The following is a 57671-nucleotide window of genomic DNA, read 5'->3' on the forward strand; positions in this document are numbered from 1 at the left end:
CACCCACCCACACACACGCCCCGCCCCACGCCCGCCCCACACCGCACTGTCAGTGGCTCCGGCTACGATTGACCTCGTGGTTACCGCCCTGTATCGCCGCTACCGGCCCGAGACTTTTGCCGAAATGATCGGTCAGTCTCAGGTGACCGATCCGCTGATGACGGCCCTGCGCACGAACCGGGTGAATCACGCCTATCTGTTCAGCGGGCCCCGAGGTTGCGGCAAGACGACATCCGCCCGTATTCTCGCGCGCTGCCTGAACTGCGCCGAGGGTCCCACCGACACGCCATGCGGGGTCTGCCCGAGCTGTGTGGAGCTGTCCCGCGACGGCGGCGGATCCCTTGACGTGGTCGAGATCGACGCGGCCAGCCACAACGGGGTCGACGATGCCCGGGACATCCGTGAGCGCGCGATCTTCGCTCCCGCCCGCGACCGATACAAGATCTTCATCCTGGACGAGGCGCACATGGTCACGCCGCAGGGCTTCAACGCGCTGCTGAAGATCGTCGAAGAGCCGCCCGAGCACGTCAAGTTCATCTTTGCGACAACCGAGCCCGAAAAGGTGATCGGCACCATCCGTTCGCGCACGCATCACTACCCGTTCCGGCTCGTGCCGCCCGGGCCGATGCTCGAATACGTGCAGCAGATGTGCGACACCGAGCAGATGACCGTCGCGCCGGGCGTGCTGCCGCTCGTGGTGCGGGCCGGCGGCGGGTCGCCGCGCGACACCCTGTCGCTGCTCGATCAGCTGATGGCCGGATCCGACGGGCACTCCGTCGAATACGACCGCGCCGTGGCGCTGCTCGGCTACACGAACGCGTCGCTGCTCGACGAGTCCATCGACGCGATCGCCGACCGCGACCCGTCCGCCGCGTTCGACGCCGTCGACCGGGTCGTGCAGACCGGCCAGGACCCGCGCCGCTTCGTCGAAGACCTGCTCGAACGCCTGCGCGACCTGATCATCGTGGGCGCCACGAGCGCCGCGGGCGCCGCCGCCGTGCTGCGCGGCGTGCCGCAGGAGGAACTCGACCGCATGGCCGTGCAAGCCGCGAAGTTCGGCCCCGCCGAGCTCTCCCGCACCGCCGACGTGATCAACGCCGCCCTCACCGAGATGACCGGCGCGACCAGCCCCCGCCTGCACCTCGAACTCATGATTGCCCGCGTGCTCATCCCCGCGAGTGACGATTCCACTCGCGGCGCGCTCGCCCGAGTCGAACGCCTCGAGCGCCGCATCGGGGTCGGTTCTGGTTCTGGGTCTGGGTCTGGTTCCGGCGACAGCCCGGCGACGGATGCCCCAGCCACCAGCCCGGTCGGCTCGCCCCCGCGCGCGGCTGCGGTCTCGGCGACGCATGCCTCCGGCCGGCCCGCGGTCTCCGGCGGTGCGGCTGCTGCTTCTGCCGCCGCGCCTGCTGCCGCTGCGCCCGCGACCCAAGTCGCGGCCCCGCCCCGCCCTGTCGGACCCGTCACCCTGCAGCAGGTAAAGGACTCTTGGCCGCAGATCCTCGAGGCAGTCAAGGCCGCCAAGATCAGCGCCTGGCTCGTGCTCTACACGGCCCGCGCCATGGAACTGCGTGGCGGCGACCTGCTGGTGCTCTCCTTCCCGAGCCAGAACGACGTCGCCGGACTCAAGCAGTCGGCGGCCCCCGGGCAGGGCGTCGGCGACTATCTCAAGCGCGCCGTCAACGAGGTGCTCGGTTTCACGCCCCAGCTCACCGCCCGGGTCGACTCCCCGAGAACGGATGCCCCAGCCACCCCCAAGGCATCCGCCCCCGCTCCGGCACCGGTCGCCCCGGTCTCCCCGGGGTCAGGTTTCGGCGTGCAGGACTCCACCGCGCCGAGCCCTGTCGCGCGGGCCGCAACCGTCAGCGGCTCGGCCGCAGCCGGGTCCGGAAGCGGCGACACCGGCTCCAGGACGACACCCAAATCCGCTGCTGCAACAACCGACGAGGCATCGCCCGCCGACGCCGACCCCGATCCGGCTGCTGCCGCCGACCCCGATCCGGCTGCTGCCGTGAACGCTGCAGCCGGTTCCGCCCCGGCCGGCGTTGGCAAGGTTGACGCCCCAGAAGCGCCTGCGGCATCGGCTGCCAGCCCCACGGTGACCAGCCGCGCAACTGCCAGCCCGGCGGTCGCCAGCCCGACAGTGCCCGAGTCGTCGGTGACCAGCCGCGCAACTGCCAGCCCGGCGGTCGCCGCGACCGCGACCGGCTGGGCGACCGCTGCCATTCCGAGACCCTCGGATGCCGGCACCGGCTGGGCCACGGTGGCCATCCCGGGGTCAGCCCTGGCTGCTGAAACCGCTGCTCCTGCGTCTGCGGCCTCCGCTGGGGCCTCCGCTGCGACCCCTGATGCCCCCGCACACGCATCCGCCCCGCAGACCGCCCCGCGTTCCATGCCGAGCGCGCCGGCGCCCACGACGCTTCCCGCGTCCGGGCGAGATCCTGAGCCGCAGCCGCCCTACGACGACGAGCCCCCGTCCTACGACGAGGAATTCCCGCCGGACCTGAACCCGAACGGCGGCCAGCCCGGCCGATACCAGGCGCCCGCCGCGCGTGCGGGATTGTTCGCAGCGGGAGCCCAGCACCAAGCGAGAGCCCAGTCTCAGTCCCAGAACGGCGTCCAGAACGGCGCCCAGCCCGGAACCCCGGCGCGCACCCAGGTGCAGGCTCCGAACCGGGCGGGCGGCGCAGCATCCGTTGCCCGTCGCGGGCCCGCCTTTGCGGAGAAGCAGCGCTACGGCGAGTCGGTGGTGCGCGAAATCCTCGGTGCCACCTTCCTCGAAGAACAGCCGCACGATCCGGCATCCCGAACCAGAGGCGACTAAACCATGTACGAAGGCATCGTTCAGGAATTGATTGACGAGCTCGGCACGCTGCCCGGAATCGGGCCCAAGTCCGCGCAGAGGATCGCGTTCCACATCTTGCAGACCGAGCAGTTCGACGTGACCCGGCTCGCCAACGTGCTGCTCGAGGTGCGCGACAAGGTGAAGTTCTGCGACATCTGCGGCAACGTGTCCGAGCAGAAGACCTGCATGATCTGCCGCGACCCGCGCCGCAATCCGGCGATGATCTGCGTGGTGGAAGAGGCCAAGGACGTCGTCGCGATCGAGCGCACCCGCGAATTCAGGGGGCTCTACCACGTGCTCGGCGGGGCGATCAGCCCCATCGACGGCGTCGGACCGGACGACCTGCGCATCCGTCAGTTGATGCAGCGCCTTGCCGACAACACGGTGCAGGAGGTCATCATCGCCACCGACCCGAACCTCGAGGGGGAGGCGACCGCGACCTACCTGTCGCGCCTGCTGACCACCCTCGAGATCAAGGTCTCCCGGCTCGCGTCAGGGCTGCCGGTCGGCGGCGACCTCGAGTACGCCGACGAGGTCACTCTCGGGCGGGCCTTCGAGGGCCGCCGTACCGTCACGAACTAGCACCCCGCGCCGCCTGCCCGCTCCGGCAACAGTTGCGGCCAGGAGTGGCCAAGGAGACCGCATCCGCCACCGACCTCGCCGGACTGAACCGCCTGCCCGCCCGGACGACAGACGGGCCGGGGGAGGGGGGAGACCCGGCCCGTGGCATCCGTTGCCCCGCTGATTCGCGGGCAACGCTGAATGCGGAGAATTTCGAGACCCGCCGCGTGGCGGGGCGACGGATGCCGCGTGTCGCGAAATTCTCCGCAGTCACGGCGTTCTATTTCGCGCTGGCGGTCGCCCGCGGGTGCGCGGTTGGAGCAGCCGTCGCCGGCACCAGCGGCTTGTTCGCTTCGAGCACCGTGCGGTACGCGGGCAGGTGCGTGAACAGCTCGTCGGTGAGCGGGTTGCGGCGTCTCTTCACGATCGTGTAGATCTGGTAGACCACAACGGCGATGTTGGCCGCGAGGGCAACGGCGCTCACCCAGAACAGGGCGACCGGGTCGTGCGACGACTTCACTGCGAACTGCGAGCTCGACACGAAGGTCGGGAAGGCCATGGTGAACATCATCCAGAACGCCAGGGTCTGCGCGCGGTGCTGCAGCCAGGCGCCGCGCTTGATGAAGAAGGCGGGGATCGTGCACGACACGAGCAGGGCCGCGCCGGCGAAGAACGAGTGGTCGCCGACCGCGTTGTAGCGTCAATGGGTGCCTCTCACCGTCACATGGCCGCTGCCGAATACAACAGCATTTATGATGGGAGCTTGCCTGTGCCGGCGTACCCGAACCCTTGGAGTGCCACGTGAGCTTGATCGTGCAGAAGTTCGGCGGATCATCCGTCGCCGACGCCGAAAGCATCAAACGCGTGGCCAAACGCATCGTCGACACCCGCAAAGCGGGCAACGAGGTCGTCGTCGCCGTCTCCGCGATGGGAGACTCCACCGATGAGTTGCTCGACCTTGCGCACCAGGTCACCCCGATCCCCGCGCCGCGCGAGCTCGACATGCTCCTCACCGCGGGCGAGCGCATCTCGATGGCGCTGCTCGCCATGGCGATCAAGAGCATGGGCTACGACGCCCGCTCCTTCACCGGCAGTCAGGCCGGCATGATCACGGATGGCCAACACGGCGCCGCCCGCATCGTCGATGTGACTCCCGGGCGCATCCGCGATGCCCTCGACGACGGTGCCGTGGCGATTGTCGCCGGCTTCCAGGGCTTCAATCGCGACACCAAGGACATCACCACGCTCGGCCGCGGCGGTTCTGACACGACCGCCGTTGCGCTGGCCGCCGCGCTCAGCGCCGATATCTGCGAGATCTACACGGATGTCGACGGCGTCTTCACCGCCGACCCGCGCGTCGTTCCCCGGGCCCACAAACTCGACCGCATCTCCAGCGAGGAAATGCTCGAGCTCGCCGCCGCGGGTGCGAAGGTCCTCTATATTCGAGCGGTGGAATATGCGCGTCGGCACGGTGTGACGCTGCATGTGCGGTCCTCGTTTAACAACAACGTGGGAACCATCGTCTACAACCCCGACACCACGAGCCCGCATGTCGCGATCCCGAATTCGTCGGCCACCGAGCGCACACATCCCAATAACGCATCCGCGAATGGAGAGACAGTGGAAGAGCCAATCATCGCCGGGGTCGCCGCCGACCTGAGCGAAGCCAAGGTCACGGTCGTCGGCGTTCCCGACATTCCGGGCAAAGCCGCGCAGATCTTCAAAATCGTCGCGAAGACCAACGCGAACGTCGACATGATCGTGCAGAACGTCTCGGCCGCGTCCACGGGACTGACCGACATTTCCTTCACCCTGCCCAAATCGGAGGGCCAGCAGGTGCTGACCGCGCTGAGCAACGAGCAGACCAACGTCGGGTTCGCCGGTCTGCAGTATGACGACCAGATCGGCAAGCTCGCGCTCGTCGGCGCCGGCATGCGCACCAACACGGGCGTGTCCGCGAAGCTGTTCGAGGCGCTGTTCGAGGCCGGGATCAACATTGAAATGATCTCGACCAGCGAGATCCGCATCTCCGTGGTCACCCGCGCCGACACCATCAACCAGGCGCTGCGGGTCGTGCACACCGCATTCGGCCTGGACTCCACCAACGACGCCGTCGTGCACGGCGGCACCGGCCGCTAGCCGGCATCCGTCGGCCCAACCGGGCTCGGCCGGACGCCAGCCGGGCTCGGCCCCACCCCGCCTCACCCCACCCCGACCCCGTTCAACCGGTTTCCCTGGGGCTAACTCAGGAGAACTAGAGGCCACGGGCGCGATCCGGCTGGAATTCGGGCCAAATCGCGAGAATCTCCTGAGTTAGCCACAAAGGCAGATGCAGATGCAGATGCAAGTGCAAGTGCAAGTGCAAGTGCAAGTGCAAGTGCAAGTGCAAGTGCACGAGCGAGAGCGAGACCACCAGCACCACCAGCAGCCACGGCATCTAGCGGAGGAAACACAGTGAACAGCACCGCAGCAAACAGCACCGCAGCAACCAGCACCACAGGAATCCAGATCGGCGTCGTCGGGGCCACCGGCCAGGTCGGAGCCGTCGTGCGCAGCCTGCTCGAGGAACGGGACTTCCCGGTCGGAGGCATCCGTTTCTTCGCGTCGTCCCGGTCCGCCGGCTCCGTGCTGCTGTTCAAGGGCGAGAAGATCGTCGTCGAAGACGCCGCCACCGCCGACCCCAGCGGACTCGACGTGGCCATCTTCTCCGCCGGCGCGACGCTCTCGAAAATTCAGGCTCCCCGGTTCGCCGCGGCCGGCGTCACCGTGATCGACAACTCCTCCGGGTGGCGGATGGACCCCGACGTGCCGCTGGTCGTCAGCGAGGTCAACCCCGAGGCCATCAAGCTCGCCACCAAGGGCATCATCGCGAACCCGAACTGCACCACCATGGCGGCCATGCCCGTGCTCAAGGTGCTGCACGACGAGGCCGGCCTCGAACGCCTCATCGTCAGCACCTACCAGGCGGTCTCCGGCAGCGGCCTGGCCGGCGCCCGCGAGCTCGCCAGCCAGGTGCGGGCCGCCGCCCTGAGCGACAACCTGCTCCAGCTGGTGCACGACGGGTCCGCTGTGCCCATGCCGGCACCCATCGTCTACGCCCGCCCGATCGCGTTCGACGTGATCCCGCTGGCCGGTTCCATCGTCGACGACGGCGAATTCGAGACCGACGAGGAGAAGAAACTCCGCAACGAGAGCCGCAAGATCCTCGAGCTGCCCGATCTGCTCGTCTCCGGCACCTGCGTGCGCGTGCCCGTCTTCACCGGCCACGCCCTCTCGATCAACGCCGAGTTCGCCAACCCGTTGACCGTCGCCCGCGCCCTCGAACTGCTCGCCACCGCCCCCGGCGTGGTCGTGACGGATGTCCCCACACCCCTCGAAGCGGCCGGCCAGGACCCGAGCTTCGTCGGCCGCGTGCGTCAGGACCGCGGCGTGCCGAACGGGCGTGGATTGGCCCTGTTCATCACCAGCGACAACCTTCGTAAAGGTGCGGCACTCAACGCCGTGCAGATCGCGGAACTCGTCGCCGCGGACCTACTCGTTCGCTGACCTCAGCGTGGTGCTGTATAACCGGGCGCTCACTCCGCTAGTGTCAGACTTCGTGGGCGGGAATCGGAACTCAAGGGGCGTCAAACGCCTGGCCTTCCTTGCGTTCGCCGGCATCGGCCTCGCGCTCATCGCCACGTCGTTCGTGCTGCTCCTTGATGACCCCTCAGACAGCTGGCTGATCGCCGGGGTCGGTGTGGTCTGCGCGGCCACCCTCGAGCTCACCTGGGTGCGCGTGGGCGCCGTGGCGCACCGCAGCCCGATGATCAGCCTCCCCGTTCTGGCGCTGCCGGCGCTAGCCCCGACCCTCTCCCTGCCGGTCTCGGCCGGGCTGATCGCGCTCGGCGTTCTGCTGGCCATCCTGATCGAGTCCGGGCGGGCATCGGTCGCGCTCTACAGCGCCGGCCTGCAGGGTGCCGGCGCTCTCGTCGCCATCGGCCTGTTCACCTGGTTCGGCGCGGGCGGACTGCCGATTCTGGCGGGCGTGGCCGCGGCATCCGTGGGCTATATCTTCTTCATCATCGCGACCGAGGTGCTGCGCCAGCGCTTCGTCGCCGGCCCGCTCGGTCGCGGCAGCGGCGGGCGACCCCTGTCGCCGCTGCGGGTTCTGCTGGTGCTGGTCGGAACCGTCGTGGTCACGGTGACGGCCGCGCACTGGAGTGTCGTGGGGCTGCCGTTTCTGGTCGAGGTCACCAACACGCTCGATGCCGTCATCGTGCTGTTCACCCTGATGATCGTCGCCTCCGTGGTCAAGGTCTTCACGGTGTTGGCGGTCATGCGCTACCGGCTGGCCGGCTTGGTCGCCGCCACGAGCGCGCTGGCCGCCGACCCGGCCACCGGGCCCTCCGGGCGGGTCAACCCCACGAGCCCAGCCACCACGGGCATCGGCGCCACGAGCGGTACCGCCATCACGAGCGCCGCCGACAACACCTACCCCGCCACGAGTGCCGCCGACGCCGCCCCAGAGCCCGAGCCCGGCTCCCCGGCGGCCGTCACCGACCTGCTGCGCCGGGTGGTGGCGGATGCGATCGGTGCCGAATCCGTCATCGTGCGCAGCGAGCCCGCGCAGCCCGGCGAGATCAGCATGCTGCTGCCCCTGGCCGGCGCCATCGGGCCGGACCAGTACATCGTGGCCCGGCGCGACGCCATGGACGGCGCCTTCACCGGCAACGACCGCCGCGCCCTCCAGGCCCTGGCCACGACCGCCGAGATGGTCGTGCGGGCCCGCCGCAACATCGCCGGCCTCACCCTGCGCGCCAACACCGATCCGCTCACGAGCCTGCCCAACTACGGCGCGTTCCAAGAGGCCCTGGCGAACATCAACGACCACCGGGACTACTCAGAGGCCCTGGCCGTGCTGTTCATCGACCTCGACGAGTTCAAGCGCCTGAACGACCGGTTCGGCCATCAGACCGGCGACGAGGTGCTGCGCGAGCTCGGGCGTCGGCTGAGCGCCGTGGTGCGTCCGAATGACGTGGTCGCCCGGGTCGGCGGCGACGAGTTCGTGATCATCCTCACTCACCTGGCGTCGCTGGCCGAGGCGAAGTCCATCGCCGAGCGCATCCTGGTGGTCTCCGGGGAGCCGATGCTCATCGGCCAGACGACCCACAGCCCGATCATCAGCGTGGGCCTGGCCTACTCGGCGCACCGCGAAACCGACGTCAACCAGCTGGTCCAGGATGCCGACCGGTCGATGCTCGCGATCAAGAAGTCCCGGCGACGCGGCGGCCCGTCGAAGGAGAGCAGCCTCAACATCTCGAGCCACCGCTCCTCGCAGATGAACGACATCATCGCCCACGCCATCGACGAGGACCTGCTCGAGCTGGCCTTCCAGCCCATCGTCAGCCTCGTCACAGGGCAGATCTGGGCGTTCGAAGCCCTCGTGCGCTACACCGACCCGGACCTCGGCCCGCTATCGCCGCCGTCGATCGTCGAGAAGGCGAAGGGCCTCGGCCGGCTCGACGCGATGACCCGCCAGGTGGCCGTGAAGGCCATGGCCGCCGCGGCGGACTTCCGGCTGATCGAGCCGCGCGTGGTGTGCATGACCATCAACGTTGAGGCCGGGCAGATCCTGCCCGAGCGTGTGGGCAACTACATCGAGGAGCTCGCGGACCGCTACCCCGGCATCTCGCTCTGCCTCGAGCTCAACGAGCGGTCGATGACCAAGGTCACCCCCGCCATCCGTGCCCAGGCCGACCGCCTGCGGGACCTCGGCATGATGATCGCGCTCGACGACTACGGTTCCCAGGATTCGTCGGTCGACGCCCTGGTACGGATGCCCATGGACATCCTCAAAATCGACCGCAGCCTGGTCGACGACCTCGACGACATCCGCCAGCGGGAGGTGCTCACCGCCCTGCAGGGTTTCGGTGACAACCTGGAGTACTCGATGATCGTCGAGGGTGTGGAGAACGATGCGATGGCGAACCACCTGAGTGCGCTGGGTATCCGTAGCGCGCAGGGGTTCCACTACGGCGTGCCGGAGAGCTTTGAGAAGACCCTGTCGCGGCTGGAGTTGCACGGCGCCCGTGCGGTCGTGCCGAGGCTCGACATTACGCTTGCTTCATGAGCACAGAACCGGTTCCGTTCGACGTGGAGACGATCGTTTTCGACCTCGAACCCGAGCGTCGGGCGGTGATCTACCCGGTGCTCGACGTCGTGCGCGATGCCATGCCCGCGGGGTATCGGCTCGGCGTCTACGGCGGCATGCTCGGCTGGGCGGTTCCGCTGGAGCTGTTGGCGAACACCGACGACAAACAGCCGCTCGTCTACGTGAGCCTGGCCGCGCAGAAGCACTACAACTCGCTCTACCTGATGGGCCTCTGCAGCTTTCCCGAGAAGGATGCCGCGTTCCGCTCCCGGTGGGACGCCACCGGACGCACGCTGAACATGGGCAACAGCTGCGTGCGGTTCAAGACGCTGGCCGACCTCGATCTCGACCTGATCGTGCGCGAGGTCGCGAGCGTGTCCGTCGACGACTTCATCGCCAACTACGAGCTCTTGAAGAGTCGCGGCTGAGCCGCTTTTGGTGGCGACTGGGTCGCTTATCGGTCGCGACTGAGCCGGTTTTGAGCCGCGACTGGGTCGCTTTTGAGCTCGTTGCCGAGCCAACCGTGACCTGACGCGTCTGCGTCCCGGCGGGAGGCATCCGTTGCCACCGATATGGTGGAAGAGTGAATCCAATGGCGAAGATTGATGTCGTTCTTATTGGTGGCGGCATCATGAGCGCCACCCTCGGTACCTTGATCAAGCAGTTGCAGCCCGACTGGAGCATCGAGGTTTACGAGCGATTGGGGGAAGTCGCTCAGGAAAGCTCCAACCCGTGGAACAACGCGGGCACCGGCCATGCGGCTCTGTGCGAGCTGAACTACATGCCCGAATCGAAGGACGGCTCGGTGACCGCGGCCAAGGCCGTGGCGATCAACGAGCAGTTCCAGATCAGCCGCCAGCTGTGGGCACACCTGGTCGAGACGGGCGTGCTGCCCGAGCCCACCAACTTCATCAACTCCACCCCGCACATGACTTTCGTGCACGGCAAGAGCAGCGTCGAATACCTGCGCAAGCGGTTCGCGGTACTCCAGGGCGAGCCCCTCTTCGCGGGCATGGAATACAGCGAGGATCCGGCCGTGATTGGCACCTGGACCCCGCTCCTCACCCAGAAGCGCCCGAAGAACCAGAAGATCGCGGCGACGCGCATCGTGTCCGGCACCGACGTGGACTTCGGCGCCCTCACCCGCTACCTTTTCGCCAACCTCACCGCGGAGGGCGTGGGCGTGCACACGAACCAGCAGGTCACCGGTGTGAAACAGCTCACGGATGGCTCATGGAAGCTCAACCTGCGCCGCCTGGTCGGCAACCACCCGAGCGTCGTCAACGCCCGGTTCGTCTTCGTCGGTGCAGGCGGCGGCGCCCTGGCGCTGCTGCAGCAGAGCGGCATCCCCGAGATCAAGGGTTTCGGCGGGTTCCCGATCAGCGGGCAGTTCCTGCGCACCACGAACCAGAAGCTCGTCGCCCAGCACCACGCGAAGGTCTACGGCAAGGCGGCGAAGGGTGCTCCGCCCATGTCGGTGCCGCACCTCGATACCCGCGTCGTCGAGGGAGAGGCTTCGCTTCTGTTCGGACCGTACGCCGGCTTCACCCCCAAGTTCCTCAAGTCGAGCAGCTGGCTCGACCTGCCGTTCTCGATCCGGGTGCACAACATCGGGCCGATGCTGGCTGTGGCGGCGCACAACGTCGGCCTGATGAAGTACTTGATCGGCGAGGTGTTCGCCTCAAAGAAGACGAAGCTCAAGGCGCTGCAGGAGTTCATCCCGACCGCGAAGCTCGGCGACTGGGAACTCATCACCGCCGGACAGCGCGTGCAGGTCATGAAGAAGGATCCGGAGCAGGGCGGCGTGCTGCAGTTCGGCACCGAGGTCATCACCTCGGCCGACGGTACCATCGCGGGGCTGCTCGGGGCCTCCCCGGGAGCCTCGACCGCGGCCCCGATCATGGTGGACCTGATCAAGCGCTGCTTCCCCGAGGAGTACCCGGCCTGGGAACCCAAGCTGCGCGAGATGATCCCGAGCCTCGGCACGAAGCTCTCCGACGACCCGGCCGTTGCCGCCGCGTCGCTCGCCGCGACCGCGGCCGTGCTGAACCTGACCGCATAGGAGGTTGCCCGGGGGCGGGGTTGCCCCGGCGGCGGGCTGGGGGGTGTGCCTGTTCTCTGCCCGTGCCCGTGGGCTGGGGGTGCCTGTTCTCTGCCCGTGCCCGTGGGCTGGGGGGTGGTGCCGCGGGGGCTGGGGGGTGCCTGTGGGCTGGGGTGCCTGTTCTCTGCCCGTAACTTCGGAGTTTTTCGCGAAATGCCGTCCTGGCGGGCGCGTCAACCGGCGTCTCGCGAATTTCTCCGAAGTTAGCTCACACTGCTGCCCCGAACGGATGCCGCGCCGCCGCATCCGTCACGCCCGTCGCTGGCTCGCCCAAGAGCCTCGACACCCGGCCCGTGGTGGGGCTAACTCAGGAGATCTCGCCCGAGTCGCGGCCGAGTGTCGGCTACTTTGGCACTGCGTCGCGCCCGTGGTCGGGCCGCCGGCTGGGATCTCCTGAGTTAGCCACATCCGATGCCGGTGACCGCGGTCGCTGCGCCCTGCTCCTGCTCCAGGAGGGCCGATACTGGTGCGGGGAGGCCCCTGCACCGGTGCCACGGTACTTTTTTGTCTTCGCCGTGGGCCCGTACCCGAGCCGTACTCTGCATAGCTCCTGCAGATTCTCAGAAAACGGGTCAAAACGGGTCAAAACGGGTCAAAACGGGCCGGAATCGGCCTATTTTGGCCAAATTGCAGGAGCTGTGCGTGTCCGGGGGTGGGAAGAGGCGGGGACGGGTGGCCAACTCAGGAGATCCCGGCGGGGTCGTGGCCGAGTCGCGGCGACTTCGGCACTGATCCGTGCCCGCGCCGTGGCCAGCGACTGGGATCTCCTGAGTTAGCCACAACCGGGCGCAGGGGATGGCAGGGAGGGGCGCGGAATGGCAGGGAAGGCACGTCAGCGGGCGCGGAGGGCCGGAAGGAGCACAAACGTGCGGGCCACGGCCGCCATTCCGCAGGGTGGCCAGGGCAGAGCCGCCGGGGCAGCAGCGCCACCCGACCGCGGGCGACGGATGCCCCGCCGCCCCGCGCGACCCCAGCCGAACGAATTCGACGGAGATCTTGCACGATGATTGCGCGAAAGGGCCCCGTGGCCACGTTATTGTGCACAATCTCCGTCGAATTCGATCTGGGCGAAGCGGATTACCCGGGGCAGCGCGGAAGCGCCCTCGCGGAATGAGAGAATCAACCGAACAGAGAGGGTTGCCATGACGCTTGGACTCCCGGACCACCTGGTCAAGAGGGCCCTCAGCCATGCCCTCGCGCGGGCTGCACACTGGTTTGCGCTGACCTGCCTGGCCGCCTCTCTCGCCGCCATCCTCCTCCTCAGTTTGTCCACAACCTCAGCCACAGCCACAGCCACAGCCACAGCCACAGCCACAGCCACAGCCACAACCACCACAACAGCCGCAACGCTCGCCACCACACCCACCGAAACCCTCGTCACCATCGTCGCCCTCCTCCTCATGGCCGCCGTGCTGATCGCCCTCTCCCTGCGCCGCACCGTCGTCCTGACGATCGCGTACCTCGTCGCCGGCACCGTCGCCACCTACCTCTACACGATTACCGTGCTCGGCATCCCCGCCCTGTTCCCGAGCTCGAACGTCTTCCTCGTCACCCTGCCGAAACTGGCCCTGGTCATGATCGGCGGCGCCGGAGTCTCCGCCCGCGCCGGCGTGCTCTGGAGCACCACCGCCTTCGTCCTGGCCGAAGCCGTCACGGTGTACGCCGCCACGCAAACCGAGGTGCCCTACGGCGCGGACGTCTTCACCATCTCGACCTATCTCTTCCTCGTCAGCGTGCTGCTGCTCACGGTCTTCGTGCGCCGCGAGTGGTCCGTTCAGATCGCCCTGCACCGGGCCATGCAGACCGACCAGACCCGCCTGCTGCGCCACGAGCTCGACCTGCGCACCCTCGCCCTGGGTCAGGACACCACCCTCCAGCAGCTCGTCGCCCTCGCCCGCGCGCATCCCGGGCCGCTCAGCGCCAACCTCGCCGGCAGCATCCGTGACACCCTGCAGACCCTGCGCGGCACCGACTGGCTCACCGACGCCGATGCGCTGAGCGTCGAACCGCACGGGGGCACGGATGCCTGGCTCACCAGCGCGGTCTACGCCGCCATCGAGCGCAGTCGCGATCGTGGCCTCGTGGTCGAAGTCACGGGAGCCCGCGCCGCCCTCGGCCGTCTGAGCCCGGCCAGCGACCGCGAGCTGGGCCTGGCGGTGCAGCAGTGCCTCGTGAACGTGATCCTCCACTCCGGCATCGTCGCCGCCGAGGTCGTGATCGAGTCCGAGCCGAGCAGCATTTCACTTATGGTGATGGATGCTGGGCGCGGCTTCACGGAATCGGAGACCGGCGCCGACCGTCTCGGCCTGCGCCAGGCGGTGCGCCGCCGGATCGAACGCCTGGGTGGCTCGGTGAGCATCCTCACCCGGCCGGGCGCCGGCACCTCGGTCATGCTGAGCGTGCCCGTGGCGATCGAGGAACCCGGCGGGCACGCCGAGCCGACCGAACAGCCCGAACAAACAGAAACCCCAGACCCCGAGCGGGTGTCCCAGTGACACCCACGAACGCAACCTCGCCATCAGGCAGCGCCGCGGCCACGGCCGCAGCCGCAGCCGCACAGCAGAACCACACCCCCGTCCCCACGCCTCACACCAAGCCGCACGCCTTCACCCAGCAGCGCCTCGACCCGCTCGGCGCCCTCGCGGTCTGGACGATCGTGCCCGGCATTGCCCTGGTCGTGTTCGGCTACGCGGTGGTGACCACGGTGCTGCAGGCCGACGAGATCCGGCACCCGTTCCTGGCCGTGCTCGCGCTCGTCGCCACCGCAGCGGCGTCCGCCGCGCTCGTGTCGGCCGTACGACCGTCGCGGTCCCCGGTGCGCCAGACGTCGCTGCTGCTGATCGTCAGCCTCGGCCTGGCCGCCCACCTGCTCGACCAGGCCGCCCGCTGGGGCAGCAACTCCCTGGTGCAAGACGACTTCGGCCCGATTACCCTCGGCTTCCTGCTCGTGGCCCTCGCCCCCTTCCGCCCCTGGCGTGAACTGGCGCTGACCGCGGTGCTCGCCTCCGTCGTCGTGGCCGCGGTCACACTGCCGCAGGAACCGTTCCGCTCGGTGCGGGTGCCGTCGGGCGTCTTCGTGGTCGTCGCGGTCACCCAGGTGCTCGCACTCGGCCTCGCCGCCGCCGCGTATTCCCGCCGCATCGTGCGTCAACTGCTGGCTTGGCAAACGGATGCTCGCCGCGCCATCGCCCGTCGCACCGAAGAATCCCGCGGCAGCGTGGTGCGCCAGGTGGTCGAGCAGCAGCTCGCCACCCTGCAGCCCGGTGTCTTCCCCCTCTTCGACGGCGTGCTCGAACGCGGCGAGGTGACCAAGGCCGACATCAATCGCGCGAACGAGCTCGCCGCCGGGGTTCGCCGGGCGATCGTGGCGCACATCGACGAGACCTGGCTCGACGCCGTCATCGCCCGCGAACGCACGGCGCTCCTCGAGCGCGGCAAGGATCCGCTGCTCGTCGTGGCCGACCCCGAGCACCGGGCGGCGCACTTCGGCACGCAGCAGCGCGCGGCCACCTCGGCCCTGATCAGCATGCTCTGCCTGGCCCCCGGCTTCGACCCGCGCAGCCTCGTGGTGCAGGCAGACACCGAGCCCGACTCCGAGCCCGACACCCAGGTCGACCCGCCGAGCGACCGCCAGCAGCGGCACTCCGGCATCGACACGTTCTCGATCCGGGTGGCGCTCGACCTCCCGCCGCGCCGGGTGCGCGCCCTGCTGCGCTCCTACACGGCGGTGCTGCGGGTGGTGTTCCCGTGGGTGCGGGTGAGCATCCGTCGCCCCGGGCTGACGCTGGAATTCGGCGACAAGCGCCCCCGCCCGATTCCACCAGTACGCTGAGCTAGGCGCACGCAGCGCCACGACACGCAGCGCGGCATAACGCAGCGCGGCAGAGCGGCACGAGCGCGACCAGCCGAGGGGGCGACCACGCAATGGCGAAACTGTATTTCCGCTACGGAGCCATGAACAGCGGCAAGAGCACCTCGATGCTCCAGGCCGCCTACAACTATGAGGAACGCGGCCACCAGGTGCTGTTGGCCAAACCGTCGGTCGACACCAAGGGCGACCGGGGCATCCTCTCCCGGCTCGGCGTCACCCGGGCCGTGGACTACCTGCTCACCCCCGAGACGGATGCCTACGCCCTCTTCCACGAGCACCGCACCCGGGTGCTCGCCGAGACCGGCCTCGACGTGAGCGCCCTGCTGGTGGACGAGGCGCAGTTCCTCACCGAGCAGCAGGTGGACGATCTGCTGCGCATCGCGATCCTCGAGAACATTCCGGTGCTGGCCTACGGCATCCGCACCGATTTTCAGACGGTGGCCTTTCCGGGCAGCCGGCGCCTGCTCGAGGTGGCGCACAGCCTCGAAGAGCTTAAAACCATCTGCCGGTGCGGGCGCAAGGCCGTGTTCAACGGGCGCCAGATCGACGGGGTCTTCGTCTTCGACGGCGACCAGGTGGCCATCGACGGCGCCGAGGTGACCTACGAGTCGCTCTGCGGATCGTGCTACCTCGAGGAGAGCAATGGTGTGCTGAACAACCGCAGCCGGCCCGCGTCCACATGAACACCCGCGCCCGCATGATTGCCCGCGCCCGCAGGGCAAACAGAGTACCGGGTGAGAAGGGGCGCTCGAACGACTTCGGGATCGCGAGCGCCCCACCAACCCCCCGGTTGGTTTTCCCCATGCCTAAACGTAGGGGCCGCTTTCCGGTCTGACCAGCCGTTACTTCTTGTGGCACCAGAACAGGGGCCACCCCGCACGTCGTTGAACCCTGCTCGAGACCCCGGCAGGCACCGCCCCGAGAATCCAAGGAACGCCGATGTCCCGCTTTCGCGTAGCCCTGATCGATGACCACGAGATCGTTGCCCGCGGATTCGCCGGCCTCTTCGCCACGATCCCCGAGATCGAGGTGGTGGCCACGGTCGCGACCGTGACCGAGCTGCTCGAGTCCGCCGTGCAGCAGACGCCCGTCGACCTGGTCATCCTGGATCTGCGGCTCTCCGACGGGTCCGCCGTCACCGGCAACGTCGACCGTCTGCGCGGCGCGGGCGCGGCGGTGCTCGCGTTCACCGGCGGCGACGACGCCGCTCTGATGCGGGCCGCGGCGCGCAGCGGCGTGCTGGGTGTGGTGCGCAAGTCCGAGCCGACCGCGGTGCTGCTCGACGCCGTCACCCGGGCGGCGGCGGGGGAGACCGTCGTCTCCACCGAGTGGGCCGCGGCCCTCGACGGCGACCCGGACCTCTCCGACGCGGGCCTGAGCGTGCGCGAGTGCGAGGTGCTCTCGCTCTACGCTGCGGGCGCGAAGGCGCCGCTGGTGGCCTCGCGGATGGGACTGTCCGAGGCCACGGTGATCGACTACATCCGTCGGGTGCGCTCGAAATATGAGCGGGTCGGCCGCCCGGCGAACACCAAGATCGACCTCTACAAGCGGGCACTGGAAGACGGCCTCCTGCCCATCCCCGGCCAGCCGTGACCGGGCCGCCCCGGCCAACCCGGCCAATCCGGCCGCAGTCCTCGACCGAGCGCCTCGCCCGCCTGCTCTACGGCGCGCTCGGGCCCACTGCCCTCGTCTTCGGGCTGCTGTGCCTGAGCACCGTGCTCGAGCAGGCCTGGGAGCCGCGGCGTTCCTGGTCGGTGGCGATGTGGCTGCTGATCTTCGGGCTGCCGCTGCTGATCGCCGTGCTCTCACGCGGGGTGCCTCTGCGCGTGCTGCGGTTGATCGCGCTCGCCGAGGGGGCGCTCTTCGTGCTGCTGCTGGTGTTCTGGCTGACCGTGCGGGCGGAGCCGCTGCCGGCGGGCGCGGACATCCCCTGGGCGATCACCCTCACCGGCGTGCCCGTGATGGCCGTGGCGGTGACCACCCGCGACCGCACGGCCTGGGCCTACCTGGTGCTGGTCTGCACGATGAGCGGGCTGCTGCGTGCGGCCACCTCGACTGACCCGTACCCGGTGCTGGTCGGTGTGGAAGACGGCCTCTACTCGTTCCTGCTGCTGAGCATGCTCGTGGGACTGACCACCATGGCGCGCCGCAGCGCCGGCAAGGTCGACCAGGCGGCCACGATCGCCCGCGTGCAACTCGTCGATCGCGCCGACCGCCTCGCGCGCAAACGCGAGCGGCTCACCATCGACGCCCTGGTGCACGACAGCGTCATCTCGACCCTGCTGATGGCCGGACGCGGCGGCACCCCGGTGCCGGTGCTGAGCCGGCACGCGGCCGACACCCTGGTGCGGCTCGACGCCCTGCGCGCCCCGCTACCCGACCCGAGCATGCCCGGCCGCCAGGTGACCCGGCGCCTCCAGCAGCTGGTGGCCGAGCTGGCACCGGATGCCCAGATCACCTCCAACCTGCCCGGCACCCTCACAGTGCCCGCCCTTGCCGTGACCGCCCTGCTCGGTGCTGTCGGCGAGGCGCTCCGCAACTCGGTCGCCGCCGACGTGCGGGAGCCCGTGCGGAGCCCGGTGGCCCGCACCCTTACCGTGCGCAGCTACCAGGGCGGCATCCGGGTGGCCGTGCACGACGACGGCGTCGGCTTCGACCCGGCAAGGGTGCCGGCCGAGCGCCTGGGCATCGCGCAGAGCATCATCGGCCGCATGGAGCGCCTCTCCGGCGGTGCCGCCGCCGTGCGCTCCCGCCCTGGCGTCGGCACCGAGGTGGTGGTCTCCTGGACGCCCGCACCTGCAGCCCCCGCGCCGCCGGTCCTGTCCCTCTCGACCGCACCCCCAACCCCGCCGCGACCCGCCACGCAGCTGAAGGGCGTGACCCGCCTGCCGAAGGCCCTGTCCACGTCCATCCTCATGGGATTCATCGCCGTGCACGCCGTTCTCGCCTTCGCCGATGGTGAACCCCTGTGGACATTGCCCTACGAGATCCTCGGGTTCTTGGCGGTGTCTGCGGCGGCCGCGTGGCTCACCCTCGTCGTGCCTGACCCGGTGTCGCCGCGCAATGCCGTCATGGTGCTCGCGCTGTGCGGGCTGTCCGCCGTGGCCACGGCATTCCCGGTGCCGCCGGTCGGGTCGACCCCGTTCGCCCACTGGTACCTCGGCGCTATCACCATGATGTTGGTCGTGCTGGCGGTGCGCGGCCGGCCCGGATTCGCCTGGTACGGCTACGGCATGATCATGGTCATCTCGATCGTCTGGGCGCTGCTGAACGGGCTGACGCTGCTCGACGGGGTGAACCTGGCCATCCGTCACGCCGGCACCCTGCTCGCCGGAACCCTGTTCGCCGTGGGCCTGAAGCGCTCCACCCAGACCCTGGCCGGGCTGAACCGGGAGCGAGCCCGCAGCGGCGCCGCGGCGGCCACGGCGGCGGCGGCCCTCGAGGAGCGCGAGACCCAGCTGACCCGGGTGAACACGCTGGCCCGGCCCACCCTGCAGCGCCTCGCAAATTTGCTGCAAGGCGACGCCCTGCAGATCAACCCCCTGGAGATCGACGCGCTTCAGATTGAACCGACCCTGCGGGCGGAAAGCCTGCTCGTGGAGGCCACCCTGCGCGACGCCATCCGGGGGCGCTCGCTCTTCGTCGAGCCGGTGATCAGTGCCGCCCGCGCCGCCCGCATCCGGGGTGTCGACGTGACCCTGCTCGACGACAGCGCCGACCGGCCGCCCCGGCAGCTGGCCGCCGCGGCCGCCATCGTCGCTGACCAGCTCGACTCCCTCACCCACGGCCACCTGATCGCCCGTCTGCTGCCCGCCGACCGCCCCACGATCGCCTCGATCGTGGTCGACGCCGGCGAGCCACGGATGCTCACGGTCACCCCCGACGGCCTCCTCCAGCCGTCTTTGTAGCACTCCATCTAAAAACCGAGAGAACTTCACACCCCCCATGGGGGGTGGCCTAATACTCCTATGTGCAAAGATAGCCAAGGGGATAAAGCAACTCGAGCGGTTCCTCTCTGCCTAGTACTACCGGAGGAACGCGCGTGGAGCTCAAGGACTACCTCAGAATCTTTCATAAAAGTTGGATTCTGATTCTCGCTTGCACCCTCTTCGGAATCGCCGGCGCGGCCGGCGCGGCCATTGCGACCACCCCGAAGTACATCGCCAACACCCAGCTCTACGTGGCGGTGCAGGCCTCCGCCGGCGCTGTGACCGGGGACCTGGTTCAGGGAACCAGCTTTGCCCGGCAGGCCGTCACGTCGTACGTCGACGTCGTCAACAGTGCCATCGTGCTCGACGAGGTCATCAAGCAACTGAACCTCGACCTGACCGCCGCGCAGCTCGCCTCCACAATCACCTCCACGTCACCCCTCAACACCGTTCTGATTGATGTCTCGGTCACGAACAGCGATCCGGAGCTCGCCGCGCAGATCGCCAACTCCGTCGGGCAAAACTTCAGCAAGGTCGTCGTCGACCGCCTTGAGAAGCCCGATGGCGACGCAGCCAGCCCCGTGAAGATCGAAACGATCCAGCCGGCGATCGTGCCGACCACGCCGGCCAGCCCCAACGTGCCGTTGAACATCGCCCTCGGCCTTCTGGTGGGTCTCGCGGTCGGCATCGGGCTCGCTGTGCTGCGCAGCGTGCTCGACACCCGCATCCACAGCCTGCACGACATCGAGCTGGTCACCGACTCACCGATGCTCGGCGGCATCACCAACGACCCCGGCGCGAGCCTTCGCCCCCTGGTCGTGCACACCGACCCGAAGAACCCGCGGGCCGAGGCATTCCGCAGCCTGCGCACCAACCTGCAGTTCGTGAACATCGAGGGTGGCCCGCGCAGCTTCGTGGTCACCAGTTCGGTGCCCGGTGAGGGAAAGAGCACGACCACGGCGAACCTCGCAATCGCCCTCGCCGAGACCGGCGCCCGGGTTGCGTTGATCGACGGGGACCTGCGCCTGCCACGCGTGGCGGAATACATGGGCATCGAGGGCGGCGTCGGCCTCACCGACGTGCTCATCGGTCGCGCCGAGCTCGCGGACGTTCTGCAGAAGTGGGGCAAGAACAAGCTGTTCGTTCTGCCCAGCGGCCGCGTTCCCCCGAACCCGAGCGAATTGCTCGGCTCCGCCGCCATGGCCCGCATGCTCGGCGCGCTCACCGAGGAGTTCGACGTGGTGCTGATCGACGCCCCGCCGCTGCTCCTGGTCACGGATGCCGCCGTGCTGAGCAAGCTCTGCGGCGGCGCCATCATGGTGGTGGCCTCCGGGCGCACGAAGCGCAATGAGCTGACCAGCGCCGTGAAGGCTTTGGAGCGCGCGGGGAGCCGCCTCGTCGGCATGGTCATCACCATGCTTCCCACCAGGGGGCCCGACTCCTACGGCTACGGCCAGTACAGCTACGGCACGATTCACGAGGAAGAGAAAGCCACTGTCGGTGCCGCAGCGCCTGCGGGGCGGGGCATCCGCAGGGCCCGACGGAGAACCGCGTGATGCAGACCTTCTCCATTCTCACGGTCTGCTCGGGCAACATCTGCCGCTCGCCGCTGGCCGAACAGCTCTTACGTGTCGGCCTGGCGTCGTGGCCGCAGGTGCAGCTGGCCAGTGCCGGAACAATCGGCCTGACCGGTCAGGGCATGCCAGCGCAAGCCGCCGACCTGTCGCGCCATTTCGGCGGTGACCCGAGTGCCCACGTGGCCCAAGAGCTGACCGCCGAGCACGTGCAGAACGCCGACCTGGTGTTCGCGATGTCCCGCGAACACCGACGCGCCATCGTTGAGCTTGTGCCACGTGCCATCCGTTACACGTTCACGATCCGCGAGTTCGCGCGTCTCGTTGCGGACCTCACCGATGACGACCTCGACGAGGCTGCCGCTCTACCCCTCGATGACCTTGTTGGGCGCCTCTCCACTCTGATCGGGTTGGCCGCGTCTCAGCGTGGCGCTGTCGCCCCCCTGTTATCGGCCGATGACGACGACGTCGTTGACCCCTATCGCCGTAGCGACGAGGTCTATGTGGAGTCCGCCCAGCAGCTCGTGCCGGCCATTAACGCTGTCACTGCCCTGTTCCATAGAGCCGCAACGGTGCAGCCGAGCTAGTGAACGCCGTGGGAGGAAATAGACCTGAGAGTCGCAAGAACCGCGACAGCGTGCTTCGCCGTCGCCTGCTCATTGCGGGTCTGGCCGTGTTCTTGCTGTTCGACGTTGCCCTGGTGTCCTTTGCACTCACCGCGTCGAAGCCTTCCGCCAATGCGGGCACGGCGGTCGAGCCTGCCGAGACCACGACGCCGACCGCAGAGCCCGCGGCAACGGAGCAGCCGGTGGTCGAGCCTGTCGAGCCCACGGCAATTGAATCTTCGACCCCTAGCCGTATCCTCACCGCCCTCGACGCGTCCACACTCTGGCGTGCCACGACCGGTGACTGCCCCGCGGCCACCGCGAACCCGGAGCTCTCCACCGACGCCGGTGAGACCTGGACAGCACTCGACGCTTCGGCCGACACCGATTCCTCCTCCATCCTGTCGATCACTATCTCCAGCGAGTCGGAGGCCTCCATGGTCACGCTCACGGCCGCAGACTGCACCCCGCAACGCGTGACTACCTTCGTGGCCGGCGACCAGTGGCAGGAATACCCCGATCGCGTCGGTGCCGATTGGTATGTCGACCCGGCCGACCGAGCGAGCGTGCACAGCCCGGCAGGTTTATTCGCCGCACCCTGTTCCGCGGTGATCGCACTTGCACCCCGCACCAACTCGACGGCTGCCCTGCTTTGCTCAGACGGCTCCCTCTTTCGCACCGGCGATGGTGCCGCGACCTACGGGCCCGGGGTCGCTCTTCCCGGTGCCGCAAACCTGACCGTCAGCGACGACGGCTACATCATCGTGGCAACCGAGCAGGCCGGCTGCGCGGGCGCACAGCTGCTTGTGACGTCTGACGAGCTCGAAGGGGCGCTGACCCCGAGCGGGTGCCGTGAGGCGGGAGTGACGCCGAGCGACCTGGCAGTGGCAAGCGCCGATGGAATTTTCTGGCTGTGGGCGGGGGACGTAGTGAGTAGTTCGAGCGATGGGGGCACAACATGGCAGTAAGCGACTTTGCAACGACCCGGATGCAGGAACTGCACGGGTCGGTGCCGCTGGTGCGGTTCGGCACTCAGTTTGCGTTCGATGCGGGAGCTTGGGTTGTTGCCCTGTTTCTGGCGGAGATTCTTCGCTATGAGTTCGACTTGCGGCTGATTGACCTAGGGCCGCTGCTGGCGCTGTGCGCGGCTGCGTGCCTGGTTCAGTTTCTTGCGGGCGGTGCCAACCACCTTTACCAGGGGCGCCACATCTACGGGAGCTTTTCCGAGGTGCGGGCGCTGCTCGGGGTCGTTCTCGCGTCCACCGTCATCCTGGGCATCCCGGTTGCTGTCGCCGGCACGGTGGTGGGCATTCCCCGCAGCACGGTCTTCATCGCTCTGCCCATGGCCTTCGTCTTGATGGGTGGCGTGCGCTACGTCAAGCGTCTCCTGGTGGAACGGTCGGTGGTTCCCAAAGATGACATTCAGAAGGCCCTGATCTTCGGCGCCGGCTACATGGGGGCGTCGATTGCTCGGCGCATGACCACCGACCGAAACTCGCCATTCCTGGCGGTGGGGCTCATCGACGACGATCCGCGCAAGCGCAATCTGTGGCTCCATGACGTTCGCGTCGTCGGTTCACGTGCTTCCCTCTCCGCAGCGGCTCAAGCCACCGGGGCAACTGCGCTGGTCGTGGCCATTGCCAAGGCCGATGCCTCCTTGCTGCGTGACATTACCGATGCCGCCAAGGCCGCACATCTCAAGGTTTTGGTTCTTCCTCCCCTTGAAGATCTACTCAACGGCAAGTCCCGCCTCAACGACCTGCGCGATATCTCGATCGAAGACCTGATCGGTCGTCACCCCGTTGACACCCACGTTGAGTCGATCGCAGGCTATCTCGCTGGCAAACGCGTGCTGGTCACGGGTGCCGGCGGTTCCATCGGCTCTGAACTGTGCCGTCAGATCACCAAGTTCGGCCCGAGCGAACTCATCATGCTCGATCGCGATGAGACCGGCCTTCAGGGCACTCAGATTTCCATCCTCGGTCACGGGCTTCTCGACACCAAAGACGTGGTGCTCGCGGACATCCGCGATGCCGAGGCCCTGAATGTCATCTTTGCCGAGCGTCGACCCGAGGTGGTTTTTCACGCCGCGGCCCTCAAACACCTTCCGATGCTGGAGCAGTACCCCGACGAGGCGTGGAAGACCAATGTGCTCGGCACGCTGAATGTGCTGGAAGCCGCCCAGGCGGTCGGCGTGACCACGTTCGTGAACATCTCCACCGACAAGGCCGCGAACCCCACGAGTGTGCTCGGTCATTCCAAACGTGTGGCCGAGAAGCTCACGGCGTGGGCCGCCCAGGAATCCAAGCGCGCATACCTCTCGGTTCGCTTCGGCAATGTCATCGGCAGCCGTGGCTCGATGCTGCCCACCTTCACCACCCTCATCGAGGCTGGCGGACCGCTGACGATCACCCATCCCGACGTCACCCGCTTCTTCATGACCATTCCTGAGGCGTGCCAGCTGGTCATCCAGGCCGGCGGTATCGGTGGGCCCGCCGAGGTGCTTATCCTCGACATGGGCGAGCCGGTCAGAATCTTAGACGTGGCCCAGCGCATGATCGAAATGTCGGGCAAGGACATCGAGATCATCTACACCGGCCTGCGCCCCGGGGAGAAGCTGCACGAAGAACTCATCGGCGACCACGAAACGGATGCACGGCCAATCCACCCGAAGATCACTCACGCCAGAATTGCGCAAATCCGGCCGGATGACCTCGACAAAGAGGTGTGGAGTCTCCGGTGCTCGGCGGAACGAGGCGATTTCCCCGTCAAATCTGTGAAGGCCGTGGCCACAGCATGACTCCAGGAGTCGTATTCGCACTGGTTATGGTGCTGATCCTGGCGTTGGTGGCGCCTGTGTTGGTCAAGCCTCTTCTCGTGAGACTGAATGTCCTCGACATCTCCAATGAGCGGTCGTCCCACACAGGTTCGGCCATCCGCGGTGCGGGCTTGGCCCCCCTGCTCTCGATCACTGTGGGCTTGGCGCTACTCGCGGCCTTCGGGGAAACCCGGGATCCGGCGCTGCTTCTGATAATTCTCTCAGTCGCTCTCGCCTCTGGCACCTTGGGTTGGTTCGAAGATCTCCGAGGCGTTCCACTTTTGCTGCGTGCTGGTCTTCAGCTGGCCATTGGTGTCGCCGGTGCCTGCGTAGTTGTCGTTGCTTCGGGCGGCTGGTGGTGGACGGTGCCGGTATATGCCATCGGAGTAGCCGGTTACATCAACGTCGCGAACTTCATGGATGGCGTGAATGGGATGTCAGGGCTCCACGGCGCCGCTGTGGGGGCCGTATTCGCTGTTTTCGGTGGGGTTCTCGATATGCCTTGGCTGTGGCTGGCGGGAATTGTCGTGGCGCTGGCGTTCGCGGGTTTCCTTCCCTGGAACCTATTCGGTAGAAGCATGTTCCTCGGCGACGTCGGCAGCTATCTGCTCGGCGGCTCTATCGGAATAATTGCGGTCGCGGCAATCACGAATGGCGTACCGGTACTATCGGTTCTTGGGCCGCTGGCCATCTACCTGGCTGACACCGGAGCCACGCTGGGTCGCAGAATTCTTCGTGGTGAACGATGGTTTGAGGCGCACCGAGGGCATACCTATCAGCGTCTGACGGATGGTGGGATGTCCCACCTCAGAGTCTCGGCGATCGTGGCCGGTTCAAGCCTGCTGACCGGCGCGGTCGGAATCATGAATCTGATGCTCCCCGAGTATTGGGCGCTGTGGCTGGTCCTGCTGGGCGCGATCACGTTTGGCTACCTCTGGTTCGGTGCCGCCTTCGGAAAAAGCGCTCAATGGCACAGCGAGCACATCCAGAAAGTTAGAGTCTCATGAAGATCCTCGTAACGGGTTCAAACGGTTTTGTTGGGCGCCATCTGAGTTCCCACTTGGAGAGCCTTGGCCACACCGTTGGTGGTGGCGTGCGATCTCAGGGTTCAGCACCAGAGCGAACGACTGAGGTCGTCATGGGTGACTTGTCCGGGGCCACCGACTGGACGGGTCTGCTTCAAGGCTTCGACGTTGTCATCCATCTCGCAGCACGAGTTCATGTCATGAACGACACGTCCGCCGACCCGCTCAGCGAGTTTCGCCGGGTCAACTCTCTGGCCACGGCGGCTCTCGCGCGAGCGGCCGCGGCACAGGGCGTCTCACGCTTGGTGTTCTTGAGCAGCATCAAGGTCAACGGTGAAAGCACTGCCGGCAGGGGTTTCACGGCTTCGGACCGGCTGGCGCCGAACGATCCCTACGGCATCTCCAAACACGAAGCAGAAATCGAGCTTCGCAAGGTGGAGCGCGACTCGGATCTTGAAATCGTGATCGTTCGCACACCATTGGTCTACGGGCCCGGTGTCAAGGGCAACTTCGCCAAGATGTTGTCGCTCGTGCACGGGGGTGTGCCGTTGCCCCTGGGTGGACTTCGGAACCGGCGCACGATGGTGTCCGTCTGGAATCTCGTCGATCTGCTGGAGAAATGTGCCGTGGACCCGCGTGCAGCGGGAGCGCTGATCCTTGCCGGCGACGCCTTCAGCCCGTCAACGCCTCAGCTGCTGAGGGAGATGACTTCAGCCATGGGAAAGAAGTCGCGAGTCTTCCCCCTGCCACTCGCGCTCATGCGCCTGGGCGGTCGCCTCACCGGCAAGTCGGCGATTGTCAGCCGCCTCACCGAATCACTTGAGGTCACCCCTGGTTCCAGTTCAACTGATTGGGGCTGGACGCCCCCTCACGCCTTCGCGGATTCGATCCTGCGCACAGTGTCGTGGTATCTCGAAAATCGTAAGTCAGAAGCAGGCGGCCGCAGGAATTGAGGATCGCAATAGTTTCGCAGTACTACGCGCCCGAAGCCATCCGCATCCCCGACACACTGGCGCGCGGGCTGGCGGCGCGCGGTCATGAAGTCCGGGTGATCACGGGCTACCCGAATTACCCGGACGGCAATTTGTTTCCGGGTTATCGTCATAGATTGCCTACAACGGAGTGGGTCGACGGCATCAGGGTTCGCCGCGTCCCCATGGTTATCAGCCACTCCTATAACCCCATCACCAGGTTTGCTAACTACCTCACCTTCGCGGGGAGTGCTGCGGCCGCACGTGGTTTCGTTCGTTCTGCTGACGTTGTCTACGTGTACGCCACTCAAATGACTCCCGCGATCGGTCCGTCCGTTTGGCGGGCGCTTTTCGGCACCCCGTATGTGCTTCACATCCAGGATCTCTGGCCTGAATCAGTCACTGACTCGTCCATGGTCGGAGCGGGAATCACCAAGCGCATTCTGAGCGGAATTCTCAACCCGTGGCTGCGTTTTCTCTACCGAACCGCGTCCGCCACGATCGCCATCGCTCCGTCAATGTCACGAATGCTCTCTTCCCGAGGTGTGCCGGCCGATCGCCTTCACACCGTTCTGAACTGGGACGCATCAGAAGACCCGCTGGCCGCTCCGCGCGTTGAACCAGTCGACACGGGGAAGGTATCCATCGTGTATGCCGGCAACCTCGGTGACCATCAATCGCTTGACACCGTCATTCGCGCGGCAAACGCCGTGAAGCATCTGGACCACGTCATGGTCACGATTGTTGGGTCCGGTGTGGCTGAGGAACGACTGCGTGCGCTGGCACTTGAACTCGACGCCTATAACGTCCACTTCAAAGGAAGGGTGGCCCCGGAACTCATGGAAGTAATCCATGCGCAATCTGACTTTCAGGTTGTTTCCCTCAAGGACCGACCCATATTCGAGGGCACGATTCCTTCGAAACTGCAGGCAAGTCTCTCACACGGTATTCCAGTCATTACCGCCATTCGGGGGGACGTCCAAGACATGGTCCGGAGCAACGGCATCGGCTACGCCTGTGATCCGGAGGATGTTGAGCAGCTCGCACAGGCGTTCACAGACGCGGGCTCAACGGACGCCGCTCGGAGGTTGGAAATGGGGCGAAACGCTTGGGAGTATTACCGCTCGACAATGTCAATCGACAGCGGCGTGGGTGCAATTGAGAAGATTTTGGTGGAGGCATCCCTCCACTATCTGGGTATGAGAAGGGCTAGTGCACAATGACATCACGGTACGCAGATAAGAAGGTGCTCGTCACGGGCGGAACCGGGTCGTTCGGTCACACCGTTACGAAGAAACTGCTGACGCGGGACGTGGACGAGATTCGGATACTCAGCAGAGATGAGGCAAAACAGGACCTCATGCGGAGTGAGATCTCTGATCCTCGGGTTCGTTTCTACGTCGGTGACATTCGCGACTACCAAAGCGTTGAACGCGCCACGCGCGACGTTGATTACGTTTTCCATGCTGCAGCGTTGAAACAGGTTCCTTCATGCGAATTCTTCCCGATGGAGGCTGTTAAGACGAACATCCTCGGCAGCGAGAACGTGGTGCGCGCGGCGGACGATGCCGGAGTTAGATCTGTTGTGTGCCTGAGTACAGACAAAGCCGTCTATCCGGTCAATGCCATGGGTATGAGCAAGGCAATGATGGAAAAGGTTGCTCAGTCTTACGGTCTAAATAACCCAAAGGCGGAGACAACCGTGTCGTGCGTGCGCTACGGCAATGTCATGTACTCGCGCGGCTCAGTCATTCCTCTCTTCATTCGACAGTTGAAGGCGGGCAAGAACCTTACTGTCACGAACCCCGACATGACACGCTTCATGATGTCTCTCGCTGACTCGGTCGATTTGGTTGAGTATGCATTTCACAACGCACTGCAGGGTGACCTATTTATTCGCAAAGCGAAGTCCTCCACTATGGGAGATCTCGCCCAAGCGCTCATTCTTCTATTCCGCTCGCCCTCCAGAGTCGAAGTGATCGGTACCCGCCACGCAGAGAAGCTGTCCGAGGCGCTGGCAAGCCGCGAGGAGTTGGCCCGCGCCCAGGACATGGGGGACTACTTCCGGATCCGTGCCGACAATCGTGACCTGAATTACAGCATCTACGTTGAGCAGGGCGACACCCAACAGACGCAGTTCGAGAACTATGACTCCCATACGGTGTCACGGATGAATTTGCGTGAGGTTCAGGGGTTGCTCTTGACTCTGCCTGAGGTGCGAGCAGAGCTGGTCGCTGCGGGTCTTCGGGCCGAACAGGATCTGTAGATGGTGAAACACGTTGCATTGACTGGGGCGAATGGTTTCCTCGGGTGGCACGTCCGTGCTGCCCTACAAGGTCTTGGGATGGAGACTACGGCAATCCCGGTTGGGGACGCCTTCGACGGGGAGACGGCTGCTTGCGCGATATCCGCTTCGACTCGTCTCGTACACCTTGCTGGCGTGAATCGAGGCTCTGATGCTGAGGTGAGTGGGGGGAACAGCCGTTTTGCCAATCAGCTTGCAGAGGCGATCGGCCGGGCTGAAGTACCGCCCGCTGTGATCGTGTACGCAAATTCTTCCCAGGCAGGCAATGGAAGCGTATACGGAAATGCGAAGGCCGCGGCGGCAGGCATCCTGCGGACTGCGGCGGACAAGGTTGGCGCGGACTTCCAAGAAATATCCCTGCCCAATCTCTTTGGTGAACACGGCCGTCCGTTTTACAATGCGGTGACCGCGACTTTCAGCCACATGCTGGCACAGGGTCAGTCGCCAACCGTGGCCGATGACAAGATCCTGACTCTCTTGCACGCACAGGATGCGGCCGATTTGCTCATCGGTGCAGGCGACGTCACAGCAGCACAGGGGCTTGAAGCTCACGAGAGCGTCTCCGGGCTACTTGCTCGTCTCACGGAGATCCACACCGTCTATAGGCGGGGAGAGATCCCCGACGTCGCGGCCAAGTTCGACCGTGACCTCTTCAATACGTATCGCTCCTACGTCTTCCCCGCTCAGGCACCCGTTCGGCTCACCCGCCACTCGGACGCGCGAGGTTCCTTCTTCGAAATCATTCGCTCCCATGGCGGTTCTGGCCAATCGTCGTTTTCCACCACAGAACCAGGGATCAGCCGGGGTGATCACTTTCACCGCCGGAAGATCGAGCGATTCACCGTTCTTGCTGGGTCTGCGACTATTGCGCTGCGCAAGTTGTTCACTGATGAGATTTTTGAGTTTGAGGTGACAGGCGATGAACCTGTCGCTGTTGACATGCCCACGATGTGGGCACACACGATTACGAATACTGGGCCAGATCTCCTGTATACATCCTTCTGGACAAATGACATTTTCAACCCTAGTTCGCCCGACACAATTGAAGAGGTAGTGCTGAAATGACCGCCCGATTAAAGGTTCTGACTGTCGTGGGCACCCGCCCGGAAATCATTCGGTTGGCCTCGACCATCAAGAGATTGGACAAGTACACGGACCACGTCCTTGTCCACACTGGGCAGAATTATGACTACGAACTGAACGAGGTCTTCTTCGAGGATCTTGGACTTCGCCGGCCGGATTACTTCCTGGCGGCTGACACCTCGTCGCTCGGGAGGGTTCTCGGGTCTATCCTCGCAAAGACCGAAGAGGTACTTCTCAAAGAGCGCCCTGACGCCATGGTCATTTTGGGCGATACAAATAGTTGCATCTCAGCGCTAATTGCCAAGCGGTTGAAAGTGCCCGTCTACCATATGGAAGCTGGCAATCGTTGCTTTGATGAGAACGTCCCAGAGGAAACGAACCGGCGTCTGGTAGATCACATTGCAGATTACAACCTGGTCTACACGGAGCACGCGCGGCGAAACCTGCTTGCCGAGGGCATCCATCCGTCGCGAATATTGTTCACTGGTTCCCCTATGCGGGAGGTTCTTGACGGCAATGCGTCGGCAATTGCCGCGAGCAACGTCTTGGAACGGCAAGGACTAAGTGCGGGGGAGTACTTCTTAGTGAGTCTCCATCGCGAAGAGAATGTCGACAACCACCAGCGGCTGACTTCCGTTCTGGCGGCATTGGTGGCGCTCAAGCGTGATTACGGCATTCCAGTGCTTGTCTCGACGCACCCGCGCACGCGCAAAAGTCTTGAGACGGTCGCCGCTGAACTGAAGGACTCGTTGACCTTCCATCCTCCTTTTGGCTTCAACGACTACGTTCAACTTCAGATGTCCGCAAGGCTTGTGCTCTCCGATAGCGGCACAATCAGCGAAGAGTCGAGTATTCTCGGGTTTCCGGCTCTAACGCTTCGCGACTCCATCGAACGGCCTGAAGCCTTGGACGCTGGAGCGATCATCACAGCGGGTGTGACGGAAGAATCGATTCTCGATACCGTTGCCATGGTTCTTTCTGAAGGCCTCATTCCCATGTCCACAGCTATCCCGAGCGGGTATGAAGTGTCGGACACCTCTCGTAGGACCGTGAACTTCATTCGCTCGACGGCTGCCACGCATAACTTTCGTGCGGGGCTTCGGAGGTAATAGAGCGCGTACGTGAGCCACAGACCGCATCTGGCACGCTGGCTGGCGGACCGGCTGTGGTTCACACGAGCTCATGCCTGAGGAGTGCTCTCCTCGGAGTCGTATGCCCCCCTGGGGTCGATCAAGTGCCGGGCCAGCAGCATGTGTTTTTCTTTTTTTCGCAACGAGGAGCCTCTGTGGAAGCACACTATGACCTTGTCTTCTGGCAGAACATGCCGTCTCTTCATCAAGCTCCGCTAATGCGGGCGCTGGCGACCGGCCTCGGCAAGCGGGTTCTTATTGTGGTTGCGGAGGACGTATCCGCAGACCGGTTGGCAATGGGTTGGCAAGACATCGACTACGGCGATGCAGAATTGCTCATCGAACCTTCCGAAAGCAACCGGATGAAATTGGTTGAGTCGACCCGCGGCGCTATGGCACATGTGTTTTCAGGAGTGAGCGCATATCCGGCTGTGCGCAGGGCGTTCACGGCGATAACTCGGGGCCCACACAATCACGTTGCGATTATTACGGAGCCGTGGGATCCACGAGGCATTCGAGGCTCCTTGCGAGCGCTCAGATTCGGTCTGCGGCGCCGACCCCTTCGAAACATTGACACTCTATTTGCGTGCGGTGACTTAGCCAGAAGACAATTCACGTCTTTGGGTTGCGAACCAAGCAAGATTGCTCCTTTTGGATATTTCGTTGATGGGCCCGATTCGGAGGCGAAACAGTCTGATCAGAAGAGGCCACGCATAATATTCGTTGGCAGTCTGACGACGCGAAAGGACCCCGAGGTACTCATCCAAGCACTCGCGATGACTCCGGCGGATTCGTGGGAACTGAGTATCGTGGGAGACGGCCCGCTGTGGGAATCAAGCATCAGACTTGCGAAGGACCTGGGCGTCGAGAGTCGGGTGTTTTTCACACGAAGTATGGCGAACTTCGACGTCCTCCGCAAAATTGCAGGCAGCGACTTGCTTGTTCTCACAAGCAAGTACGACGGCTGGGGTGCGGTTGTGAGCGAGTCCTTAATGGCAGGTACCCCAGTAGTCGTGAGTCGGCAGTCCGGCGCGTCGGACCTTGTCCGCTCTGCATTGCAAGGTGACGTCATCCAGGCGGGACAACCAATTGAACTTGCTCGAGCGTTGGTCGGGCGTCTGAGCTCCTCGCCGATATCAGCCGAATCAAGAGCACGGCTGGAGGGCTGGTCACAGGCGGCTATATCGCCGAGGGCCGCGGCTCAGTATTTGTGGGACAACGTGACACGTGGTCGCGGTTTGGCGACGGTTGGGGCGCCGTGGAGTGCCATCGCGGCCCCGCCGGTTGGCGATGTGAATCAATGAGTGCTGAAAGTCGACGTTCAATGATTGTGCCCAGTAAGTTCGCCGTTTTCGCACCGCTGTTCCCGCCAGCAACTCTCGGAGGGGGGCCAATTCGTACGATAAAGGCCTTGGTGGATTCAGTGCCAACAAACATGGAGGCGTTTGTCTTCACCTCTGATCGGGACTTGCATCAATCCAATCCGCTTCAGGTCACAGGTAATGAGTGGTCAGTTGTTGACGGCGTCAGTGTTTACTACGGCACGGCATCCTCGCTTCATGCCTATTTGCTCGGTTTACGTGCAGTCCGGAAGAAACGCCCGCAGGTGACGTACTACAACAGTTTCTTCAGTTCGAGGTTTTCCCTGTTCCCGCAGCTCCTTGGACACATCGGGTTTTGGCGTGGGGCTCAGATTCTGCTGGCGCCCAGGGGAGAGTTCGGCCGCGGAGCACTGGCCATCAGGCCTCTCAAGAAGCGAATAGCAGTTTCCGTTTACAAGATGTTGGGGTTGCACCGCGGCGTTGTCTGGCACGCGTCGTCCACGAACGAGGCCGAGGACATAAGAGCGGTGTTCGGCGAGGTTGCGCGCGTCCTTGTTCGCGAGGACGAGACTGCGCTACCGATCGTGGCTCAGTTGCCGCGGGAGGCTCGCGGTAGTGATTCACTGCGAATCGTCTTTGTGAGCCGGCTGCATCCGATGAAAGGCCTCGATGTGTTGCTGCGCAGCCTCATGCTCACGCAGTCGGCGATCACCCTCGATGTTTACGGGAATGTCGAAGATCGGCAGTACGTCAACGGCTGCCAGGAATTGATAGATGAACTTCCAGCGAACGTGCTGTGCAATTTGCATGGCTCAATCCCCCCAGAAGCCGTACGCGCAACCTTCGCTAGGGGCGATGTCTTCGTCTTTCCAACCGCAGGGGAGAATTTCGGCCACGTGATCGCGGAGGCACTCTCTGTGAGTTGTCCGGTTATGTGCTCCGACGTGACGCCTTGGACAGGCGTCCTCAGAAACGCTGGCTGCCAAGTCCTAGGAAGTAGAGATCCACAGGAGTGGGGCATCGCCATCGATTTGTTCGCGGCGCTGTCACCCGATGAGGTTCTCGAACGGCGTCGAGCCGCAGGAGCCGCTTTCAACAGCTGGCGTGACCTGGATAAGGGAGAGCATGTCTTTGCGTTGATGACGCGCCCCGACTTCGTCCAGAAGCCCCGACACGCGGGCGGGTCGGAACTCTGATTCACACTGCTACTTATGTGAAGCGGGCTCAATACTCACTTCGGTGAGTGGCTGTGTTAACGCCAACTGAAAACAGGGCCAGAAACGCCAGGCGAGTTCTCGGTCTCGTCGCAACACTCCACCAAGCTTTGGAGTGTGAAGATGGCCAGACGTGGGCGCACGGCACCCAAGGTAGTTGAGGTGAGCATGTCAACACGATCCGCTAAAGTCGAGATGGAACACGCTGCCCGAAAGCCACTTCGATGCCACAATCCTTTTGACAGGTGAATTCGAGGTGCTGTTGGCCTCGGTAGATTGGTTTAGCCCGTCCATGATGCACTGCCTGAAAGGATCTTCCCTTTGGGAGTTTCACCACTAACGCATAGAGTTTTGGCACCGGTCACAGGGGCGTTAGTGGCAGCAGCGGCTGGATGGCAGGCAGCCGCAGGACCTACCGGTTTCGCGATTGCACTTATCGCGATATGCGGCTCCCTGGTCGCGTTACTGAACTCTACGGTGCGAGCGCTAGCACCGTTCACGTTCGGCGTTCTTTTCATTCTTTCCTCGTCGACGGCATTCACTGTGAGTCCTGCCACGTCGGTCTTGTTCCGTATTCTCGGAATCTCCTTGTTGTGCCTGTGCAGCCTCCAGCGGCCCTCGAATGTCACCGGTGTTCCGCCAGACAGCAAGAGAAATTTTGCTGAGTTGCGGGTGTGGCTTCCGTGGGTGGTTGGATCGCTTCTGGCATTCCTGCTACTCGGCTTTGCCTTCCACGGCCAAGCGGCGAATTTCATCTTTTATGGAATCGGCCTCGTTATGCTCGCTCTGGCGGTTGTGGCCACTGCTGTTGCTGTCCCCAGAAGAATTGTCACTATCGCGTTAGTGCTGGCCTTGGGGATAACGGTAGTCGGGTCTCTCATCTCCGGGCTCGTGATACCCGAGGTTGCGATTGCAGGGGGGAGGCTGCGTGGCCTTACCTCGAACGCAAACCTGCTGGGGTTCTATGCGTTCCTGTTGGGGTCACTCGCCATCGTCGTCATACGGCACATAGGGCTGAAAATGGTTATTCTTGCGCTGGCCGGCGTGTGCGTCGTATGGACGTCCAGCCGGGGGAGCGCGTTGGCGTTGGCGATCCTGTTGATCTTCCTCGTGATGAAAAAACTAACTGCCACGGGGTTTCTTGTGATGACTGGTTTGCTCGCCCTTGGGTTCATCGTGGCCCTCGCTCTGCCTCAGAGCCTTTCGGTTCTAGACGGATTGTTACGTGTTACGTATTCCCGTGCAGAAACGTTTGAGATAGCGATCGAATTATTCCGTTCATCTCCTTTAATTGGCATCGGAGTGGGCAATGAGGAGGTCGAGATCGCAAGCAGTCCGATGCGGGCGCTAGCGACGGCGGGCGTTGGTGGCCTCATAGCGGTCATAGTCATGTGGGTAGCACTGCTCTCGTACTCAAGGAAGGCGGGCCTGCTGGGGGTGGGTTTCACGTTAGCCGCAGTTGTTCATAGCTTTTTCGAAGGATGGTTGCTGTCGCCAACTAGCCCCCTATTGATAGTCTTCGTTCTCGTGTGGTGGGTCGTAGTGCGACACGATACGCAGGTGACGTCGGTTCACCGCGACAGGCGAATCACGCCGGTCGAGAATTCGACCACAAGTGGCAAACACACTGGTGGGTGGATTCCAAGCACCATGTGACAGTGTGGGCCGCCCCGGTTTGGCTCCTGACCTCTGGAGATTCGTCTTCGTCGGAAAGATGTCATCATCAAGATGTGCCGCGTTGGCGCGTGCCGTGACAACAATGCGATGGAGTCGTTCTTCGCCCTGCTACAGAAGAACGTCCTCGATCGGCTGCGGTGGTCGTCCCGGGAGAACTGCGCCTGGCGATGGTGATCTGCATCGAGCGCACCTACCACCGCAAGCGCCGGCAACACCACTGACGGCGCTCACTGAAATTCCCCAGATCTGCTCACTGAAATTCCCCACTCCGGGTCGCTTCCGCACATAGAAGCGGGCCTTCCTCGATGCTGATGGTCTTCGACCACACACCAGCTTCAAGAAAGGCCCTACTCCTATGCTTTCAGAGGAGGACGACGTGGACATCCACGCGCTCAAACGGCAAGGGATGACGATCAGTGAGATCGCCCGCCGCACCGACCACGACCGCAAGACCATCCGCGCCTATCTCGCCGGCCAACGCACCCCAGGAGTGCGTCACCGCGCCGTCCCGGACCCGTTCGACGCGTTCGTCGACTACGTCACCGCGAGGCTGACTGAGGACCCGCATCTCTGGGCGGCGACGCTGCTCGACGAGCTCGTCCCGCTGGGCTTCTCGGGGTCGTATCAGACCCTGACTCGCCAGATCCGGGACCGGGCATTGCGGCCGGCCTGCACCGCCTGCGCCCACGTAACCAAGCGGCCCAACGCGATCATCGAGCACCCGCCCGGCGAGGAGACCCAGTTCGACTGGGTCGAGCAGCCCGACGCCCCAGCCGACTGGGCGTTCCCGACGAAACGCGCCTACATGCTCGTGGGCTCCCTGGCGCACTCCGGGCTTTGGCGGGCAGTGATCTCCCCGTCGATGGACCTGCCCCACCTGCTGGCCGCGATGACGGTCCTGCTGGGGCTGCTTGGCGGGGTGACGAAGTCCTGGCGGTTCGACCGGATGACCACCGTGCTGAAGGCCGGGACGAGTGATCTGACGCCGATGTTCGCCGCGTTCTCCAAGCACCACGCCGTCACCGTCGTCGCCTGCCGGCCCCGTTCGGGCAACCGCAAGGGCGTGGTCGAGAAGAACAACCACACCGCCGCGCAGCGCTGGTGGCACAACCTCCCCGACGACGTCACCCTCGAGCAAGCCCAGCAACGCCTGACCGCGTTCGCCAGAGGCCAGGACGGCCGGCGCCGCGAGGGACGCGACGGATCCACAACAGCCGCGGTCATGTTCGCCGCGGAACGACTCCAACCGTTGCCGCCGACACTGTTCCCGGTCGTCGTGACCGAGCAACGCACCGCGACACGGCAGGCGTTGATCGATTGGCGCGGGAACCGGTACTCGGTGCCGCCGGAACTGGCCGCGGCCCGCGTCGTCGTCCACCAACGCCTCGGCGCGACGACCATCGACATCGCGACCGTCTCTGGGGTCGTCCTCGCCCGGCACACCGTCGCGGAGGCTGGCCTCGGGGTGACGATCCGCGACAGCGGACACGTCACCGCACTGGAGACGATCGCCCTGGCCGCAGCCCCTCCCGGCTGGCCACACCGGAAGAAGGAACGCATTCCACCGGGCACCGCCGCGCGCCGCGCCGCGATGGCGCTGACCGGCATTACCGAACCCACCACCGTGATCAGCCTGGCCGCCTACGAGACGGCCGCGAAGAACAGGAACACCCTCCGATGAACACACCACTCGCTACCTCGACCAACCCGCCGGCCATGGACACCACGACACCGGCGAGCGTCTATCAGCAGCTGCGCGGCCACCTCACCGAGCTCAAGCTCGCCGACGCCGCCGAGGCGCTGCCGAGCGTCCTCGACCAGGCCCAAGCTGAGGGCTGGAGCCTCACCCACGCCCTCGAGCGCCTGCTCTCCATCGAGGTCACCGCGACCGACGCCCGCCGCCTCTCCGGCCGGTTCCGCTTCGCGAACCTCCCCACCGGCGCCACCCTCGACGACTTCGACCTCGACGCCGCCTCTGGCATCGACCGGTCCCTGCTCGCTGAGCTCGGCACCTGCCGCTACCTCGAGACCGCGACCAACGTGCTGCTGATCGGACCGCCCGGAGTCGGGAAAACGCACATCGCCACGGGCCTTGGCCATGCCGCCGTGACGGCCGGCTAACGCACCTACTTCACCTCCGCCGCCGACCTCGCCGCCCGCTGCCACCGCGCCGCGATCGAAGGCAAATGGGGCACGATGATGCGGTTCTTCGCCGGCCCAACGCTGCTCGTCATCGATGAACTCGGCTACCTTCCGCTGCCCGCCGAGGCCGCATCAGCACTGTTCCAAGTCATCAACCAGCGCTACCTGAAAACGTCGATCGTGATCACCACGAACCGGCCCGTCGGCGCCTGGGGCGAGATCCTCGGCGACACCACCGTCGCCGCCGCGATGCTCGACCGGCTCCTGCACCGATCCGTCGTCGTCACCCTCGACGGCGGCTCCTACCGGCTCCGCAACCACGCCGCCCAATCCAACGAACTCCGCCGCGTGACAACCGGCACAAACTTCCGCTAACCTAACCCCGCGACCTGGGGAGCTTCAATGAGCAAGACTGGGGAATTTCGCTGAGCGCCGTCACCACCTCGGAAAGGTCACCCCGATTGAGTTTGAAACAATAAATGTGGCCCTCACAGCCCCTTGACACCACTAGCCGACTGAGCTGGCTGAACTCGGCGCACTCCCGAGCGCTTTCATTTCTACCCAGCCAACAAAGGGTCAGCGGTCGAGGTCGGCCGATGCCCGATTGAAAACTCTATTTCTGAACGAAACGGACAATAGCGCGGCTACCGTCCGACGAGCGACATCGGTGTGACCCTCGGTCATGAGAGAGAAGAGCCAGCCGGCTGTTGTCAGCGCAACGATGATAATGACAAAACCGGACCAGGATCCGAGTGACGGTTGCCAGGAACCAGTGACCCCTCTCGGACTCACGGCAACGGCTATCAGGGTCAGTAACGGGTAGTGAATCGCGTAGAGCGAGTATGAGGACCCCGCAAGGCGGGAAAACAGGCCCAGCAGATGACGTCCCCCAGCCTTGCGCGGCCAAAGGTCTGGAAGTAGTAATGCAACGAGCGAGGCCGCCAGAATGCCTACGACATAGCTAGTGAATGGAGTGTTTACGGGGCTGCCGCCCGCAACCTTATCCGCGACCATTGCTCCAGCCAAGGCGAGCAAGTTTAGAACTCGCAATATCGTTAGCAGAACGGGCGAGACCCCGGCCAAACGACTCCGGATACTTCCGTCTAGGAATGCGACTGCCGCACCAAGGAGCCAGACAGGAAACAGGCTGAGCACGTTCCAGCCGAAGAAGACAATCAGTGCAATTCCGGCCGCCGTAACGAGAATTCTCACTCTCAGTCGCCGTGCGTACCAGAAACCGGCGAGCAGCAGAGGCAGAATCGCGTAGTACGCCGCTTCATAGGTCAATGACCACAGGGCCTCGTTTGACCCGAATGACGGGACATGCATCGGTTGCAGGAAGGCGATATTTCCAAGTGCAATCGGCCAGCCAGAGTTAGTGGCAGCGTTGCGGCTGTCGTCGTAAAAAGCGGCACCCCCAAAATAGGTTCGTCCGAACCAATCAAGGATGGCTGTCAGAAGTATGGCGGGAATGAGAACTATCCACAGACGTGTGAGCCGACTGATGGCGTATGACTTGGCCGAAAACGCGCCTCTGGCCAGGCCTCTTTGGGCGCTGCCCCCGACAAAGTACCCGCTGAGAACAAAGAAGACGAGTACAGCCCCATGGCCCAGGCCGAATAGTGCGAGAGCGCCCTGAGTGAGTATGTCTGCAGGCGCGTCTTCCCGACCTACGAAAAGAAAACCTCGAGCATGACCAGCGACGACAAGAAACGCAGCAGCGGCACGAACGGCATTTAGCGCGTAATTATCGACCCTCTCGGGCCGAGCCGTTATGTCCCCCATGCCAAGATTCTATTGGGGGATTCACAGAGCCGATAACGCTCCTGGATGGAGCTGTCGTCGTTTTTCCTGGCGGTACGTAGCCCGAAATAGTGCCATAGGGGGCAGGGCTGCCTAGTCGAATTCCAGAGCCGACCGCCCGACTCGGTGGCCGGCGCAAGGTCCTGGGCGGCTGCGGTGCTGAAGATGAGGTCACCGAAACTGAGCCCGAGCGTTGATGACCTTGGAGCGGTCGATGAATCTATTGCCCCTATGTTTTTCTCCTAAAGCGGCGAGTGGGTGGGCGGTTCGATGCACGGTGCCGTTGCGGAGCATGGCATAGAGGACGTCGCAGCAGTGGCGGGCGAGGGCGGTGAGGGGCTGATTGTGGCGTTGGGCGATCCTGCAGTCCGAGTAGGCCTGTGATGCCGGGTTCCGGAGGGCGGCGAAGGCCGAGAGGAATCGCTCGTTTGAGGATCATGTTGACTCGCCGAGACGGGTGTTCGCCGCAGATGGAACTGTCGGTGCGCCGGGTCGGGGGGGGCGAGGCCAGCGTAAGCGGTGAGCTGGCCGGTGGGCGCGAAGTCGTTCCGGGAGAATGACCTGCTCCTCAGCGAGTTAGAGGGAATCGGATGCGTTGCGGCTGCCGTCGTACCGCTCGGGCGATTCATTTAGAGGCACAGCACAATTTCATTCCTCGGCTGCGTCCTGCGATACTCGCAGGACGCAGATCCGAGGTGCAGCGAAATGGCTGCTCTGACTGGAGGCGAGCAAGCCAGCACTCGAACTATAGGGACCCATGACTCGCACAATCATCGTATCCGCGACGTTGAAGTCCCTGTCGATCGACGACGTAACAACCTCAAGTCAGTCCTATGAGTTACAACTAGCAATGGCGTTCTCTGAAATTCACTCGACAACCGTCATCTCATTGGTTGCAGTGAAGGCCGCAAGGCGCGAAGGCTTGAGTCTTATCGCTCTGAAGTCCGAGGCCCGTGGGCTCAGGGCGGCTTGGAATCTCACTCAGGAGTTGCTTCGTGAGAAGCGTAGAGGCGTTCAAATAATTTCGTTCGGGTACGACCCGCTCACGGTATTGCCATTGTTATTCTCGCGAGCGCTCGGGGCTTTGGCATACTCAATCGTGTTTGACACACACCTAGGCTCGGTTGAGAGATTCGCTCAACCTAAACGGACATTAGTGAATGCGTACTTCGGCTTCGGAACGCAGTTACTCCGCGCCTTGTCCGGCTTGTTCGTGGTTACCAGAGATGCTGAAGACAGATTTGCGAGAATAAATAAAAGCATATTCAGGACCCGAATAGGTTTCGATTCAAAGAACGTAAAGCCTTGGGTGCGTCCGAAATCCGAGGAATTTAGTGTCTTCTATGCGGGTGCACTCGAGGTCTACAACGGAATTGAGCCGATGATGGATGGCGTCATTCTGCGAAATGCGCATGATGCAGCAACAGGACGGGTGGTCCTTCACATATATGGGTCGGGCAACCTTCGGTCCATGGTTGAAGACTATTCTGCGCGATATGAAGCCATCGTCTTTCACGGCGTTGCGGCCAAAGCGGAAGTGGACGCAGCTGTCCTGCGATCTAATCTTGCATTCAACCTAAGAGATCTCGACCACTCCGTGTCCGCTAACGCGTTCCCTTCGAAGCTGATTGAGCTGCTGGGCTTGGGGATCCCGGTTGCAACCACCGCTGTGCTGCCCTCTGCGCTTCTGGACCGGTTCTCACTGATCGTCTCCGAGGTGACCCCAGTGAGCGTCATGGAGGCCATTCTGGTCGCAGAAAGATCTTACGACTCGTTAGCGGTGAAAGCGCCATTGGCTCGTGGCTTCATCGCCAGTGAGTTCAACTGGCCTGTCATCGTGTCGGAGATGTCGGGCTACATGTGTGGCGTATCCACCGCGGCGGTGTAGACCAGTGGGCCGTGCTAGCACAAGCGCCACTGCGTGGCGCAGGTTGTCAACTCATAGCGTGATCCGCTACGGAGCGGCTTCTGTTTTCCCCCGGACGGTAGCAGCTGTCGGAATGTTGATCATTACCCCGGTTGGCCTGAGCCAGTTGGGCGTCACTGATTTTGCGTATTGGCTGCTTGCTACATATGTCTCAGGTTTGGTTGTATCTCCCGATCTCGGCATCGGAAACAGCGTTGTCAACGAATTTGGGTCAGACCATGCAAGAGGAGTTAGCCTCCGCACGCACGAAACTCGCATACGAGGCCTCATAAAACTACTCAGCATTGTTGCGCTGACCTGGCTCCTCATAGGCATATTGTTCGCCTACCTGTACTCCGTTTCTAGCGATCAGCGGGGTGATGAGATCACAATATTCGCCTCACTGGTGCTTGGCTTATTCTGCTTCTTGTCGGCCGTGCCGGCCTCTGTCGTCCAGAGGATTCAGCTATCTCAAGAGACAGCGTCTCAAGCGGTCATGTGGGAGGGCGTAGGGAAGACGGTCGGTCTTGGTCTTTCGTTGGCAGTTCTAGTTTGGTCACCCAACCTCTACCTCCTGATAGTTTCTTACATGCTGCCTGTGTCAATCTTCAGTTGGCTCAATGCTGTGCTCTTCCTGAGGTCGCACGGCATGGGGCGCGTTGGCAAGATGCCAAGTGTTGCGCAAGCGCTGAGGCAAAACCGCCATTCATTCAGCGTGGGCAAGTGGTTCCTTATCATGCAAGTTTGTTATTTGCTCATTTCTGCGCTAGATCCGTATCTTGTAAACATCTTCGGTAGTCCGAGCGATCTGGTCTATTTCAACGTAGCTAAGCGGCCTTTTGATCTGTTGCCGATGATCGTTTCAACATACGCGCTGGCCCTCTGGCCTGTCTTTCGTCGGCTGCGGACGCATGCAGATCCTGGACGTTTGCATCGGCTCTTTCTCACGGTCACCTTCGTCAGCATCGGCCTCGCTGCAGTGGGAAGTGCGCTCATCATTCTCGTGCGAGGTCCCATGTACAACTTCCTCAGCGGTGGCAGTGTCACCCCGACTCTTTCTGATCTTCTGTACTTTCTACTGCTCATGGTGAGTACCGCCAGCGTCTTGATATCGACGAACTACTTGAACGCTATCGATCGCATCCGGAGTCAAGCTTGGATATTTGTCTCTGGCGCAATTGTTTTGATTCTTGCGAAGGTCATGAGCCTAATAATTGGCGATGTGCATTTATTCGTGATGGCATCTGCGGTTTCGTACTTTTTATTTATCGCATTTCCTCTGCTCGTGCTCTGCAGCCCAACGAAGGGCAAGATGCCGAAGTCGGCCGTTGCCACTCGAAGGCCCTCAGAAATTTCCGAGCAGTAGTTTTGGAGCCGTCGGTCGGATCGCTCCTCCGCACGGGCGCATGTCGTGACCACCGCCACGTGTTATCAAACACATTCGATTGAGGAATGAGCTCGTGACGGCAACTTCCAGGAAGTTCTTCTCGCCAGAAGCGCCTAAGTGGCCAAAACACAGGCAACGGATTTTCCGCACGGTTCCTCACCCCCGACCCGGCCTGGTGCCGATTCCCGTGCGCAACCTGATTAAATGGTGCAGTGAACGTAAAAATCCCTGCACCGAGAGCGCGGCGACGTAACCTAGACACGAGATTGCGTATTTATCGGCGGTGGTGGTTTTGGGCCGCGATTGCCTTCGCTTCGCTAATGATCCTTGGCAGTTGGGTCGGTGGGCGAGGTCTTATGGCTAAAGGGGAGCTGGAAGAAGCCATTCCGCTCGCGGCCACGATCAGGGCGCAGGTTGTCGCGCGCGACTCGTCTTCGGCTATGGCGAGTGCAAAGGCCATGGCGTCACACACGGCTCGGGCACGGGAACTGACAAGTGACCCGGTGTGGAGGGCGACGGAAAGCGTGCCGTTCATTGGGCCGAATCTAGTGGCCGTACGGGAGCTCGCGGGCATCGCCGATGACGTCACGTCCGGGGCGGTGCAGCCGTTGGCCAGCCTCGCCTCGGCCTTGGGCCCGACGACCCTTAAGCCACGAGACGGAGCAGTCAACCTAGAGCCACTTATCAAGGCGGGCGCAACCGTTGATCAGGCCAGCAATGAAATCTCTGCAGCGAGCGATAGCGTCAACGCGATAGACACCACCTCGACCGTGGGCCAAATTAAGAGTGCTGTCAAGCAGCTCGACGGACTCCTGGCAGACATTGCGCCCACGCTCACATCCGCAAACGAGTTGCTTGGAATCATGCCAGACGCTTTGGGCGCAAGCACGCCCCGCAACTACCTCATCGTCTTCCAGAACAACGCTGAAGCACGCGCGCTTGGTGGAACCTCTCTTTCGTTTGCCCTCGTCACGATGGACAAGGGGCGCGTCTCTCTCGGAAGTGCCGTTCCTGCAGGTCTTGGGAACTTCGCGTACTATCCCGATTCCGTCTTGCCGATGCCGGACGGGGTCTCAGCTCTGTACGGTTCGGAATTCGGCCGAGCTATGTCGAATGTCACGGTGCGGCCAAGCTTCAAGAGCGCGGCCGAGGTCGCCCAGGAAATGTGGAAGCGTCAGTTCGGTGTAACCGTTGACGGCGTGATTTCAGTTGATCCGGTTGCACTCGGTTATCTGCTGCGTGCAACCGCGCCGATCCCATTGTCGACCGGCGACGTTCTGACGAGTGAGAATCTTGCCGCCCTGCTCCTCAACGGGGTCTACATGCGCTACTGGACAGAAGACTCGGGTGCCGACAATTCAGCGCAGGACGCGGTCTATGCGGAGATCGTCGAAAAAACCTTCGACGCGCTTTCGAGCGGAAGTGCGGATCCGGCGCCACTGATGTCGGCACTGACTCAAGCTGTCGGCGAACGCCGAATACTGTTCTGGAGTCCAAAGGAGGAAGAACAGGCTACCTTCGAGTCCTTGGGAGCAGACGGGCCGCTGCCCAAGAGCGACAAAAATGCCGACCGGGTCGGTGTTTACCTCCAAGAAAACGTCGGCTCGAAGATGAACTACTACTTACAGCAGGCAGTAAGTCTGGGGCAGGCAGTGTGCCGCGCCGACGGGAAGGCGTCATACCGCATTGGCGTCGACCTCACGAACGGTTTGCCAGCCGATGCGGCGACATCGATCAGCCCGTCGATTCTCGGGCAGTATATGAGGGAGGGGACGACCCCGGGTGTTCAACGAATGTTGGTGATGCTCTACGCCCCGCCCGGGTCGCAGATCGTAGGAGCGACGGTTGACGGGGCAGCGGTGCAGCTGGAATCTTTTCACGACACCGACTACCCGGTGGCGAAGCTGATCGTGAGCATGGAGCCCGGTGCCACGTCGAAGATGACACTCGACGTTGTGGCGGCCGGAACCGGAACGAAGGCGCTTGAGGCTGAGGTCACCCCAATGGTGAACCCCACGACCGTTTCGGATCTGCCCCTCGACTGCGCCACCGTCGCGGCGGGGTAGGCGGGGCGTCGTCCCTACAGGCCGATGGCGAAGGCGGCGTAGCCGATGACGCTGGCGGAAACCGCAGCGACGGCCAGAAAGGCGTACTGCAGTCCCTTGGTGCTGCGACCTCGTCGCAATAATGCCTTGTGGCCCATCTGCTCAGGCCGGATTTTCGTCACAATTTTTACTGTACCGCTGCGGTGACACCCGAATCGTTGCTCTGCGCCCCCAAAGGAGGGGGTTAGGCTGCCTCGTCTGGTGCCCGAGGCTAGGCTTCAGTCGTGGTGAATGCGATATGAAACTGTCCGTGATCGGTTGTGGCTATCTCGGGGCCGTGCACGCTTCGGCGATGGCCGAGTTGGGCCACGACGTGGTGGGTATTGACATCGATGCCCGGAAGATCGACCAGCTGGCTGCGGGCAAACCGCCGTTCTACGAGCCGGGCCTGCCCGAGATTCTCACCTCGGCCATGGCGTCGGGTCGGCTACGCTTCAGCACCGACATTGCCGATGCCGCCGGCGCGCAGGTGCATTTCATCGGCGTCGGCACCCCGCAGAAGGCCGGCAGCCACGCCGCCGACCTCAGCCACGTCGACGCGGCTGTGCAGTCGCTGCTGCCTCACCTCGGCGCCGGCGACCTAGTCGTAGGCAAGAGCACGGTTCCGGTCGGAACCGCCGGCCGCCTTGCCGGGGTGATCGAGGCATCCGGCAGCGGGGCCACACTGGCCTGGAACCCCGAGTTTCTGCGCGAGGGCTTCGCCGTGAAAGACACCATCAGCCCCGACCGTCTCGTCTACGGGGTGCCGACCGGCGCGGCCGGAGAGCGGGCCACGGCGCTACTGAACGAGGTCTACGCGTCGGCGATGGCCACTGAGACACCGTTGATCGTGACCGACTACGCCACGGCCGAGCTCGTGAAGGTCGCCGCGAACGCGTTCCTGGCCACCAAGATCAGTTTCATCAACGCCATGAGCGAGATCGCCGACGTCTCCGGGGCGAACATCACCGAGCTGGCCGACGCCATCGGGTTCGACAACCGCATCGGTCGCCGCTTTCTCAACGCCGGCGTCGGGTTCGGCGGCGGTTGCCTGCCCAAGGACATCCGAGCCTTCACCGCCCGTGCCGAGGAACTCGGCCGGGGCGAGTCGGTCTCCTTCCTGAAGGAGGTCGACGCGATCAACATGCGTCAGCGGCAACGGGTGGTCGCGATGACCCTGCAGGCCCTCGACAAGCCCGTCTACACGGCCAAGGTGGCCGTGCTCGGGCTCAGCTTCAAGCCGCACTCCGACGACGTGCGGGACTCGCCGGCCCTCGACGTGGCCGTGCAGCTGCGGGGCCTCGGCGCCGACGTGATGGCGACCGACCCGCAGGGAATCGAGAACTCGCGCCTGCGGCATCCGCAACTCACGTATTCGACCAGCATCGAGGAGACCCTGCGTGACGCGGACGCGGTCGTGCTGGTGACCGAGTGGGCGGAGTTCAAGCAGATTGACCCGGTCTGGGCGGCTACTCTGGTTCGTGTGCCCATAATAATTGACGGTCGAAATACTCTTGACGCTGCTGCTTGGCGTGCTGCGGGCTGGACCTACCTGGGGCTCGGTCGGCCCTGATGGCCGACCTTTCTCATGCTTCGGTGACAAAGCCGAAACGCCGAGGGTGGCGGATCGCGCTCATCGCCATCGCCGCCGTCGTTCTGCTGGTTGGCGGGGTTGCGGGCGTCTACGCCTGGACTCTTAGCAACACCTTCGATAGCCAGACCGTGAAGATCCCCGACGTGTTCCCCGACGAGACGTCACGGCCGCCGGCGCCAACCGGTGACGCGGCAACCGGTGACGGGGCAACCGGGCAGAACATCCTCCTGCTCGGCTCTGACACCCGGGGAGCGAACGACGGGTCCATCACCGACCTCACCGGCCAGCGCTCGGACACCATCATGGTGGTGCACGTGCCGGCGAACCGCGAGAACATCTATGTCATGTCGATCATGCGTGACAGCTGGGTCGACATTCCGGGTGAGGGCGAGGCCAAGATCAACGCCGCCATGTCCTACGGTGGGGTTCCCCTGGCCGTGCAGACCATCGAGGGTCTTCTCGGTGCGCGCATCGACCATGTGGCCATCGTCGACTTCACCGGATTCAAGGGCATCACGGATGCCCTGGGCGGCGTCGACATCGACAATCCGGTCGCCTTCGACTCGTCCTCGCTGCCGGGGCGCTACTTCGCCGAGGGAACCCAACGGTTGAACGGCACGGAGGCGCTGGCGTTCGTGCGGGAACGGTACGCCTTCGCGGACGGCGACTTTCAGCGGGCCCGCAACCAGCAGGCCTTCATCAAGGCCGTGCTGGGCAAGTCGCTGACGGCGGAAACCCTCACCAACCCGGCCAGGATCAGCGATCTGGTCGGCGCGATTGCTCCCTATCTCTCCGTTGACGAGGGGCTGAACTCGGCCTACGTAGCCGGCCTGGCCGTGGAGCTACGCGACGTGCGCGTGGGTGACGTCACGTTCTTCACCCTGCCGACGACAGGCACCGGTACCTCGCCCGACGGCCAGTCGATCGTCGTCATTGACCAAGACAAGTTGAAGGAAGTGCAGCAGGGGTTTCAGACGGACACCCTCGACTCGTACCAGCCGGAGCTACAGACGATGGAGTAAGGGGCCACGAGCCTGGCGGGGTCGTGGTCAGCTTGTTGGGATTCTGGCCGGTGGCGTTCTCGACACCTGTGGATTTGTGCCGGATTTCACGGGGTGGGGGGCACTGTGCGCGGGGCACTCACCACGTTGCGGACCCCGGCACTGCCTATCAGCGCGCGGGCATGAGGCAGAGCCGAATGTAGTAGACATAGGCGCGCTGGGTCGTCTGATCAGGGGACTCGATTACTCCCGTGATCGCGTCTGTCCATTCTGAGGCTCTGCCGATGGCGTCGATAGAGAAACCGTAGGCGTCGAAGGTCTCATCGACAGCATTCAGGTCGTAGCCCAGTGCGGCCAGGTTCGCATCGAAATAAGGGAGTACGGATTCGTTTGTGAACCCGACAGCCGGGTCATAGGTCAGGGGGAGGTCAGCGACGGCGTCCTGTCCGGCGAGGTCCAGGCGTTCGTGCGCCATGTTGCAGGTGAGGCCTTTGAGCGCCTTGTCGGCCACTCCGTTCACGTGCCTCACGAAATCAGGGTGTGAGTCGGGAGCAAGGCGCAGGCTTACCAACCTGATCGCGTCCTCGGGGATGAATTCCGCCACCATACCGGCAAAGGTGGAAACCCGCGTGACCTCCTTCCAGAACAGCACGATCGCGTCGGCACGCGCGATCATGTCGGCCTCGGCCGCGGTGAGCCCCTGAGCCGGCGCAGCTTTGAGGCCACCTGCCAGATCGTCTAGTGGTGCCGGCTGTTTCATCGTGCCGAATTCGTTCCCGACTGGCTCGAGTTTCTTCAAAGCCTGGCTGATCGTGATCTTCCACGCCGGCGCCCTCTCCGCGACGACGACGCAGCTCCCCAGACTGAGAACGACCGCTGCACTGAGAACGACCGCCCCGATTGCCCTTATCGCAACCCGCATCTGAACCATGGGACTGCCTTCCCGTCGGAGACACTCAAACCCGTTGGTGCAGTGATAGCACCGGAAGGAGGTTTCGGCTAGGACATGATCAGGGCTTTTACGGCTCCTATTCGCGCCGCGAGAGCCTGTCTGGCGGCCCTGCTCGAGCCGAGTAAACTTGAGGCTCGGATTTCAAGGGGTGTGCGCGTGGTCGACCAGGAGCTTCAGCGGGAACAGCAGTATGTCGCGAATCTGTATGCGCGTCTCGACGCGCTGCAGCGGGAGGCCGAGCAGCAACTCGTGGCCGTGCGGCGGCTCGACGTGGGCGGCAACCACCAGTCGCGCTCCGAGCGGGACACGTTCGCGCGCCTCTACGAAGACCGCATCGTGCAGCTGCGCGAGGTCGACGACCGGCTGGCGTTCGGCCGGCTCGAAGTGGCCGCCGACTCCTCTGACTCCGACTCTGCTTCCGACTCTTCCTCTTCCTCTTCTTCCGACTCGACGGGTGCCTCCGTCTACCGCTACATCGGCCGGCTAGGGCTGCGCGACGAAGACCTGCAGCCCATCCTGCTCGACTGGCGGGTGCCGCAGGCCAGCGCGTTCTACCAGGCCACCGCGGCGACGCCGCTCGGCGCCCGCGCCCGCCGGCATCTGCTCTCGAAGGGGCGGGACATCGTGCGCATCGAGGACGAGATCCTCGACGCCGCGCTTCTCGAGGACGATTCGGCAACCCAGCACCAGGGGGAGGGCGCACTGCTGGCCGCGCTCACCGCCCAGCGCACCGGGCACATGAGCGATATCGTCTCGACGATCCAGGCGGAGCAGGACCGCATCATCCGTTCAGACCTGAAGGGCGTGCTCGTCGTGCAGGGCGGCCCGGGCACCGGCAAGACGGCCGTGGCCCTGCACCGTGCGGCGTACCTCTTATATACGCATCGGGATCGGCTGAAGAACTCGGGTGTGCTCATCGTGGGGCCGTCGGAGTCCTTCCTGCACTACATCGAGGCGGTGCTGCCGTCGCTGGGGGAGACCGGGGTGGTGCTCGCATCCGTGGGCCAGCTCTACCCGGGCATCGAGGCCACCCGAGAGGATGCCCCGGCCGTCGCCGCGATCAAGGGCCAGACCTCGATGGCCCGGCTCGTTCAGCGTGCCGTGCGGTCGCGGCAGCGGGTGCCGGCGTCGGCGCAAGTGCTGGTCGTGAACGGTGACCGGCTCACGCTCAAGCCGCAACTGATCGAGACCGCGATTCACCGAGCGCGGGCCGGCGGCAAGCCGCACAACGAGGCCCGGGTCACGTTCGTGAAGAACGCGCTCGCCGCGCTCTCCCGGGAGTGGCTCGCGCAGTTGAAGGACCAGGGCCGGTCGATGGACGACACTGATCTGCCCATGCTGCGCGAAGACCTGCGCCTGGCCGACGACGTGCGGGTGGCGCTGAACACGGCCTGGCTGCCGCTCACCCCCGAGAAGCTCGTGCAAGACCTCTACGCCCGCCCGCAATGGCTGGCGCAGCTTACCCCCACCTGGACGCCCGCTCAGCGCGCGCTGCTGCACCGGCCGCGCGATGCCGAGTTCACCATCTCGGACGTGCCGCTGCTCGACGAGGCGGCCGAGCACCTGGGCGAGTACAACGTGGTCGACGCAGCCCAGAAGCGCGAGCAGAAGGAGCAGCGCAAGCGCGACGTGGAGAACGCGGAGTTGGCCATCTCGAACATGGAGGTGAAGGGGCTGGTGAACGCCAAGGCGCTCGCCGACAACTTCGCCGAGCTTGGCGACCGGGCCACCACGGCCGAGCGCGCCGCGCTCGACCGCACCTGGACTTACGGTCACGTGGTCGTCGACGAAGCACAGGAGCTGTCGCCGATGCAGTGGCGGCTGGTTCTGCGGCGCGGCCCGCTGCGGTCGTTCACGATCGTGGGCGACATCGCCCAGGCGGCGTCGGCCGCGGCCGCGTCGAACTGGCGCGACGCCCTCGAGCCCCTGCTCGGCTCCTCGCTCGAGGCCTCGCGGTGGCGGCTCGAGGAGCTCACCGTGAACTACCGCACGCCGAGCCAGATCGCTTCGGCTGCCGAGTCGATGGCGCTCGCGCACGATCTGCCGATCACTCCGGCGCGGTCGGTGCGGGCGAGCGAGTGGCCGATTGAGACGGTTTCGGATGTTGTTGAGGCTGTTCGGCGGGAACGCTCGCTGGGGTTGGGTGGCACCGTTGCAGTGATCGTGCTGGAGCCTGCGCTGGCGGGGGTTGTTGGTTCGCTGGCTGCTGCGTTTGATTCCTTGGGCGTCAGTGTCGGTGCCGGGGCTGCGGGGCTGCTCAAGGATGTGGCGGTGCTCACCCCGCAGGATTCGAAGGGGCTGGAGTTCGACGCCGTGATCGTGGTGGACCCGGCGGGTATCGTGGCGGCGTCCTCGCGTGGCGCCGGGGCGCTGTACGTGGCCATGACGCGGCCTACGCAACGGCTGTATCTCGTGGCGACGGGGGAGTTGCCCGCGGGGCTGTAGCTGTGGTTTCGCGGCTCGGTGGTTTCGCTTGTGGAAACCCGGCGAGCCATTCTCTGAACCCGCGCTGCGGCATCCGTGCCCCTGCGTTAACTAAGGACTTTTTCGCGACACGCCGTTCCCCGTGGCGCCAAACCCGGCGTGTCCCGAAATTCTCCGAGTTAACGTCACGACGGATGCCCCGCGGCGGCCCCGAGTGGACGCATTGAAAGGGGCGGCTGATCGGCCTACGTTCTGAGAACGCTCTTCTCAATTCACAGATCGGAATCAAAATGGCCTCTTTCGACGTAGTCATGGAACAGTCCAAAGACCTGGATTCGAATGAGAAGCAGAGGGCCGCTGGTGATCTGCTCAGGTCGCTGGGTTCCTATGAGATGCAGAAGGGCGTCAGCGAGATCCTCAGATCGAGGGACGCGCCTGGGAAGGCGAAAGCCATCGAGGACGCGACTGCGTTGCCCAAGGGCGATGCGGCGCGAACGACTCTGCTGATCATCCTCATGGTGGGTCTGTTCGCGATCGCGGTTATGTGTGTTTGGGGCGGCATCACGGCCAAGAATGCGTCGTCCGCTGCCCCGCTCTACCTCATCGCCACCGCGGTCGTTTCAGGAACTCTGGGACTGTTCGCGAAGAGCCCGATCTCAGGACGCAGCGACTCTTAGCAGAGGGGGGCGCTAGTTTCCCTGTCCCGGTGGTTGGGGTTGCCGGGACCCGGCGAGCCGCTTTCCTCGCCTCGCCACTCCTGCGCCGGCCCCCGGCCGAACGAATTCGACGGAGATTTTGCTCAGAACCGGCCCACAGCAATCCGTTTGGGCTCGAAATCGGTGAAATCTCCGTCGAATTCGGTAGGGACCCGGGTGCCTGAGGCGCGCACCGACGGATGCACGTGGTCGGCCAATACCACCGCGCCGACCGAATTACTTTCGATATCTGTGCAGAAGCTTTTGACTCTACACTCGTATACGTATACGATTAAGGCATGGCTGGAGCCCCCACTCCGCACCACCCCACCGCCTCACCGCAGGCGGTGTCTTCCCTCGCGCAGGCACCCCGTGCACAATCATCCCTCGTGCAGCAGTTGCAGCAGGCGCGTGATCTGGCCGCGGCCGTGCTGGATTCGGTGTCCTTCTCCCTCCTGGGCGAGGCGGACGCGATGATGGTGCTGGGCACGGTCGAAGACCTCGGCCGCCGGGTCGATGCGGCCAGGGTTGCCTCTGCCGCTGACATTTCGGTGCGGTGCCGCCGCATCCTGGGCCATGAGTCCCTGGCGGATAAGAACGGGGCCAGCAGCGGCATCGACCTGATCACTCGTCTGACCCGCGTCTCTTCCCGTGAGGCGAACCGGCGGGTGCGCCTGGGCGAGAACGTGACCCCGCGCCGGGCGGGCACCAGCATGCTGCCGCCCTTCTACCCGGCCGTGGCCGATGCCCTCACCGCCGGGGACCTCGGCGTCGACGCGGCCGAGAACATCGTCACGGCCCTCGACCAGGTTGCGGCCCGGGTCGCGCCCGACGACCTCGGCACCGCCGAGCGCGCCCTGGTGGCCAGCGCGACCGGCGCCGCCACCGACGAAACCCAGGGCCTGCCGGGTGAGGGGTTCGCGTTTCCTGCTGACCTGGTGCGGGGTATGGCGGGGCAGTGGCAGGCTCGCCTCGATCCCGACGGCACCGCCCCCAACGAGCCCGTCGCCGAGACCCGCAGCACTGTCGGCTTCGGGCTCTTCCGTGACGGCCTCTACCCGCTTCGCGGCGGCGTCACGTCGGAGCTCCGCGGCATCATGAACGCCATCTTCGACACGTACCTCTCCGCTCACGCGGCGCCGGCATTCCCCACGGCCAAGGAACAGGCGCGCATGGCGGCCGGGCAGCTGATCCCGGGCGCCGAGGCCGCGGCCCTCAGCGACGACCGTAACGGCGGTCAGAAACGCGCCGACATCCTCCGCGGTGTGTTCGAAGCCGCCACCCGTGACCCGGGAACCCCGACCATGGGCGGCGCCGCCCCCACCGTCATGATCCACGTCAACCAGGCCGACCTGGCCGCCGACCGCGGGGTGGGCTGGATCGACGGCGTCGAAGCGCCGATCTCGCTGACAAGTGTGAAGCAGGCGCTCTGCGCCGGCGGATTTCAGGAGATCGTGTTCGGCCTGAGGAACGAGGTCCTCAGGCTCAGCACCGAGAATCGTTTCTTCAACCGGGCCCAGCGCCGCGCCATCGCCGCCCGCGACGGCGGCTGCATCATTCCCGGCTGCACCGTGCCCGCCGCCTGGTGCGAAGTACACCACGTCATCCCCTGGCACCGCGGCGGAAAAACCGAGATCACCAACGGGGTGCTGCTGTGCTGGTACCACCACCACAGCATCGACACGTCGGGCTGGAACATCCGCATGATCCGGGGCAAACCCCAAGTCCGGGCACCCTACTGCTACGACCCCACCCGCACCTGGCGGGCCGCGGGAGGGCACCGGGCTGGGGTCTCCTAAGAACGTGCCCACTTTCGCCACCACCCGGGCGCGAAGCGCCCCCACAGCTCGACAGGCGCGACCAGCGTCAAGGTGAGTTCCTTGAATTGCGTCACCGGTCTCGACAGGCCCGACCAGCATCAACGTGAGTTCCCGGAATCGCGTCACCACGAGGGAACGACGGTCTGAAGCGGGGTCGTTGTACACTTTTTCAGGCGTTGCGCATCCGTGACCTTTGTTCGGCGCCGCGCATCTGGCGCCGGCCCGCACTTCTGGGCCTCTCCATTCAGCCTCACAAAGGAATTACAATTCACATGACGACACTTCCCCGCCTGGTTGCCTTCGACCTCGACGACACGCTCGCCGCGTCCAAGTCACCGATCGACCCGCGCATGGCGGAGCTCATGGTGAGCCTGCTCGGCGTCGTCGACGTGTGCGTGATCTCCGGTGGGCAGATCGCTCAGTTCCACATGCAGCTGATCGACAACCTCGGCACCGCGACCGAAGACATCCTCTCGCGCCTGCACCTGATGCCCACCTGCGGCACCCAGTACTACCGGCACGCCGACGGCGACTGGAACCAGGTCTACGCCGAGTACCTCAGCGAGGACGAGAAGGCCCGCGCCCTCGCCGCCGTCGAGGCCACTGCGAAAGACCTCGGCTACTGGGAGAGCGACACTTGGGGCCCGATCCTCGAGGACCGCGGCTCGCAGGTCACCTTCTCCGCCCTCGGCCAGGCCGCCCCGGTGGTCGCCAAGACCGCCTGGGACCCCACCGGCGAGAAGAAGAACACTCTGCGCGAAGCCGTCCAGGTGCTGCTGCCCGACCTCGAGGTTCGTTCGGGCGGGTCCACCTCGGTCGACATCACCCGGCAGGGCATCGACAAGGCCTACGGCATGCTCAAGCTGGCCGCCCTCACCGGCGTGCCCCTCGACGATATGCTCTTCATCGGCGACCGCCTCGACGAGAACGGCAATGACTACCCGGTAAAGGTTCTCGGCGTCGAGTGCTTCGCCGTGGGGGGCTGGGAAGACACCGCAGCCTTCCTCGAGACGCTGATCCCGAAGCTGGCAGCCTTCGCAAACTAACGGCTAATGGGGTGTCCGCTGAATGCGCGTTCGGGACACCCCAGAGTGCCGTGCTTCAGTTGCCCAGCAACCCCATCAGGTAGCGGCCATAGCCGCTCTTGATCAGCGGTGCGGCGAGTTCGGCCAGCTGCATGTTGCTGATCCACCCGGCGCGCCAGGCGATTTCCTCGATGCAACCCACTTTGAAGCCCTGGCGGTCCTCGATGACACGCACATACTCCGACGCCTGCATCATTGATTCAACGGTTCCGGTGTCGAGCCAGGCGGTACCCCGGTCGAGCACCTGCACGTGCAGTCGCCCCTGTTTCAGGTAGCGCTCGTTGACCGTGCTGATCTCGAGTTCGCCGCGTGCGCTGGGCGCAATGGTCTTGGCCATGGCAACGACCGAATTGTCGTAGAAATACAGGCCGGGAACCGCGTAGTTGCTCTTCGGCTGTGCCGGCTTCTCCTCGATCGACAGCGCCGTCATGGTGCTGTCGAACTCGACCACTCCATATGAGGTGGGGTCGCTGACGTGGTACGCGAAGATGCGTGCGCCTTCGATGTCGGCGTTGCCTCGCAGGGACGTGCCTAGGCCGGTGCCGTGGAAGATGTTGTCGCCCAGCACGAGCGCGACGCTCTCGTCGCCAATGAACTCTTCACCGATGATGAACGCCTGGGCGAGGCCATCCGGCGATTCCTGCACGGCGTATTCCAGGCGCAGGCCGAGTTCGGAGCCGTCGCCGAGCAGAGCGCGAAACTGGTCGTTGTACTCCGGCGTCGTGATGATCAGGATCTCTTTGATGCCGGCCATCATGAGCGTTGATAAGGGGTAATAAATCATCGGCTTGTCGTAGATGGGCATGAGCTGCTTCGAGATGCCCTTGGTGATGGGCCAGAGGCGCGTGCCGGACCCGCCGGCAAGAATGATTCCTCGCATGGCTACTTCTTCGCGTTCAGCGAGGAGTAGTAGGCCCGGGCTTCATCCCAGCTGGGCAGCAGGCTGCTGGCGGCCGCTTCCATGAGACCGGGGGCGTCGGTGTCCTTGGGGGAGAGCAACAGCTCGCCGGCCTCGGGCGGGAAAATGAGCGCCACATCGCTGTCGAGCGGGTTGATGCCGTGTTCCCGGGAGACATTGAAGACATCCGTCACCAGGTAGCTCACGACCGCGTCTTCGGTGAGCGACACGAAGCAGTGGCCCAGCCCCTCGGCGATGTAGACCGCGCGGCGGTCCACGTCGTCGAGCAGCACGGAGTCCCAGGTGCCGAAGGTTGGAGACCCCACCCGGAGGTCGATCACGTAGTCGAGAACGGCGCCGTGCATGGCGGTGACATATTTGGCTTGTCCGGGCTGAGCGTCGGCGAAATGGATGCCGCGAACCACCCCGCGCTTCGACACCGAAGTGTTCGCCTGCTTCAGGTTGAGAGAGTGCCCGATCGTCTCCTCGAGACGGTTGAAGCGGTACCACTCCAAGAAGACGCCGCGATCGTCGGCATGCTTTTTCGGTGTGATTTCGTAGGAATCTGGGATGGAAAGTTCGCGAATCTTCACGCTGGCCAGCCTAGCAACCGCCTTCCGGTAGGCTCGCCGACGCATCCCCGCGAATGAAATGGACACCATTCAATGAGAATTCTTGTCACCGGTGGAGCCGGTTTCATCGGCTCGAACTTCGTTCGGCGCACCCTGGAAGATGCCTACCCGGGCCTCGAGGGTGCCGAGGTCGTCGTGCTCGATGCTCTCACCTATTCGGGCAACCTCGAGAACCTGGCCCCGGTCGCCGGGTCCTCGCGGTACTCGTTCGTGTACGGCGACATCCGTGACGCCGCACTGCTTGACGAGCTCTTCCCGTCCCTGGACGCGGTGGTGCACTTCGCCGCCGAGTCCCACGTGGACCGTTCCGTGCGCGACGCGTCGATCTTCGTCGAGACGAACGTGCTCGGCACCCAGCAGCTGCTCGACGCCGCCCTCCGCCACAACCTGGCCCGGTTCGTGCACGTCTCCACCGACGAGGTCTACGGCTCCATCGCCGAGGGATCGTGGAACGAGGAACGCGCCCTCGAGCCGAACTCCCCCTACTCCGCGTCGAAGGCCGGCAGCGACCTGCTCGCGCGCAGCTACCACCGCACGCACGGTCTGAATATCTCGATCACGCGCTGCTCGAACAACTACGGGCCGTACCACTTCCCGGAAAAGGTCATCCCCCTGTTCGTCACCAACCTGATCGACGGCTTGCACGTCCCCCTCTACGGCGAGGGAAACAACATCCGTGACTGGCTGCACGTGGACGACCACACCCGCGCCATCGCGATGGTGCTCGTCGACGGCCGCGCCGGTGAGATCTACAACATCGGCGGCGGCACCGAACTGACCAACAAGGAGCTCACGCAGATGCTGCTCGACTCCACCGGCACGGACTGGTCCTACGTCGACCGCGTCGCCGACCGCCTCGGCCACGACCTGCGCTACTCCGTGGATATCTCGAAGATCCAGGCCGAACTCGGCTACGCGCCCCTCGTTCCGTTCGAACAGGGGCTCGCGGACGTCGTGCAGTGGTACCGCGACAACCGCACCTGGTGGGAGCCCCTCAAGGCCCGTGCGGCATTGAGCTGATGACCCGCTATCTGATCACCGGCGCGGCCGGGATGCTCGGACGCGACCTGCAGGCCGCGCTCGCCGGCCGCGACGTCACAGCGTTCGACCGCACCGAGCTGGACATCACCGACCGGGCCGCGGTTCTGGCTCAGGTCGTCGGCTACGACGTCATCATCAACGCCGCCGCATACACGCAGGTGGACGACGCCGAGACGAACGAAGACGCCGCGTACGCGATCAACGCGACCGGCCCCCACAACCTGGCGTCGGCCGCATCCGCCACCGGGGCGAAGCTCGTGCAGATCTCCACCGACTACGTGTTCGACGGCAGCGCCACCGCACCCTACGCGGAGGACACCGAGATCAACCCGATCTCCGCCTACGGCCGCACCAAGGCCGCCGGCGAGGCGCTCGTACTGCAGGAACACCCAGCGGGCAGTTATATCGTGCGCACGGCCTGGCTCTACGGCCAACACGGCCCGAACTTCCCCCAGACCATGCTGAAGCTGGCTGCAGCCCGCGACACCTCACTGGCGCGAGGCTCTGGCCGCGGCGAACGCCGCCGGCGCCCTGGCCGTATGACCCCTGCTGAATTCAGGCCCTGGCCGATACGCCCGGCCTGGGCTGCCTCGACCGCGTAACGGACGGCCGCATTGCTGCCGAGCGCGTAGATGCGGGCGGGATTCATCCGGTCGATCTGGTGCCGGTTATGGCAGCAATTCGGGTCGCGGTGACAGCGTCGTTAGGCGCTGTCTAAGGTGAGAGTAGCCACAAACTCTTGCAGCCACGGCCGCAGGTCCGGCCCGAGATCCTCGCGATCCACGGCGAGCCGCAGGACCGCCTTGATGTAGTTCAGGAGGTCGCCGGTGTCATAGCGGCGGCCGCGGAAGATCACTCCGAACACTCCACCCGTCGCATCCGGGGTCGTCGCAAGCTCCTGCAGCGCATCCGTGAGCTGAATCTCGTTGCCCTTGCCCGGCAGGGTGTGCTCGAGCACGTCGAACACCTCCGGACGCAGCACATAGCGGCCGATGATGGCCAGGTTCGACGGGGCATCCGCGGCGCTGGGCTTCTCCACGAGC

General features: G+C 64.5%; 43 protein-coding genes and 4 pseudogenes (1 of these 47 running past the window's edge). 39 read left to right on the top strand and 8 right to left on the bottom strand.

Annotation, left to right across the window (positions count from 1 at the left end):
* Positions 1 to 124 precede the first annotated feature (124 nt).
* Both CXY82_RS09560 and recR read left to right on the top strand, forming a co-directional pair.
* On the top strand, positions 125 to 2824 hold the full coding sequence (locus tag CXY82_RS09560) for a DNA polymerase III subunit gamma and tau (protein WP_233199279.1): 2700 nt from the start codon (positions 125 to 127) through the stop codon (positions 2822 to 2824).
* A gap of 3 nt (positions 2825 to 2827) precedes the next feature.
* Positions 2828 to 3427 carry a recombination mediator RecR gene (gene recR / locus CXY82_RS09565; RefSeq protein ID WP_104170738.1) on the top strand — a complete coding sequence of 200 codons (600 nt, stop codon included), beginning with the start codon at positions 2828 to 2830 and terminating at the stop codon, positions 3425 to 3427.
* A 259-nt stretch (positions 3428 to 3686) separates the two neighbouring features.
* Here the strand turns inward: recR and CXY82_RS09570 are convergent.
* Positions 3687 to 4091 (bottom strand): annotated as a pseudogene (locus CXY82_RS09570) (DUF5692 family protein); the annotation flags it as partial.
* Positions 4092 to 4207: 116 nt separating this feature from the next.
* Between CXY82_RS09570 and CXY82_RS09575 the strand changes: the two are divergent.
* From CXY82_RS09575 to istB, 26 genes and pseudogenes are all read left to right on the top strand, one after another.
* Entirely contained in the window at positions 4208 to 5545 is a 1338-nt protein-coding gene (locus CXY82_RS09575; RefSeq protein WP_104099827.1) for an aspartate kinase, read from the top strand.
* Positions 5546 to 5860: 315 nt separating this feature from the next.
* Positions 5861 to 6952 (top strand): aspartate-semialdehyde dehydrogenase, encoded by a 1092-nt coding sequence (locus CXY82_RS09585; protein WP_104170740.1) that lies wholly within the window; start codon positions 5861 to 5863, stop codon positions 6950 to 6952.
* A 52-nt stretch (positions 6953 to 7004) separates the two neighbouring features.
* On the top strand, positions 7005 to 9518 hold the full coding sequence (locus tag CXY82_RS09590; RefSeq protein WP_146069098.1) for an EAL domain-containing protein: 2514 nt from the start codon (positions 7005 to 7007) through the stop codon (positions 9516 to 9518).
* Positions 9515 to 9967, top strand: coding sequence for a DUF1801 domain-containing protein (locus tag CXY82_RS17950; RefSeq protein ID WP_104170742.1), 453 nt, complete (start codon positions 9515 to 9517; stop codon positions 9965 to 9967). The genes CXY82_RS09590 and CXY82_RS17950 overlap by 4 nt, the downstream gene beginning before the upstream one ends.
* Positions 9968 to 10131: 164 nt before the next feature.
* Positions 10132 to 11601 carry a malate:quinone oxidoreductase gene (locus CXY82_RS09600; protein ID WP_104170743.1) on the top strand — a complete coding sequence of 490 codons (1470 nt, stop codon included), beginning with the start codon at positions 10132 to 10134 and terminating at the stop codon, positions 11599 to 11601.
* Positions 11602 to 12782: 1181 nt separating this feature from the next.
* The gene (locus tag CXY82_RS09610) at positions 12783 to 14135 is read left to right on the top strand and encodes a sensor histidine kinase (RefSeq protein ID WP_146069099.1); all 1353 of its coding nucleotides are present in this window, start codon (positions 12783 to 12785) and stop codon (positions 14133 to 14135) included.
* Complete coding sequence (locus CXY82_RS09615) at positions 14132 to 15472, top strand: hypothetical protein (RefSeq protein WP_104170746.1); 1341 nt, start codon at positions 14132 to 14134, stop codon at positions 15470 to 15472. The genes CXY82_RS09610 and CXY82_RS09615 overlap by 4 nt, the downstream gene beginning before the upstream one ends.
* A gap of 92 nt (positions 15473 to 15564) precedes the next feature.
* The gene (locus CXY82_RS09620; RefSeq protein WP_104170747.1) at positions 15565 to 16194 is read left to right on the top strand and encodes a thymidine kinase; all 630 of its coding nucleotides are present in this window, start codon (positions 15565 to 15567) and stop codon (positions 16192 to 16194) included.
* A 256-nt stretch (positions 16195 to 16450) separates the two neighbouring features.
* Positions 16451 to 17104, top strand: a complete 654-nt coding sequence (locus CXY82_RS09625) for a response regulator transcription factor (RefSeq protein WP_104170748.1) — start codon at positions 16451 to 16453, stop codon at positions 17102 to 17104.
* The gene (locus CXY82_RS09630) at positions 17101 to 19419 is read left to right on the top strand and encodes a sensor histidine kinase (protein WP_104170749.1); all 2319 of its coding nucleotides are present in this window, start codon (positions 17101 to 17103) and stop codon (positions 19417 to 19419) included. The genes CXY82_RS09625 and CXY82_RS09630 overlap by 4 nt, the downstream gene beginning before the upstream one ends.
* Before the next feature lie 134 nt (positions 19420 to 19553).
* Positions 19554 to 20996 carry a polysaccharide biosynthesis tyrosine autokinase gene (locus tag CXY82_RS09635; RefSeq protein WP_104170750.1) on the top strand — a complete coding sequence of 481 codons (1443 nt, stop codon included), beginning with the start codon at positions 19554 to 19556 and terminating at the stop codon, positions 20994 to 20996.
* Positions 20996 to 21601: a low molecular weight phosphatase family protein gene (locus tag CXY82_RS09640; protein ID WP_104170751.1), complete on the top strand. Its 606-nt coding sequence runs from the start codon at positions 20996 to 20998 to the stop codon at positions 21599 to 21601. Before CXY82_RS09635 ends, CXY82_RS09640 begins: the two co-directional genes overlap by 1 nt.
* 50 nt (positions 21602 to 21651) lie before the next feature.
* Positions 21652 to 22587: a hypothetical protein gene (locus CXY82_RS09645; protein WP_104170752.1), complete on the top strand. Its 936-nt coding sequence runs from the start codon at positions 21652 to 21654 to the stop codon at positions 22585 to 22587.
* Positions 22578 to 24419 carry a nucleoside-diphosphate sugar epimerase/dehydratase gene (locus tag CXY82_RS09650; protein ID WP_233199281.1) on the top strand — a complete coding sequence of 614 codons (1842 nt, stop codon included), beginning with the start codon at positions 22578 to 22580 and terminating at the stop codon, positions 24417 to 24419. The genes CXY82_RS09645 and CXY82_RS09650 overlap by 10 nt, the downstream gene beginning before the upstream one ends.
* 26 nt (positions 24420 to 24445) lie before the next feature.
* Positions 24446 to 25444, top strand: coding sequence for a glycosyltransferase family 4 protein (locus CXY82_RS09655; RefSeq protein WP_158252167.1), 999 nt, complete (start codon positions 24446 to 24448; stop codon positions 25442 to 25444).
* Positions 25441 to 26415, top strand: coding sequence for an NAD-dependent epimerase/dehydratase family protein (locus CXY82_RS09660; RefSeq protein WP_104170755.1), 975 nt, complete (start codon positions 25441 to 25443; stop codon positions 26413 to 26415). The genes CXY82_RS09655 and CXY82_RS09660 overlap by 4 nt, the downstream gene beginning before the upstream one ends.
* The gene (locus CXY82_RS09665; RefSeq protein WP_104170756.1) at positions 26412 to 27656 is read left to right on the top strand and encodes a glycosyltransferase family 4 protein; all 1245 of its coding nucleotides are present in this window, start codon (positions 26412 to 26414) and stop codon (positions 27654 to 27656) included. The genes CXY82_RS09660 and CXY82_RS09665 overlap by 4 nt, the downstream gene beginning before the upstream one ends.
* The gene (locus tag CXY82_RS09670; RefSeq protein WP_104170757.1) at positions 27653 to 28699 is read left to right on the top strand and encodes a polysaccharide biosynthesis protein; all 1047 of its coding nucleotides are present in this window, start codon (positions 27653 to 27655) and stop codon (positions 28697 to 28699) included. Before CXY82_RS09665 ends, CXY82_RS09670 begins: the two co-directional genes overlap by 4 nt.
* Positions 28700 to 29803 carry an NAD-dependent epimerase/dehydratase family protein gene (locus CXY82_RS09675; protein WP_104170758.1) on the top strand — a complete coding sequence of 368 codons (1104 nt, stop codon included), beginning with the start codon at positions 28700 to 28702 and terminating at the stop codon, positions 29801 to 29803. It abuts the gene before it with no gap.
* The gene (gene wecB, locus CXY82_RS09680; RefSeq protein WP_104170759.1) at positions 29800 to 30930 is read left to right on the top strand and encodes a non-hydrolyzing UDP-N-acetylglucosamine 2-epimerase; all 1131 of its coding nucleotides are present in this window, start codon (positions 29800 to 29802) and stop codon (positions 30928 to 30930) included. Before CXY82_RS09675 ends, wecB begins: the two co-directional genes overlap by 4 nt.
* A 413-nt stretch (positions 30931 to 31343) precedes the next feature.
* Entirely contained in the window at positions 31344 to 32255 is a 912-nt protein-coding gene (locus tag CXY82_RS18590; protein ID WP_370443697.1) for a glycosyltransferase, read from the top strand.
* Between the two features lie 20 nt (positions 32256 to 32275).
* Positions 32276 to 33469 (top strand): glycosyltransferase, encoded by a 1194-nt coding sequence (locus tag CXY82_RS09690; RefSeq protein WP_158252168.1) that lies wholly within the window; start codon positions 32276 to 32278, stop codon positions 33467 to 33469.
* 339 nt (positions 33470 to 33808) lie between these two features.
* A complete protein-coding gene (locus tag CXY82_RS09695) occupies positions 33809 to 35143 on the top strand; it encodes a hypothetical protein (protein ID WP_146069100.1) in 1335 nt (444 codons plus the stop codon).
* A 72-nt stretch (positions 35144 to 35215) separates the two neighbouring features.
* Positions 35216 to 35376 (top strand): annotated as a pseudogene (locus tag CXY82_RS09700) (IS3 family transposase); the annotation flags it as partial.
* A 143-nt stretch (positions 35377 to 35519) separates the two neighbouring features.
* Positions 35520 to 36845, top strand: a complete 1326-nt coding sequence (gene istA / locus CXY82_RS09705; protein ID WP_104170763.1) for an IS21 family transposase — start codon at positions 35520 to 35522, stop codon at positions 36843 to 36845.
* 35 nt (positions 36846 to 36880) lie between these two features.
* Positions 36881 to 37681: pseudogene (istB, locus tag CXY82_RS09710) on the top strand (IS21-like element helper ATPase IstB).
* 201 nt (positions 37682 to 37882) lie between these two features.
* Here istB and CXY82_RS09715 read toward each other — a convergent pair.
* Together CXY82_RS09715 and CXY82_RS17955 are read right to left on the bottom strand one after the other, a co-directional pair.
* A complete protein-coding gene (locus tag CXY82_RS09715) occupies positions 37883 to 39091 on the bottom strand; it encodes an acyltransferase (RefSeq protein WP_104170764.1) in 1209 nt (402 codons plus the stop codon).
* A 189-nt stretch (positions 39092 to 39280) separates the two neighbouring features.
* Positions 39281 to 39651: pseudogene (locus tag CXY82_RS17955) on the bottom strand (hypothetical protein); the annotation flags it as partial.
* A 215-nt stretch (positions 39652 to 39866) separates the two neighbouring features.
* Here CXY82_RS17955 and CXY82_RS09725 point away from each other — a divergent pair.
* The 3 genes from CXY82_RS09725 to CXY82_RS09735 all read left to right on the top strand — a co-directional run bounded on the left by CXY82_RS09725 (position 39867) and on the right by CXY82_RS09735 (position 44468).
* Positions 39867 to 40997: a hypothetical protein gene (locus tag CXY82_RS09725; protein WP_104170765.1), complete on the top strand. Its 1131-nt coding sequence runs from the start codon at positions 39867 to 39869 to the stop codon at positions 40995 to 40997.
* Between the two features lie 58 nt (positions 40998 to 41055).
* Positions 41056 to 42381, top strand: a complete 1326-nt coding sequence (locus CXY82_RS09730) for a lipopolysaccharide biosynthesis protein (RefSeq protein ID WP_146069101.1) — start codon at positions 41056 to 41058, stop codon at positions 42379 to 42381.
* Positions 42382 to 42722: 341 nt separating this feature from the next.
* Positions 42723 to 44468 (top strand): DUF4012 domain-containing protein, encoded by a 1746-nt coding sequence (locus tag CXY82_RS09735; protein ID WP_104170767.1) that lies wholly within the window; start codon positions 42723 to 42725, stop codon positions 44466 to 44468.
* A gap of 14 nt (positions 44469 to 44482) precedes the next feature.
* Here CXY82_RS09735 and CXY82_RS17315 read toward each other — a convergent pair whose 3' ends face one another.
* Positions 44483 to 44629, bottom strand: coding sequence for a hypothetical protein (locus tag CXY82_RS17315; protein WP_158252169.1), 147 nt, complete (start codon positions 44627 to 44629; stop codon positions 44483 to 44485).
* Between the two features lie 116 nt (positions 44630 to 44745).
* On the opposite strand from CXY82_RS17315, the gene CXY82_RS09740 reads away from it, so the two are divergent.
* Positions 44746 to 46059, top strand: a complete 1314-nt coding sequence (locus tag CXY82_RS09740) for a UDP-glucose/GDP-mannose dehydrogenase family protein (protein WP_104170768.1) — start codon at positions 44746 to 44748, stop codon at positions 46057 to 46059.
* 23 nt (positions 46060 to 46082) lie between these two features.
* Positions 46083 to 47102 (top strand): LCP family protein, encoded by a 1020-nt coding sequence (locus CXY82_RS09745; protein ID WP_158252170.1) that lies wholly within the window; start codon positions 46083 to 46085, stop codon positions 47100 to 47102.
* Positions 47103 to 47250: 148 nt separating this feature from the next.
* Here the strand turns inward: CXY82_RS09745 and CXY82_RS09750 are convergent, their stop codons facing one another.
* On the bottom strand, positions 47251 to 48012 hold the full coding sequence (locus CXY82_RS09750; RefSeq protein WP_104170770.1) for a hypothetical protein: 762 nt from the start codon (positions 48010 to 48012) through the stop codon (positions 47251 to 47253).
* Positions 48013 to 48189: 177 nt separating this feature from the next.
* Here CXY82_RS09750 and CXY82_RS09755 point away from each other — a divergent pair, with 177 nt between their 5' ends.
* The 4 genes from CXY82_RS09755 to CXY82_RS09770 all read left to right on the top strand — a co-directional run bounded on the left by CXY82_RS09755 (position 48190) and on the right by CXY82_RS09770 (position 54018).
* On the top strand, positions 48190 to 50478 hold the full coding sequence (locus tag CXY82_RS09755) for an ATP-binding domain-containing protein (protein ID WP_199180931.1): 2289 nt from the start codon (positions 48190 to 48192) through the stop codon (positions 50476 to 50478).
* Between the two features lie 269 nt (positions 50479 to 50747).
* Positions 50748 to 51134, top strand: a complete 387-nt coding sequence (locus tag CXY82_RS09760) for a hypothetical protein (RefSeq protein WP_104170772.1) — start codon at positions 50748 to 50750, stop codon at positions 51132 to 51134.
* A 317-nt stretch (positions 51135 to 51451) separates the two neighbouring features.
* Positions 51452 to 52951 (top strand): HNH endonuclease signature motif containing protein, encoded by a 1500-nt coding sequence (locus CXY82_RS09765; protein WP_104170773.1) that lies wholly within the window; start codon positions 51452 to 51454, stop codon positions 52949 to 52951.
* A 293-nt stretch (positions 52952 to 53244) separates the two neighbouring features.
* Entirely contained in the window at positions 53245 to 54018 is a 774-nt protein-coding gene (locus tag CXY82_RS09770) for an HAD-IIB family hydrolase (RefSeq protein WP_104170774.1), read from the top strand.
* A 55-nt stretch (positions 54019 to 54073) separates the two neighbouring features.
* On the opposite strand, the gene rfbA is transcribed toward CXY82_RS09770, so the two are convergent.
* On the bottom strand, positions 54074 to 54937 hold the full coding sequence (gene rfbA, locus CXY82_RS09775; protein ID WP_104170775.1) for a glucose-1-phosphate thymidylyltransferase RfbA: 864 nt from the start codon (positions 54935 to 54937) through the stop codon (positions 54074 to 54076).
* Positions 54938 to 54939: 2 nt separating this feature from the next.
* Positions 54940 to 55548: a dTDP-4-dehydrorhamnose 3,5-epimerase family protein gene (locus tag CXY82_RS09780; protein WP_104170807.1), complete on the bottom strand. Its 609-nt coding sequence runs from the start codon at positions 55546 to 55548 to the stop codon at positions 54940 to 54942.
* A gap of 72 nt (positions 55549 to 55620) precedes the next feature.
* Between CXY82_RS09780 and rfbB the strand changes: the two genes are divergently transcribed.
* Complete coding sequence (gene rfbB, locus CXY82_RS09785) at positions 55621 to 56607, top strand: dTDP-glucose 4,6-dehydratase (RefSeq protein ID WP_104170776.1); 987 nt, start codon at positions 55621 to 55623, stop codon at positions 56605 to 56607.
* Positions 56607 to 57230 carry an NAD(P)-dependent oxidoreductase gene (locus CXY82_RS09790; RefSeq protein WP_104170777.1) on the top strand — a complete coding sequence of 208 codons (624 nt, stop codon included), beginning with the start codon at positions 56607 to 56609 and terminating at the stop codon, positions 57228 to 57230. Before rfbB ends, CXY82_RS09790 begins: the two co-directional genes overlap by 1 nt.
* A 101-nt stretch (positions 57231 to 57331) precedes the next feature.
* Here CXY82_RS09790 and CXY82_RS09795 read toward each other — a convergent pair whose 3' ends face one another.
* Positions 57332 to 57671, bottom strand: the end of a protein-coding gene (locus CXY82_RS09795; protein ID WP_104170778.1) for a UTP--glucose-1-phosphate uridylyltransferase. It continues 566 nt past the right edge of the window; 340 of the gene's 906 nt are visible here — the last part of the coding sequence; its start codon lies off the right edge, out of view; the stop codon is at positions 57332 to 57334.

The organism is Cryobacterium sp. M23, assembly GCF_002929655.1.
Lineage (GTDB): Bacteria > Actinomycetota > Actinomycetes > Actinomycetales > Microbacteriaceae > Cryobacterium > Cryobacterium sandaracinum.

What these genes read in the sequence shown, in the direction of transcription:
- CXY82_RS09560 (WP_233199279.1), top strand. Translation starts at nt 125, where the DNA reads ATGATCGGTCAGTCTCAGGTGACCGATCCGCTGATGACGGCCCTGCGC.
- recR (WP_104170738.1), top strand. Translation starts at nt 2,828, where the DNA reads ATGTACGAAGGCATCGTTCAGGAATTGATTGACGAGCTCGGCACGCTG.
- CXY82_RS17950 (WP_104170742.1), top strand. Translation starts at nt 9,515, where the DNA reads ATGAGCACAGAACCGGTTCCGTTCGACGTGGAGACGATCGTTTTCGAC.
- CXY82_RS09600 (WP_104170743.1), top strand. Translation starts at nt 10,132, where the DNA reads ATGGCGAAGATTGATGTCGTTCTTATTGGTGGCGGCATCATGAGCGCC.
- CXY82_RS09610 (WP_146069099.1), top strand. Translation starts at nt 12,783, where the DNA reads ATGACGCTTGGACTCCCGGACCACCTGGTCAAGAGGGCCCTCAGCCAT.
- CXY82_RS09620 (WP_104170747.1), top strand. Translation starts at nt 15,565, where the DNA reads ATGGCGAAACTGTATTTCCGCTACGGAGCCATGAACAGCGGCAAGAGC.
- CXY82_RS09625 (WP_104170748.1), top strand. Translation starts at nt 16,451, where the DNA reads ATGTCCCGCTTTCGCGTAGCCCTGATCGATGACCACGAGATCGTTGCC.
- CXY82_RS09640 (WP_104170751.1), top strand. Translation starts at nt 20,996, where the DNA reads ATGCAGACCTTCTCCATTCTCACGGTCTGCTCGGGCAACATCTGCCGC.
- CXY82_RS09650 (WP_233199281.1), top strand. Translation starts at nt 22,578, where the DNA reads ATGGCAGTAAGCGACTTTGCAACGACCCGGATGCAGGAACTGCACGGG.
- CXY82_RS09655 (WP_158252167.1), top strand. Translation starts at nt 24,446, where the DNA reads ATGGTGCTGATCCTGGCGTTGGTGGCGCCTGTGTTGGTCAAGCCTCTT.
- CXY82_RS09660 (WP_104170755.1), top strand. Translation starts at nt 25,441, where the DNA reads ATGAAGATCCTCGTAACGGGTTCAAACGGTTTTGTTGGGCGCCATCTG.
- CXY82_RS09670 (WP_104170757.1), top strand. Translation starts at nt 27,653, where the DNA reads ATGACATCACGGTACGCAGATAAGAAGGTGCTCGTCACGGGCGGAACC.
- CXY82_RS09675 (WP_104170758.1), top strand. Translation starts at nt 28,700, where the DNA reads ATGGTGAAACACGTTGCATTGACTGGGGCGAATGGTTTCCTCGGGTGG.
- wecB (WP_104170759.1), top strand. Translation starts at nt 29,800, where the DNA reads ATGACCGCCCGATTAAAGGTTCTGACTGTCGTGGGCACCCGCCCGGAA.
- CXY82_RS18590 (WP_370443697.1), top strand. Translation starts at nt 31,344, where the DNA reads ATGGCACATGTGTTTTCAGGAGTGAGCGCATATCCGGCTGTGCGCAGG.
- CXY82_RS09690 (WP_158252168.1), top strand. Translation starts at nt 32,276, where the DNA reads ATGATTGTGCCCAGTAAGTTCGCCGTTTTCGCACCGCTGTTCCCGCCA.
- istA (WP_104170763.1), top strand. Translation starts at nt 35,520, where the DNA reads ATGCTTTCAGAGGAGGACGACGTGGACATCCACGCGCTCAAACGGCAA.
- CXY82_RS09715 (WP_104170764.1), bottom strand. Translation starts at nt 39,091, where the DNA reads ATGGGGGACATAACGGCTCGGCCCGAGAGGGTCGATAATTACGCGCTA.
- CXY82_RS09725 (WP_104170765.1), top strand. Translation starts at nt 39,867, where the DNA reads ATGACTCGCACAATCATCGTATCCGCGACGTTGAAGTCCCTGTCGATC.
- CXY82_RS09735 (WP_104170767.1), top strand. Translation starts at nt 42,723, where the DNA reads ATGATCCTTGGCAGTTGGGTCGGTGGGCGAGGTCTTATGGCTAAAGGG.
- CXY82_RS09740 (WP_104170768.1), top strand. Translation starts at nt 44,746, where the DNA reads ATGAAACTGTCCGTGATCGGTTGTGGCTATCTCGGGGCCGTGCACGCT.
- CXY82_RS09750 (WP_104170770.1), bottom strand. Translation starts at nt 48,012, where the DNA reads ATGGTTCAGATGCGGGTTGCGATAAGGGCAATCGGGGCGGTCGTTCTC.
- CXY82_RS09760 (WP_104170772.1), top strand. Translation starts at nt 50,748, where the DNA reads ATGGCCTCTTTCGACGTAGTCATGGAACAGTCCAAAGACCTGGATTCG.
- CXY82_RS09765 (WP_104170773.1), top strand. Translation starts at nt 51,452, where the DNA reads ATGGCTGGAGCCCCCACTCCGCACCACCCCACCGCCTCACCGCAGGCG.
- CXY82_RS09770 (WP_104170774.1), top strand. Translation starts at nt 53,245, where the DNA reads ATGACGACACTTCCCCGCCTGGTTGCCTTCGACCTCGACGACACGCTC.
- rfbA (WP_104170775.1), bottom strand. Translation starts at nt 54,937, where the DNA reads ATGCGAGGAATCATTCTTGCCGGCGGGTCCGGCACGCGCCTCTGGCCC.
- rfbB (WP_104170776.1), top strand. Translation starts at nt 55,621, where the DNA reads ATGAGAATTCTTGTCACCGGTGGAGCCGGTTTCATCGGCTCGAACTTC.
- CXY82_RS09790 (WP_104170777.1), top strand. Translation starts at nt 56,607, where the DNA reads ATGACCCGCTATCTGATCACCGGCGCGGCCGGGATGCTCGGACGCGAC.